Consider the following 41,151-nt stretch of genomic DNA (forward strand, 5'->3'; position numbering starts at 1 on the left):
GTTGTTTCGATGATGGCTTCGTCCAGGCCTGCTGCAGTGAGTGTGGAGTTGAGTTGGCGATAGCGCTTGAGGTGCCATTGAAGGCTGGAGTCCTGCTCGGGCGTGTAGCGGCGTCGGAGCCGCTTTTCTGTCTCCTCTTCGGTGGCTGTGAGGCGGATGGGGCGGACAGGCAACTCGAAAATGGCTTCGTAGCGGGTGCGGTCCTGGAGGCTGGCCATGACTCCGCTGACGACGAGTTGTCGTGCGCCGGTGTTTTTGTAGTTGCGCCAGACTGCCGCCATGTTGGCGGCCTCGGTATCAGTGTTTGTGGGGTCGTCTTTGCTTGGAGGCCACGAACGGTGGAACCAGTCGACGTCCATCAGGCTGAAAGGTTTCTGGGCTTGTGAAAGCAAGTCACCAATGTGATCCAGGGTTGACGTTTTCCCGGCGCCGTAGGTCCCGTTGAGGAAAATGACGAAGTCTGTTGGGCTCACGGTGAATCTCTTTCTGAGTCGGTGTTGAGCTATATACTCCCAGCCGTTCGCCGCCGTCGACGTGCCGCTCGCCGCGGAAGGTCGCGTCGTGGCAAGAAATGAATACCCAGGCGCCTCCGCGTTGGGTAGGGTGCCTTTGGGCAGACCACTGAAGCAGGGAATCTCAAGGAGGAGATATGGCCGGAACGGCTGACGAACTCGCAGGTGCAACGCGTAAGGGCGGTCCGTTGACCGCAGATCCGCAGCTTCCACCCACCGGCGTGGACGAGGCAGTCCGCGAGGCCGAAGACAAGCGATGGACCCCTACCAAGATCGCCCTCTGGGCGGCCATCGCGCTGCTGGGCGGCGTGGCGTGGGTCATGCTGGCCATCGTCCGCGGTGAAACGGTCAATGCCATCTGGTTTGTCTTCGCTTCGGTGTGTACGTACCTGATCGGCTACCGGTTCTACTCCAAGGTCATTGAGAAGCTTCTCCTCAAGCCCAATGACCGCCGTGCCACTCCTGCCGAGTACAAGGCCGACGGCAAGGATTACGTCCGTACGGACCGCAACGTCCTGTTCGGCCACCACTTCGCAGCCATTGCAGGCGCCGGCCCCTTGGTGGGCCCGGTCATTGCAGCACAGATGGGGTATTTGCCGGGCACTATCTGGATTATCGTCGGGGTGGTGTTTGCCGGAGCGGTCCAGGACTACCTGGTGCTGTTCTTCTCCATGCGCCGCGGCGGCCGTTCCCTCGGCCAGATGGCGCGCGAGGAACTGGGCGTCATCGGCGGGACTGCTGCCCTCGTGGCCACGCTGCTGATTATGGTGATCATTGTCGCGATCCTGGCGCTCGTCGTTGTCAGCGCCCTCGGCGAGAGCCCTTGGGGTGTTTTCTCCGTTGGCATGACCATCCCCATCGCGCTGTTCATGGGCGTCTATCTTCGGTACCTCCGCCCCGGGAAGATCCTGGAGGTCTCCCTCATCGGTTTTGTGCTGCTCATGGCGGCCATCATCGGCGGCGGTGCCGTTGCCGGCACCGAGTGGGGAGCGGCGCTCTTCCACCTGGACAAGGTCACCATCGCCTGGGGCCTCATTATCTACGGCTTCATCGCCGCCGTCCTTCCCGTCTGGCTGCTGCTGGCGCCGCGTGACTACCTGTCCACGTTCATGAAGATCGGCGTGATCGTGATGCTGGCCTTGGCCATTGTGGTGGTCCGTCCCGAAATCACCGTCCCCGCGTTCAGCGAGTTTGCCAGCCGTGACAACGGACCGGTGTTCTCAGGCGCGCTGTTCCCGTTCCTGTTCGTCACCATTGCCTGTGGCGCCCTGTCCGGCTTCCACGCCCTTATTTCCTCAGGGACCACGCCTAAGCTCATTGAGAAGGAACGCCAGACGCGCTTCATCGGCTACGGCGGCATGCTGATGGAATCCTTCGTGGCCATCATGGCCCTGGTGGCAGCCATCTCCATCGACCGTGGCATCTACTTCGCCATGAACGCACCGCTTGCCCTCACGGGTGGAACCGTGGAATCCGCCGCCACGTGGGTCAACAGCCTAGGCCTGGCCGGAGTGAACATCACCCCTGACGTACTCGCCCAGACCGCCAGGGATATGGGTGAGGAGAGCATCATCTCCCGCTCCGGCGGCGCCCCCACCCTGGCCGTGGGCCTGGCGCACATCATGCATCAGTTCATTGGCGGAACGGCCATGATGGCTTTCTGGTACCACTTCGCCATCATGTTCGAGGCACTGTTCATCCTGACCGCGGTCGATGCAGGCACCCGGGTGGCGCGCTTTATGCTGCAGGACTCCATCGGCAACTTCGTCCCCAAATTCAAGGAAGCCTCATGGCGTCCCGGTGCCTGGCTCTGCACAGCTGTGATGGTGGGCGCCTGGGGTGCGGTGCTGCTGATGGGAGTCACGGATCCCCTGGGCGGCATCAACACATTGTTCCCGCTGTTCGGCATCGCCAACCAGCTGCTCGCAGCCATCGCACTTTCCGTGTGCATGGCCATTGCGGCAAAGCGCGGCGCATTCAAGTACCTGTGGATCGTGGCGCTGCCGATGGCCTTCGCCGCAGTGGTCACCATCACCGCCAGCTTCCAGAAGATCTTCTCTCCGGTCCCGGCCGTGGGTTACTTCGCCAACAACGCGGCCTTCTCGAAGGCCCTCGCGGACGGGAAAACCTCCTTCGGCACTGCCAAGACTGTGGCTGCCATGGAGGCAGTGGTGCGCAACACCATGATCCAGGGCTGGCTGTCCATCATCTTCGTGGTCCTGAGCATCATCGTTATCGTCACGGCGATCCTGGCTACCATCAAGGCCTTCCGCAATAGCACTGCTGGAACCATCAACGTGGACCACGAGGATGAGGCACGTTCCTCCCGGGTCTTCGCTCCGGCCGGGCTCATCCCCACCGCGGCGGAACGGGAGCTCATGGCGGAATGGGACAAAGTGCCGGGCGAACTGCGGTTCGAAAAGGCAGGCCACCACTGATGAGTCCTGGACTGGCTGGGGTCGCCACCGGGTTCCGCAGTTTCGCCCGGTATTTCAACGGTGTCCTGGGCGCGGACGCGTACGCAAAGTATGTGGAGCACCACCGCGCAGCAGGGCATGCGACGCCACCATTGAGCGAGCGCGAGTTCTGGCGGGACCGGACGGACCGCCAGGACACCAACCCTCAGGGCAGGTGCTGCTGATGTGGAAGTCAAGGAGCTTCATTGACTGGACCGGGCGCTGCGGGCTCGTGAGAGTATGAACGCATGAGCGACCCAATAGACACTCAGCCTGATGACGTCCCGGTAGAGGGCACAACTCTCGACAACGGGGAACAGCCCGGGCCGACAGATGCCGCTGCAGGGCCCGTGGCCAATGGAGACCGCGGAAGCAAAGCCAAGGGCAGCAGTGTGCAGGACCTCGTGGACCAACCGGCCAAAGTCATGCGGATCGGGACAATGATCCGGCAGCTGCTGGAGGAGGTTAAGGCCGCGCCGCTGGACGACGCCGCGCGCGGCCGCCTCGCGGAGATTCACGAGCGGTCCATCAAGGAGCTCGAGGACGGGCTGGCCCCGGAGCTGGTCGAAGAACTTGACCGGATCAGCCTGCCCTTTTCGGACAACGCGACTCCGTCTGACGCCGAACTCCGTATTGCCCAGGCACAGCTGGTGGGCTGGCTGGAAGGGCTGTTCCACGGCATCCAGACGGCCATTGCCGCCCAGCACGCCGCCCGGGAGCACGCCGCCGCGCAGCTGCAGCTCAGGCAGCTGCCGCCCGGGACCGTGATTGCTCCGGGTGTGGTGATCGGGGAGAACGGCGAGCCGCAGCGGGCTTCCGCAGGCCAGCAGCGCCCTGGTCCTGGTCCGGGTCAGCCGGGCCGGCCGGAGGACCCGGACCACGGTCCCGGCCAGTACCTGTAGGTTCCGTTTGGGATTCTTCACTGCCGCCCGCCAGGGCCGGAAAGACGACGCCGAACTCGGCAAGGGCCTGTGGCGCCGGGCCCACGACCGTTTCCACAGGGGCCTGGACCGCTACCACCAGGTGCTCGAAGGCGTGGAAGACGATCAGCTTTACGCAGAGCTGGTTGAGATAGCCAACGAGCTGGCGGCGCTTTTGGAGCGGGTACGGGCTGTCTGCGTCGAGGCCCAGCGGCGCTCGCCCAGCGAGGGCCTGGACATTCCGGGAGCCTTGGCGGGAGTCCATCGCTCGTTGTCCAAGGCCGGAAATTCCTTGGCTACTACCGCCGAGGCAGCCGCCATGCTGAGGCTCGCCGTCGGTCCGGTGCCCGTCGGGGCGGCCTCGGTGCACCGGCGCGCGGAATCGGTAGTGGAACAGGTCGCCGACGCCGAACGCCGCCTCGCCGAGGACGGCGCCGGTCAACAGGGGGAAAGTATTCCCCGTTAAGCGCCTGGCTTAGCGCGCGGAGTTTCACTTCCGGGATGGGCCAGTCCTTTGGCACGATGAATGGATGACTCTTTCACCCACACTGACATTCAATGATGGACACACCATTCCGCAACTCGGCTACGGCGTGTGGCAGGTTGAGGACGGCGTCGCAGAAAAAGTTGTCCGCCAGGCCTTCGAAGCCGGCTTCCGGCACATCGACACCGCCCACGCCTATCGCAACGAGGCAGGAGTGGGCCGGGCGATCGCCGGTTCGGGCCTCAGCCCTGAGGAAATCTTCATCACCACCAAGCTGTGGAACGCAGACCAGGGCTACGAATCCACGCTGGTGGCCTTCGAAGAATCCCTGGACCGGCTGGGCCTGGAAACATTGGACCTATACCTGATTCACTGGATGCAGCCCAAACAGGACAAGTACGTGGATACCTGGAAGGCGCTCATCGAACTCCAGAAGCGAGGCCGTGTCAGGTCCATCGGCGTTTCAAACTTCACGGTGGAGGGGCTGCAACGCCTGACGGACGAAACCGGCGTGGCTCCAGCCATCCACCAGATCGAACTGCACCCGTACTTCAGCCAGCGCGAACTCCGCGAATTCGGCGCTTCCAAGGGAATCCTGACCCAGGCCTGGTCCCCGCTGGGCCAGGGCGGTGAGCTCCTCGAGGATGGCACCGTGGCCTCCATTGCGGCCAAGCATCACGCCACGCCCGCCCAGGTGGTCATTGCCTGGCACTTGGCCATTGGCAACGTGGTGATCCCGAAGTCCGTCACGGAATCCCGGATCCAGGAAAACTTCGCAGCCTTGGATGTCAGGCTGGACAGCGATGACGTCGAGGCCATCAACGGCCTGGACCGGACCGCGAAGGGTGAAGGCCGCATCGGCCCGGACCCGGCAGTTTCTGACTTCGCCTGATCCCAGCAAACAAGTTCAGGAAAGTAGCTTCCGGCAAACGACCCGCACCTGCCCGGCCTAGGCCTGTCGGTGCGGGTTGCTGCTTTAAGCCGCGATCCGGGCCTGCTCCACCGCGACGGCATCAATGAGCGCCCAGCCATCCTCACCGCGGCAGTTCCTGCTGGCGAAGCGCTGGGCCTCTGCCATTGTGTCGAAGCTTTCCGCACGGATCCGGCCGCAATCGGCGTCGAAGTAGGTGACGTGAAATTCCTGTACTGGTTGGTTCTCCATAAATCCAGTGTGCAGCCGGGGTCTGACAATAACGCGGCATCAGGTCCGCGTGTTTGTGAGATATCGATCAACCTGAAAGAACGGCACCCTATTTGGAAGAAACGACTCATCGACTTGGAAGTCTTCCAAGTGCACGTGTTTGTTGTAGATGGACAAACTTATTGATCCTTGGACAACGGACCGTGCCGGGATCCATAACGCCGGCCGGGGACGGACAGGTTGAGTCGTCGAATCGGCAGGGTGTTGGTGAAGGGGCTGAACCCCAAGTCGATGTCAGTTGCGCTCATCAGATCAGGGCGGAGCTCGTCAATTGACCCTCCACGTCCCGTCAGAGCTGCGATGGACCTCGAGTCGCCGGTCGTCGTGCGAACAGGCTGTAAATTCGCGGAAGACCCAATCGTGATCAAGGGTTACCTCACGGCATCGGCCATATTCCGCTGTGACGAATATGTAGCTGTCGAAGCGGGCAATGGTCTCAGCCCAGGCCTTCCTGTGGTCCTTGCTGTACTGGCCCATCATGGGCGGTTTCGGTTCGTCCAGCAGGGGCAGGCCCTGGTCGATCAAGTCGATGAATTCAAACTCCGCGTCAGCACGTTGGCTCCCGTGTTCGTATACCAGTCGGCCACTGCCCTGCCCATGCGGACCGGACGTGTGCTGCCCGGGATGACGGCGATGTTCATGGCTGGCATGACCTTTCATGCTCCTTTCACCGGGCGCCGCTTTGGACGGGCTTGGCCTGCTGAGCCGCGCCTTGAACGGTCGCAAAGCGGACCGCCCGGGGCAGGCCGGCGATCAGGACTCCTGCCAAGGCTATATGCATCAGGCACAGGGTTACTTTCACGATTCCTGTGGTCCCGCCAGCAGCGGGCCCGGATAGTGAGAGAACGAGCACCGCGGCGCCGATGGTTCTCCACCAGGTCAGACCGGCCGCAAGGAATCTCCTGAGGACCCACAGCAGGACCCAGGCGATCAGCCCGGCGCCTACGGAGACCGCCGCGACCGAAGCCGCCGTCACAGTCTGTGGTGGCGCGCCGGGAAATTCAACAACCAGCGGGATGGTCAGCATGAGCACGGCGATGACCCAGATGAAAAGTGGGGCCAGGGTCGACAGCAGTATCCAGCCAATTGAAGAGATCGGGTGCCAGCTGACGCTGTGCTTCCCGGCATGTTCCGAGGTGATGCTCATGTCTTCCTCCAGAGTCAATTCTTGATATATTTAGTTAGGCAACTACATAATTAATGTTAGACGCCTAACTAATCGCTGACAAGGGGTTTGATGGACTACAACCAGGCCTATGCACTCAATCGGGCCCTCCGGACAATTGGCATGCGCCACCGCTCGCTGGCCGCTACCGAGCTCAACCGCCTCGGCCTTGCGATAGGCCAGGAGTCCCTAATCATGGAACTCGCAAACCAAGGGCCCAGAACCCAAGCGCAGCTCGCCACCGCAGCAGGCTGTGAACCCCCTACCATCACTTCCGCCGTGCAGAAGCTTGAGGCACTGGGGCTGGTGAGCCGGCGCCCATCCACCAAGGACCGGCGCGCAACGGTAGTAGAGCTGACAGTCAAGGGCGAGTCGCTGCTCGAAGGGCTGTCCGCTGCCTGGATCCATCTGGCGGAGTCGACAGTGGCCGGGCTGTCCCGTACCAAGGTGGAAGATATGATCGAGACCCTGGATGACCTGGCCGCGAGTCTTGAAACCGCGGCACGCGATCTGGACGCCCGCAGGCCAACCTGACCCACGCGCCGACTCCTTGTTGGAAGTCCTCCAAGTAGGCGAGTCGTATGAGTTTCGGAACAAGTTGACCTGACTCGAAGATCGAAAGCTAGTTCGCGATCGGGAATAAGGGTCATGCTCGGCCGGCGCCAAAATCCTCGGACCGGTAGTAGGTGACGATTCGGCGGTGGGAGCAAACGCCGTCGTCGTCCGGGACGTGCCCGCTGACTCCGTAGCTGTCGGGATCCCGGCCAGGGTGGACTTCCTTGACCCGGCACTGCTGATTTAGCCGACCGGCTCCAGCGCGTCGATGGCTTCCGTTTTTGAGGACGTGGCCAGCAACTGCAGGCCGGCGGCCGCCGGGGTGCCCTCGTCTGCGGTGTACATCAGGATCCGGTGATCGGACTCATCGGGCTGGCTGAGGACCTCAAAGTTCAGCTCCAGGCAGCCGACCTCCGGGTGGTGCATCATCTTCAGGCCCGACATGCAGTTCTCGACCGGATGCTTGGCCCACAGGTTTGCGAACTCGGGGCTGATGAGCGTCAGCTCGCCGACCAAGGCGGTCAGCTCACCGTCGTCGGAGCTGCGTCCTGCGAGCAGCCGCAGCGAGGACACCGCCCGGGTCGCTTCTTCCTGCCAGTTCACGTAGAGAGCACGGGTGTGCTCGTCCAGGAACAGGAGCTTGGTCATATTGGGCCGCTCGGCCGGAACGTTTGGACTGTCGAAGTTCAGGTGCCCGGCGACCAGCTTGTGGCCGAGGGTGTTCCACGACAGCACCTCGCTCCGCCGGCCCAGCACAACGGCTGGGGTCGCGGTCATCGAGTTGATCAGGCGCAGCGTTCCGGGGCGGACCCGATCCGGCCGTGACGGGCTGCGGCGCTTGGTCTTGACCGTCCTGGCCAGGTTGAAAAGGTGCAGCCTCTCGTCCTTGTTCAGGTTCAGCGCCCGGGCAATCGCGCCGGTCACGGCCTCGGAGGCGTTATTGCTCAGCCCCTGCTCCAGCCGCGTGTAGTAGGTGTTGCTGACCCCTGCCAGCATCGCCAACTCTTCACGACGGAGGCCAGGGACCCTGCGGATTCCATAGTTTTTGAGCCCCACGTCTTCAGGCTGCAATGCCGCCCTTCTGACGCGAAGGAACTCCCCAAGTTCACTCAAATTGCTCATTCCCCCATTGTGCCTGCGCACATCTTCATTGTCCTGTCACTGCCAGTGCTACCCACGAGGTGGTGTGGTTGTCGATTCCGAATACGCCCAAGCTGAAACAGGCACCATCCGAAACCACCCGCAAAGGCAAGGAATTCCCGTGACAACATCCCACGACGTGGACAGTCCCCAAAGCCAGGTCCTGGCACCTTCAGGACCCAGTATGACTGCAAAGCAGCGACTGATCCTTATCGTCCTGCTGACCGCCAGCTTCACCCTGGCCGTTGACTTCTCAATCCTTAACGTTGCCCTGCCGACCATTGGCGCCGACGTCGGCTTCGGCCTCGAAAACCTTCAGTGGATCGCGACTGCCTTCTCCCTGTGCGCGGCCGGACTCACCTTGCTCTTCGGTCGGGTCGCTGACCTTGTGGGCCGCCGGCGCATGTTCATGATCGGCATGGTCCTTCTCGGCGCCGGCTCCCTTCTTGGCGGGATTGCCGCTGACCCACTCGTCCTGATTGTCGCCCGAGTCGCCCAAGGTGTCGCGACAGCCATCGTGGTGCCTGCGGCCCTGTCGCTGCTGCTGAGCTCCTTCCCGGAAGGGAAGCTGCGGGAGAAGGCCCTGGGCCTGAACGGCGCCCTCATGGCCGCAGGATTCACCACCGGAGCCATCCTTGGCGGGCTGCTCACCGACCTGCTGAACTGGCGCTGGGCGTTCCTGATTAACGTTCCCGTCGCAGCGGCTGTGCTGCTCCTCGCACCGGTCGTGCTGGCCGAAAGCCGGCCCACCGAGAAGACCCGCCTGGATGTCCCCGGCGCCGTCACCGTCACGCTGGGCCTTCTCACCCTCGTCTTCGGACTCACCCACGCCGCCGAGTCCTCATGGACCGATTCGACCACCCTGGGATCCTTCGCGGCCGCAATCATCTTCCTCGCTGCCTTCGTCGCCGTTGAACGGCGGTCCGCTTCCCCGCTCGTCCCGCTGGCCATCCTCAAGCGCTCATCCGTGGCTTGGGGCAACATCGCCGGCATTCTGGCCTTCGTCACCGAAACCTCGCTGGTGTTCCTGCTCACCCTGTACCTGCAGCAGGTCCTGGGATACACCCCGCTCGGGGCCGGACTCGCGTTCGCCGTCCTGGGCCTGGGCACGGTTCTAGGCGGTGTTCTGGGGCCGAAGGTGATCGGCAGGGTCGGCAACAATCGCGCCATCGTGTTCGGCTTCATCGTTCAGGCCATCGCCACCGCCTCGCTGGTCATGCTCAGTAACGACCCTGCCGCCATCGTCCTGCTGCTCGTCGCGACGTTCGTTGGGGGCGTCGCGAACCTGGTAGTCATCGTCGGGTTTATGGTCACCGCCACCTCCGGTCTGCCCGGGGACGAGGCAGGGCTCGCCACCGGCCTGGCAACCATGAGCCAGCAGATCGGCATCACAATGGGCATCCCGATCATGAGCGCCATCTTCACCGCTCAGCTGGTGTCCCTTGGCTCGAACGATGCCCCGGCGGTGCTTACCGGCGTCACCCTGGCCATTTGGGTTAACGCCGCACTCTGCCTCGCGACCGCATTGTTGGTGGCACTGTTCCTGAAGAAGCCGGCCCCCACACCGGCCCCGGAAACCGTAAACGCTGTGAAGTGATGACGCGGATATTGCACGGCCGGTAGGTATACACAACTTTGCATCCGCCGGTCCCCGCACCAACACAGGCTTATGGCTGCGGAAGGGCCAGCCGCGATTCCGAATACTTGAGTTGGAAGTTCTTTCAACTAGGTCCTCATCTCACGGTGTTGGCGAGCCGGAGGACCCGTTCCCGGGCCAAGACTGCTGAGCGCTGCGTTTTGTCTGCGGCCCTGGCTGACTGCTTAGCCTCGGCAGACAGCGTTTCCAGCCGTCTCCGGGCGCTTTCCAACTGCTCCTCAGCGGCCTTCAGCCGGGTGCGGAGCTCCAGCGCCTCGGCGGTCAGCTGCGAGACTTCCGCCTGCACCTCCTCCAGCTGCCCGCGCCGCTCCTGTGCCACCCGGGAGGACTCCTCCCCTGCGGCGTTGGCCTCGTCCAGTGCGGCTTCCGCTTTCTCAAGAGCCGATGGGGACGCCGGCCGCGGTGTTTGCCGGACGGCCTGCAGCCGGGGCTTGTCCGCCGGACGCCGGACCGGGCCCCCCGGCGTCGTGCGTACCTTCTTTTCCGATCCGGCGGCGGGGGCCGTACGGGCAGCCGGCCGGGCAGTACGGGTGACTGACACCGCCCCAGGCACAGCTACGGCACCGTCGAGGTCCACCGTTTCCACTCCATCAGCAGACAGTGCCTGCAGCAGCCGTCCGCTCTGGACTGCCGCTGCGGCGCCCTCATCTGCAGTGAGGGCCCTCAGGGTGTTCTCGACGTCGGACGCGATGGCACCGCTGATGGTGCGCCCCTGCTGCTCGGACACCGAACGGGCGGCGTCGACGGCCGCAGCGAGCAGGGTGCGGCGCTCCCGTCCCAGCTCCCGGAGGCCCGCCGCATCCAGTGACGACTGGGCTTCCCGCATCCGTACGCCAAGCTCGGCGAGTTGGTCCAAGATATCCGGTTGATGAATGGCCAGCATGTTGATTGTCCAGGCCGCTACGGAGGGTTTGGGTAGCGCCCGCACCGCCGCCGGAAGCCCTGACCCCGACTCTGTGGCAGCTTTCGCAGCGGCGGTCCTGGCCGCCACGAACTCATCGAAAGGCAAGGCGTACAGTCCGTTTGCGATGTCCAGCAGTGCCGTGTCATCCATGCTCGCCATCATAGGGCCGAGCCAGGACCGTGACGTAAGTCCCAGAGGCGATGCAGTAGACGTGGTGCGTGTATCGAACCGAGCCAGGTGGAAAAGGGACAGGCGCACGCCACCCTTGGACGTTTGCCGGGGGTTTGCGTCAAGCCGTATCAATGAGTGCCTCTAGAGTTGCCATATGGGGACGAACAAAAGAAACACCAGCATGGCTCGCGCACTTTTCTCCGTCCTAATCGCCAGTGGGTTAGGGCTGGCCGGCTGCGCAGTACCTGGTACTAATGACACGATCCGGTCCGGTGCCCCATCCCCGACTTTGACGGCAGCGTGTCCCCGGGTAGAGGAGATTCCCGACCAGGCGCGGGGCTGTGCCGTGTACGATCCTGACGCTGCAATGGCCGAGAACGAGGTCTACCGTAAGGAGAGGCCTGTCGACGCCGGCTCTCAGGCCAAACTCGATTCCTACATCGCGCCCGCGCAGGAAGCGCTCGGCAAGATACCGCTGCCGGCCACGCAGGAAGGTGTCAAAAACGCACTTGCATCGGTGGGCCTCAGCAGGAGCGACGTGCAGACCGATGAGAGCGGCCGAGGTGTAAGATTCGGGGTTTCCGCCGGCGGCGGTTGCCTCAACGGGTTCGTGGGCAACGAGGGCCAACTCCAGGTCGGGACCGGTGGTTTTATCTTGGACGGTGGATGCCTCGCCATGTCCGGGCACTGATCGTCCTTGGGGTCCTTCGGGTGGTATCCATGATGAGTTCAGCACCGCGCTGTCCTCAGCGGAGGCTGCAGTAGCTTGCTCGGGCCGTGGCCACACTGTTTTCACCGTGTAGGAGCGTGTGCCATAACTGTGCCTAGGCCTCAGAGGTAGGCCTAACCTTAACCAGCAAAAAACCCCGCACTCTCGCCGTTTCGAGCGACAATACGGGGTTTATCCCGAGCTTCCTATCAGAATCGAACTGATGACCTTTTCATTACGAGTGAAACGCTCTACCGACTGAGCTAAGGAAGCACCGCATGGATTCGGACGGAAGAACCCGCCGGATCATGCAAGAGTCAACTGTAATAGAGTCCCTGCACCCGGGTCAAAATGGCCTCGAATGCTTTGCACGCAGACGCTCAGCAGACAGTGTTGTCGCCAGGTACTTTGCCGTCCACGAAGTAGCTGTCCACGGCATCTTCGATGCAGCTGTTGGACCTGCCGTAGGCGGTGTGGCCCTCGCCCCGCCACGTCAGCAGCGAGGCATTCTCCAGCTGCTTCCGCAGCGACGCGGCCCATTCCAGGGGGGTGGCGGGGTCTCCGGTGGTCCCGATGACCACGATCGGGGACTTGCCGGCGTACTTCACCGGCGCCGGAGTCCGCACGTTCTTGTATGGCCAGTCGGCGCAGTTGGTGCCGCCGTAGGCGAAGAAGTATCCGAGCGTGGGGGAGTCCTCGAGCAGCCGCTGCTCCTCGGCGCGCATGCCGGCGATGTCCGAGACCATGGGGTAGTCCAGGCAGTTGATGGCATTGAAGGCGAACGTTGAGTTGGACGTGTATGTTCCGTTGGAGGAACGGTCTGCGCCGAGGTCCGCCAGGCGGAGCATCAGGCTTACATCGCCGGTCATCGCGGCCTCGAGCGCCTGGGTCAGGGCCGGCCAGCTCTCGTTGTTGTACAACGGCGTGATGAGTCCGCTGACAAACATGGTCCCGTTCACTACCCGTCCGTCCTTGGCGGTGCGCGGGGTTTCCTGGACCGCGTTGATAAGGTCGCGGATCTGCTGGACGCCAGTGTCAACATTCCCGCTGAGCGGGCAGCCGCCCTTCTGCAGGCAATCGGCGACGTAGGACCGGATGGCTCTTTCGAAGGCACGGGCCTGGCCACTGGTCAGGTCCTCGTTGCTGATGGACGGATCCAGGGCGCCGTCGAGCACCATCCTGCCCACGTTGTCCGGGAACAGGGAGGCATAGGTGGACCCGAGGAACGTGCCGTAGGAATATCCGAGGTAATTGAGCTTGGCATCGTTGACCACCGCACGCAGAATGTCCAGGTCCTTGGCCGAGCTCACGGTATCGATGTGTCCCAGTGAAGGCCCCGTCTGTGCGGCGCACGCGGTACCGATCGCCTTGTTGTCCGCCAAGGCCGCCGCCAGGCCGGCGTCGGTGTCCAGGGCATAGATCTTGGCACGGGCGGCGTCCCGCTCGGCGTCCGTCATGCAGGTGACGGGGGAAGACCGCTTGACCCCTCGTGGGTCGAAGCCCACGACGTCGAAGTTGGACCGCACGGACTGGGAGAAGCGGGTTGCCGCCGCGTCCTTGACGAAGTCATAGCCTGAACCTCCTGGCCCGCCCGGATTCACCAGCAGGGTTCCGGTCTTCTTGCCTGTGCTCGGAGCCTTCAGTGCGGCAATCTGGATGGTGTCGCCGTCGGGCTTGTCATAGTCCATAGGGACAGTGACTTTGGCGCACTGAAAGCCATTTTCGCAGGGCTGCCACACAACCTCCTGCGAATAGAAGGAATCGAGCCCGGGGGGCGCGGAAGCAACGATCGAGGGGTCCGCTTTAACTGTGGAGGGGCTCTTGTCCTGGTTGCCGCCGTCAAAGAGGCTGCACGAGGCGAGCACCACAGCCAGGACCAGGGCGCCCGCAGCCCGCAGTCCGATCACCAGGGATCGGGGGTGTGCGGGCACGGGGTGGGCAGTCATCGTGAGGTCTCCTTGGAAGGGGCTAGATCAGGCTGGCTGCCATGGACTCTATGGTCAATAGCGGAGCAACGTTGGTGGTGGTGATGCGTTCGCGGGCTTTGTTGATGGCGTCCATCCGGGCGAGGGTGGTTTCCGGCGTGGACCGCCCGGCGAAATCCTCCAGTTCACCCCTTAGCTCAACGTTCACCAGCTCCACAGCATTCCCGAGTTGGATAATCAGCACATCCCGGTAGAAGGAGAGGAGATCCGTCAAGGTCCGGTCGAGTGAATCGGTGATTGAACGTTTGGCCCGTCGCTTCTGGTCGTCCTCGAGCTGCCTGACCTGGCTGCGCATGGCCGGTGGAAGCGTTCCGGACTCGGGAGCGCCCAGCGTGGCCAGGAGTGCTGCCTTCTCTGCGGCGTCGCGCTCTTCATTGGAGCTGTTGGCCTCGGCGGTGGCGATCTTCACCAGCTTGTCCGCCATCATCACTGCCGCCGTCACCCCGCGGAGTCCCAGCGGGAACTTCACGGTTTCCAGCCGGCGGTCCCTTGCCTCAGAGTCCCGCGCCAGCCGCCGTGCGATACCCACATGGCTTTGGGCCGCCCTCGCTGCACGCTCGGCGAGGGCAGGTTCCACGCCGTCTCGTTTAACGAGCAAAGCGGCGACGTCGGCGGCCGGCGGCAGCCGCAGCGCCACGGCACGGCAGCGTGAACGGATTGTCACCAGGACGTCTGCCGGAGACGGCGCGCACAGCATCCAGATGGTGCGCGGAGTGGGTTCCTCGATCGCCTTGAGCAGCACGTTCGTGGTGCGTTCGGCCATCCTGTCGGCGTCCTCCACAACGATGATCCGCCACCGCCCGGACGACGGCCTGTTGCCGGCCGTGGACACCAGTTCCCTGGCCTCGTCGATGGTGATGGTGACCTTCTCGGTCCGGACGAACGTGACGTCCGAATGCGTCTCGCCGAGGATGGTGTGGCAGGCAGCGCACTCACCGCAGCCGCGCAGGCTGACGTCGTCCTGATCGCAGTTAAGGGCGGCAGCAAACGCCTTGGCCGCATTGGAGCGGCCGGACCCGGGCGGTCCAGTGAACAGCCAGGCGTGCGTCAGCCCCTCGCCAAGGGAGGCCATCCGGAGCTGTTCGACGACGGCGGGCTGGCCTTGGAGGTCATCCCAGACAGTCATGCGGCACCACGGCCTGAGGACGCGAGCAGTCCGTCAACGCGCGTCAGGATCCGCGCCGCGAGTTCAGTCACCGGCAGGTGCGCGGGAAGCACGAGGTACGCCGCCGGCCGGCTGGCCGCGAGTTCAAGGAAGGCCTCCCTGATGCGGGTGTGGAAGTCGTCCGCCTCCGATTCCAGGCGGTCCTCGGCGGCATCCCCGGCGGTCCGGCGGACGCGGCCATCCACCGGATCCACGTCCAGAAGTACGGTGAGGTCAGGCTGCAGCCCGGAGGTGGCCCACTCGTTGAGCGACCGTACGGCATCGGTGCCAAGATCCCGTCCTGCCCCCTGGTAGGCCACAGAGGAGTCGATATAGCGGTCGGTAAGGACAATCTGGCCCTGCGCCAGCGCAGGGCGGATCACCTGGCTTGCGTGCGCGGCGCGCGAGGCTGCGAAGATAAGGGCCTCGGTGTGGGCATCGATATGTCCATGGCCGTGGTCAAGGACCAGGGAACGCAGCTTTTCGCCGATCGGTGTTCCGCCCGGCTCGCGCGTACGCAAGACCGTCAGGCCGCGGGACTCCAGCGCCTCGGCCAGACGCGCCGTCTGGGTGGACTTGCCCGCGCCGTCGCCGCCTTCAAAGGCGATGAAAAGTCCGGGGCTCTGGTTAGTCACCTGACCAGCCTACCGACCACCTCTGACAATCACCCATTGGCGGTACCCCTCTAAGTAATGGGCCAGCCACCCGCGTAGCGCCTCAGGCGCCCCCAGGCTCCAAAGTACGCTTTCTGCATGAGCCTTTCAGAAGAGCACGCGGCATCCCTGTCGGCCGAGACAGTGGTGGTTGCCGCCGGCCGCCCGCCACGCGTGCGGGACGAACCAGTTAACCCACCGATCGTGCTGTCCTCCACGTACTTCGGCACCGGACCCCTCTCTGATGGGGACCGTGGCTACGGCCGGTATTCCAACCCCACCTGGGACCCCTTCGAAGAGGCGCTGGGCCAGCTTGAAGGTTCCGGACTGCCGGGCCTGGTCTACGCGTCCGGGCTGGCAGCAGTGAGCTCGGCCTTGTCCCTGGTCCCGGCCGGAGGCATCCTGGTGATGCCCTCGCACAGCTACTCGGGGTCTCTGGTCATGGCCACCGAGCTTGCCCAGAAGGGATTCCTGGAGCTCCGCACCGTGGACATAGCGGATACCGATGCAGTGAAGGAACAGTTGGCACCCCAGGGGCACGGTGCCCGGACGGCGAGCATGTTGTGGCTCGAAAGCCCCACCAACCCCATGCTGGGCATCGCCGACATCCGGGAGCTCACAGCTGCCGCCCACCGGGCCGGGGCCATCGTTGTCACGGACAACACGTTCTCCACCCCGTTGGTGCAGCAGCCCCTGGGACTGGGTTCCGACGTCGTGCTTCACTCGGTGACCAAGTACTTGGCCGGGCACTCCGACGTAGTCCTCGGCGCCCTGGTGACCTCGAATCCGGACATCCGGGCGGCGCTCCTGCACCACCGCATCATCCACGGCGGCATCGCCGGCCCCTTCGAAGCCTGGCTGGCACTGCGCGGGCTGAGGACCCTTGCGCTGCGCGTGGAACGCTCGCAGTCATCAGCAGCGGTGCTGGCCGAACGTCTGAGCGGCCACCCCCTGGTTGAAAGCATCCGGTTTCCGGGGCTTTCCACGGACCCCGGCCATGAACGTGCCAGGACCCAGATGTCAGGCTTCGGGTCCATTATCTGCATCCAGATCGCCGCCGCGGACGGCCTCAGCGGCGCTGACGCCGCCGACAAGCTCATCGGCGCGTTGCAGCTCTGGCTGCCGGCGACGTCCCTGGGCGGGGTGGAGTCGCTGATCGAACGGCGCCGCCGTCACAGCGCCGAGCCGCTCAGCGTGCCGGAGAACCTGGTGCGTTTGAGTGTCGGGATTGAGAACGTTGACGACCTCTGGGCCGATTTGAAGCAGGCGCTGGACTCGCTGGGCGGCTAGTCTTGGATGGTGGACGGTCAACTGATGATTCGGTATGTAGAGCAGGCAGTGTTCTTTATCCTTGCCCTGGTGGCACTCGGACTGGAGCTGTGGGCTCTGCTTGACTGCGTCCGCCACAGGGCGGGGGCTTTTGAGGCCACCGGCAAACGGACCAAGACTTTCTGGCTGGCGCTCACTGCCGGCGCCACACTTGTGGGTGTCATCTCGCTCTTCGGCAGCGGCGGCGGGCTGTTCGGCACGCTGGGCCTGTTCGGTCTGGCCGCCGTCGTGGCCGCATCCGTGTACCTCGCCGATGTGCGGCCCGCCGTCAAGGACGCCGGGCGTGGAGGCAGCCGCAACACCGGGCCCTACGGCCCCTGGTGACCGGCGGCTCCTAGCCGCCCGACGGCGCCACGGCCTGCCAGCCCACTGTCAGTTCCCCCAGCCGCCACCGCGACGGCCCGTCCTGAACCGGCCACCCGGCGTCGAGCAGTGCCTTGCACATGGCATGCCAGCGCTGGCGGTTCCCGAACGACGCCAGCGGCGCCGATTCCAGCCACGCCCGGTCCATCGCCTGCATCAAGTCGTGGATCCGCTCGCCCGGGACATTACGGTGGATGAGCGCCTTGGGCAGCCTCTCGGCGATCTCGGACGGCAGGTTGAAACTGCCGAACCGCACCGACATGCTCAGGGACAGTGGCCGCTGCGCATCGAGCGCAACCCACGTCACCCGGCGCCCGATCTCATCACACGTGCCGTCGATGAACAGGCCGCCGGGGGAGAGCCGGCCCTGGACGAGGCGCCAGATCCCCTCGACGTCCGCCTCCTCATACTGCCGCAGCACGTTGAACGCCCGGACCAGTACAGGCCTGCCGGGCACCGGGAGTTCAAAGCCGCCAACCAGGAAGGTCAACCCCGGCCGTTCCAAGGCCTTGGCTACCTGCACGCGCCCCGGTTCGATCTCGATACCGCAGACGCGGACGTCCGGACGGACAGTGGCCAGGCGCTCAAAGAGTTCGACGGCGGTGGCCGGCGTTGCGCCATAGCCCAGGTCAACGACCAGAGGGTCCTGCGCGGCGCGAAGCCGCCACGCCTGGGGCCCGGTGATCCAGCGGTCCACGCGCCGCATGCGGTTGGGGTTGGTGGTGCCGCGGGTGATATTTCCGACCGGCCTGCCGGGCCTGTTCTTGCCGGAGGTCTGCGGGGCCGCGACCCGCTCAGCTTTTTGCACCACCGCCCAACCCTATCCTTGTAACGCTGGGCGGGCCGCTGTGTGCCTCGGCTAGGATGAAAATCATGACTTACAAGCTGATTCTGCTGCGCCACGGCCACAGCGAATGGAACGCCAAGAACCTGTTCACCGGCTGGGTGGACGTTGACCTTAACGATCAGGGCCGCACGGAGGCCGTCCGCGGCGGTGAGCTTCTGGTTGAGCACGATGTGCTCCCGGACATCCTCTACACCTCCCTGCTCAAGCGGGCAATCAACACCGCCAACATCTCCCTTGACAAGGCTGACCGTGGCTGGATCCCGGTCAAGCGTGACTGGCGCCTCAACGAACGCCACTACGGTGCGCTGCAGGGCAAGGACAAGGCACAGACCCTGGCCGAGTACGGCGAGGATCAGTTCATGGAATGGCGCCGCTCCTACGACACCCCGCCGCCGCCCCTCGCTGATGACTCCGAGTTCTCGCAGGTCGGCGATCCCCGCTATGCGGATATCGGCGACGTCGTGCCCCGCACCGAGTGCCTCAAGGATGTCCTGGTCCGCCTCCTGCCGTACTGGGAGTCGGACATCAAGGAAGACCTCAAGGCCGGCAAGACAGTCCTAGTGACGGCCCACGGCAACTCTCTGCGCGCGCTGGTCAAGCACTTGGACGGCATCAGCGACGACGCCATCGCCAGCCTGAACATTCCCACCGGCATCCCGCTGGTTTACGACCTCGACGACGACTTCCAGCCGATCACCCGCGGCGGCACATACCTCGACCCGGACGCCGCCGCTGACGCGATCCTGGCCGTAGCCAACCAGGGCAAGAAGTAAGGCCACAGCCCAAGTCCTGCTGAAATGACGAGCGGCCGGTCACCCCCAAGGTGACCGGCCGCCGTCGTACAGGAGATTTTGTCCAGATGATGGCATTTAGGCGCCGTTTAAGTCGCACATCTGGGACAAAAACCCGGACGGGGTCAGGCGTGTTCGATCCCGTTAGGCTGCCACGCACCGGTGACCAGGTACGTAACCTTTTGTGCCACGGAAACGCCATGGTCGGCGAAACGCTCAAAGTAGCGGCTCGCGAGTGCCACATCCACCGTGGTGGCGGGGGATTCGTGCCAGTCGCTCTGTGCGATTGCCTTGAACACACTTACGTGAAGGTCGTTGACGGCGCTGTTCGCCTTCAGGATGTCGCGGGCCACCTCAAGGTCGCGCGTCTCTAGCAGTACCGTCAGCTTGTCCGCAATCAGCTGGTCCAGTTCGGCCAGCCTCTTGAAAGTCTCCGTCATGGAGGCGGGGATGACAGTGGACGGGAAACGCAGCCTCGCCAGCTGGGCGATGTGCCGTGCAAGGTCGCCCATGCGTTCGAGGGAGGCGCTCATGCGAAGCGAGCCCACAATCATGCGCAGATCGCTGGCCACCGGCCCCTGCAGGGCAAGGATGTCGATGGCGCGCTCATCCAAGCTGTTCTGGAGGAAATCGATGCGGGCGTCTGCGGCGATGACATCCTGGGCGAGATCCACGTCAGCCACCTGGAAGGCCGTTGTCGCCTTCCCGATCGCCGCGCTGACCAACTGCGAGATCTCGACCAACTGGTCGCCCACCTGGGTCAGTTCTTCCTGAAAAACCTTACGCACGTAGGCGTCCTTTCTTTGAAACCCCGGCCGTGAATCTGCAGCAGGAATTCATATCGCCGATTCGGCACTCCAGCGGGTAACTCTGCCAGTGTCCGGTGAACGGTTAGGCATCTGTAGATGAACGTTAGCTGAACCGTCGGTGCAACCGGCCGTTAGCGCCAGACGGACATTTCCCAGAGCATAAGCTGGAGTTGTGGATCCTATGCTCATCGGTGTCATCGCGGGCCTCATCGGCCTGTCGTTCGGCACCTTTGGCGTGCTTGCGTTCAGGGTCAGCGAAAAGCAGCGGCAGCTGGTGGATATCGACGGCGATGAACTCGCCTTGCCTGCGGGCGCGGCCGAGGTGCTTGCCGTCGTCGGGCGGGCCTTTGTAGTGGTGGACGCGGTGGATGGCGTGGTCCGGGCCAGTCCCGCAGCCTATGCCTACGGCCTGGTTCGCGGCCATACCGTCGTACACAAGCAATTGCTGGACATGACCGCCGGGGTTCGCCGCGACGGGGTGATCCTGGAAAACCAACTGGAGCTTCCGCGCGGTCCGCTGGGCCATGGAACCATCATTGTGCAGGTCCGCGCAGCCATGCTTGGGGAGGAATACATCCTGCTGCTGGCAGACGACCGGACCGAGATCACCCGGACTGAGGAAATCCGTAACGACTTCGTGGCCAACGTGTCCCACGAGCTCAAAACCCCGGTGGGTGCCATTTCCCTGCTGGCCGAGGCACTGGAGTCCTCCGCCGACGACGAAGACGCCGTGCGCAGGTTCGCCAAGCGCATGCACAAGGAGTCTGGCCGGTTGGCGGCCTTGGTCCAGGACATCATCGAGCTCTCGCGGCTCCAGGGCGCAAGCGTGTCCCGCCGTGGCACGCCGGTGGACATCAACACCGTGATTACCGAAGCAGTGGACCGCTCGCAGCTTCCTGCCGAAAGCAAGAACATCCGCATAGTGGTGGGTGAACGGGTGGAAGCGATGGTGTTCGGTGACCGGGACCTGCTGGTCACCGCGCTGCGAAACCTGATCGACAACGCCATCCGCTACTCCCCGGAGAATACGCGCGTAGGCGTTGGCGTCCGCGCCAAGGAAGGCCTCATTGCCGTGTCTGTCACTGACCAAGGCGAAGGACTCACAACCGAAGACCAGGAGCGGGTGTTTGAGCGTTTCTACCGGGTGGACGCGGCACGGTCGCGCCATACCGGCGGGACCGGACTGGGCCTAAGCATCGTCAAGCACGTTGCCTCCAACCATGGCGGCGAGGTGACCCTGTGGTCCCAGCCCGGCCAGGGCTCCACCTTCACGCTCCGGCTCCCTGAAATGGAAACCCAAGAAGAACCAGCGGCTTCAGGCCTGAGTGAACCAGGCAACGAGCCCGGCAACGAACTAGGCTTCAACGAACCCGGCGTCAACGAACAAGGAGCTAGCGCTTGAGCAGGATTTTGATTGTTGAGGACGAAGAGTCGTTCAGCGACCCGTTGTCCTATTTGCTGGGCAAGGAGGGGTTCGAGGTGGAGGTCGTGGACAACGGCCTGGACGCCATTACCGAATTCGACCGCACGGGGGCCGACCTGGTCCTGCTCGATTTGCAGCTCCCGGGCCTATCAGGGACAGAGGTCTGCCGCCAGCTGAGGCAGCGGTCCAGCGTCCCGGTGATCATGCTGACGGCCAAGGACGCCGAGATCGACAAGGTGGTGGGCCTGGAGCTGGGCGCCGACGACTATGTCACCAAACCGTATTCGTCACGCGAGCTCGTGGCGCGGGTGCGGGCTGTGCTCCGCCGGCAGGGTGAGCCTGAGGAACTCGTCTCTTCCACAGTCCAGGCCGGGCCTGTCCGGATGGACATCGAGCGGCATGTCGTCAGCGTGGCCGGGGAGCAGGTCTTGCTGCCGCTGAAGGAATTCGAGCTGCTGGAGATGCTGCTGCGCAATTCCGGGCGGGTGCTGACGCGTGGCCAGTTGATCGACCGTGTCTGGGGCTCGGATTATGTGGGCGACACCAAGACCCTGGACGTGCACGTCAAACGGCTGCGTAGCAAAATCGAGCCTGATCCGTCAGCGCCCCGGTTCCTGGTGACGGTACGCGGCCTGGGCTACAAGTTCGAGCCGTAGGCGGTCCGGCCTTGGGCGCTTCGTCGCAGGCACCAAGGTAGCAGGCAGTAAAGGAGGGGCTCCCATACTGGTCGTATGGGAGCCCCTCCTTTGCGGTTGGAAGCCTGGGTTGCGGGAACGCCTAGTGCTTTGCGGCCGCGGTAGAAGAGGACGGAGTCGGCGACGCGGTACCGCCGGCAGACGAGGACGTCGACGATGACGGGGTACCCGTGGGCGAGGCACTCTCGGGGAGGTACTCCTTGTACTCCTTCAGCGTGGCGTCCAGGACGGGAACCTTGATGGTCTTGTCCACGTTGGTGCCGTCTTCGGCGACCTTGACGTCCACGAGGGACCCGGGAGCGCCGCCGCTCGTGCTGAGGATTGCTTCGTCAGTGGAGTCGTTGAGCAGGGTGTGGGAGTTGGCTTTCACCGATACCTCGGTTTGTGAACCCTCGGCGCCCTTGACCGTGAGCTTGACGTCCTTCGAGGACGAGTTGTACACGGCGCCCAGGAGGCGGCCGGGCTTGTCTTCCCCTGCGGAGATGATCATCATGTTCCGGAGCTCGAGGGGGCCAAGGTCCGCGCGGATGCCGTCCGATGCGCTGTACTGCTGGGTGGTCTGCTGGGGGGTGATGTAGCCGCAGCCCGTCATGGTCAGCAGGCCGAGGCCCAAGGCTGCTGCCGTCAGCGCCAGTTTGCCGCGCTGGGCCCGGTTCATCGCAATGAAACGCACGTCACGTACTCCTCGAGAGTCTTGAAACATTATTCAGCCCATAGCCTAGCCGCAAACCTGTCTGAACGAGGATTCCGGGCGGTCACAAAGCCCTTGGCAGGACCCATCCGATGCACTATTATCTGCATCCGTCAAGGGGTCCAAGGGGGTTGATTCTCCCCGTTTTCCGCGTATTCATGCGGTTCCAGGCCCCTTTCCGGGCCAGTCGTATGCCTGAATCGTGATAAACTGGTCTGCGGGAAAGGGGAATGTCCACATGGTATTTGAGGTCGGCGAGACAGTAGTTTACCCTCACCACGGTGCTGCAAAAATTGAAGAAATCAAGATGCGCACTGTCAAGGGCGAAGAGAAAATGTATCTCAAGCTCAAGGTGGCTCAGGGTGATCTGACCATTGAAGTTCCAGCAGAGAACGTTGACCTTGTTGGGGTCCGTGACGTAGTGGGCAAGGAAGGCTTGGAGCATGTTTTTGACGTGCTGCGGGCTGAGTTCACTGAAGAGCCCACCAACTGGTCACGCAGGTACAAGGCAAATCTGGAGAAGCTTGCTTCCGGTGACGTCATCAAGGTAGCAGAGGTCGTCCGCGACCTTTGGCGCCGTGATCACGATCGGGGCCTTTCCGCAGGTGAGAAGCGAATGCTGGCCAAGGCCCGGCAGATTCTGATTTCAGAACTGGCGCTGGCTGAAAAGACCGACGAAGAGAAGGCTGCAAGCGTTCTCGACGAGGTCCTGGCTTCCTAAGAATTGAGCCCCCGGAGGCGCGCAAGCGCCGCCGGGGCTTCTTTTTGCCCAATTTCAGGAAATGCAAGGTCGGTCATGTGGAGTGCCGCGGCGGCCGGGACGTAGGCTGGACCGCATGCACAATGGACTGCCCAGCCCCGTCACCGCCGTCGTTTTGGTGGCCGCAGGTTCCGGCGAGCGGCTGGGGTACGGCATGCCCAAGGCGGCCGTGCCGCTCGGCGGCGAACCCATCCTTCTTCACTCCCTCCGCGGGATTGTTGCCGCAGGTGTCGGAAGCCAGATCTGTATCGCACTTCCCTCGGGTCATGATGGGCTCCGGCAACTGGTGGACGATTTCAGGCTCGAACTGGCCGATGCCGGGCCGATTCTGACAGTTGTCGACGGCGGAGCCACCAGGGCTGATTCGGTCCGGTCGGCACTGGCCGCCTTGGAAGAGGGAACAGAAGCTGTACTGGTGCATGATGCGGCCCGCGCCCTGACGCCTGAGTACGTCTTCGAGCGCGTGGTCGATTCCCTGGCGGCCGGTGCCCTCGCCGTGATCCCGGCCGTGCCCGTGGTGGACACGGTCAAGACCGTTGCCGCAACCACAGGGGAGGGCAGCAACCTCGCCCCTGAACTGGTGACAGGCACCGCACACCGTGAAAGTCTGCGCTCGGTGCAGACTCCGCAGGGTTTCCACCTCCCAACACTTCTGCGGGCTCATCAGGCAGCACAGGATTTGGACGAAAAAGAGTTCGCCGCTGTCACTGACGATGCCATGCTCGTGGAGATGCTTGGCATTCCGGTCTATGCAGTCCGAGGTTCCACGCAATCGTTGAAAATCACTACTCCGCTGGATCTGATCATTGCCGAGGGGCTGTTGGAAGGCCCACTCGGAGTGCGTTGGGTGGAAGGCTAGGAATGGGTACCGGCAATATGATCCTCCCGAGGACCGGCATCGGAATCGACATCCACGCCTTCGCTCCTGATGAGGAGCCGCGGCCGCTTTGGCTAGGTGGGCTGCACTGGGACGGTGAGCGTGGCCTGGCCGGGCACTCCGACGGGGATCCCGTAGCCCATGCCGCGGCTGACGCCCTGTTCTCCGCCGCGGGAATCGGGGACCTTGGCACCCACTTCGGCACTGACCGCCCGGAGTTCGCCGGCGCCTCCGGCGTCACGCTCCTGGCCGAGGCCGCAAGGATTGTTCGGGCTGCCGGTTTCGAGATCGGTAATGTCGCCGTGCAGTTCGTGGCCAACAGGCCAAAGTTCAGCCCGCGCAGGCAAGAGTCACAGGATGTCCTGAGCAAGGCAGCCGGTGCGCCCGTCAGCGTCACGGCCACCACCAGCGACGGATTGGGGTTCGCTGGCCGGAGCGAGGGAATTTCGGCAGTAGCCACTGCTTTGGTCTATCCCAGTCAACCCGCTGGTATCGGCTAATCTGGAGCGGTGACCCTGCGCTTTTACGACACAGCATCCGCCGAAGTCCGTGACTTCGTCCCCCTCGTAGCGGGCAAGGCGAGCGTGTACTACTGTGGCGCCACCGTGCAGGGCATGCCGCACGTCGGCCACATCCGCTCCGCTATTGCCTTTGACCAGCTCACCCGCTGGCTTCGGTTCAGTGGGTACCGCGTTACCGTCGTCCGCAACATTACGGACATTGACGACAAGATCCTGGCCAAGTCAGCCGAGTCATTCGCCGCGGATTTCAGGTCAGAGCCAGGAGCGGTCCGTGAAGAAGAGTGGTGGGCTCTTGCCTATCGCTATGAGCAGGAATTTCTTAAGGCCTACGACACCCTCGGTGTTTCCAGGCCCACCTACGAGCCCCGCGCCACTGGCCACATCCCCGAGATGCATGCCCTCATCCAGCGGCTGATCGACAGAGGTCATGCCTACCCGGCCCTGGACGACTCCGGCGACGTGTACTTCGACGTGCGCTCCTGGAACAAATACGGCTCCCTCACCCGGCAGAACATCGACGACATGCAAGGTGCTCTGGACGTCGAACCGCAATTCAGCAACAGGAAAAAAGACCCCCGCGACTTCGCTTTGTGGAAGGGTTACAAGGAAGGGGAGCCGCTCAGCGCCAGTTGGGCTTCCCCTTGGGGAGCTGGAAGGCCAGGATGGCACCTGGAGTGCTCCGCCATGGTGACCAAGTACCTTGGCACTGAGTTTGATATCCATGGCGGCGGCCTTGACCTGCGCTTCCCGCACCACGAGAACGAAATGGCGCAGTCCCAGGCGGCGGGCCACGGCTTCGCCAACTTCTGGATGCACAACGGCATGGTGACCTACCAGGGCGAAAAGATGTCCAAGTCCATTGGCAACACCGTCAGCCCTGCCGAAATGCTGGAGCTCGCTCCGCCGCGCGTGGTCCGCTACTACCTGGGCCAGGCCCACTACCGTTCCGTGCTGGACTACAGGCCGACTTCGCTGCAGGAGGCGGCTGCAGCCGTTGAACGGATCGACGGATTCCTGAACAAGGCCAGGGAACGGTTCGGCGCCGGCTTCGGTTTCGTGGCAGGGAGCTTTGGCGCATCCAGGGAGACTATGGACGCGTTCACGGCCGCCATGAACGACGACCTGAATGTTCCGCGGGCCCTCGCTGCCCTCCACGACACCGTCCGCACCGGAAACAGCGCGCTTGCCGCTGGTGACGACGACGCAGCACGGGATGCAAGGCACGCGGTCATTCTCATGACCCATGCCCTGGGGCTTAATGCTGCCAACCAGCCGGCAGCGGAGGGCGGAAAGGAACAGGCGGCACTCGAAGTTCTGGTGGAAGCCCAGCTGCGGGCCCGCGCCGAAGCCCGGGCCCGAAAGGACTGGGCTGCCTCCGATGCCATCAGGGACACACTCAAGGCTGCCGGCGTCGTCGTCGAGGACGGACCGGACGGCCCCACCTGGAGCCTGCAGCGGGACTGAATCCCGATTTAACTTGATTCAGTAGACTGGTAAGCAGACTCAGTCAAACAATCAAGGGTGGAACACAATGGCCAACAACGGTCGCCGGTCGGTCAAAGCGAAGAAGGGGCCAACCATCGGAACCGGTGGTCACGGCCGCAAGGCCCTGGAAGGCAAAGGCCCCACGCCCAAGGCGGAGGACCGCCCTTACCACAAGGCCCACAAGAGCAAGCAGCTGGCCGAACGGTCCGCTGCCAAGCGGGGAACGGGCGCCCGCAGCGCCGGTGCAGCCCGCTCCGGACCCAAGGGCCGCGCCACGGAGGAAGTTGTCACTGGCCGGAACTCCGTGGTCGAGGCGCTGCGTGCCGGCATCCCCGCGAAGGCCCTGCACATCGCCATCCGGATCGAAATGGATGACCGCGTCAAGGAGTCACTCAAGATCGCGGCCGAGCGCGGCATTCCGCTGCTCGAGACCGGGAAGCCCGAGCTGGACCGGATGACTGATGACGCAGTACACCAGGGACTCGTCCTGCAGATCCCGCCCTACGAGTACCAGGACGCCTACGACCTGGCCGAGGAAACCGTCGCCCGCTGGAAGAAGGGCCACGTCGCCAACGCCCCGCTCTTCGTTGCCCTGGACGGCATCACCGACCCCCGCAACCTCGGCGCCATCATCCGCTCCGTCTCCGCGTTCAGCGGCCACGGTGTCATCGTGCCCGAACGCCGCTCCGTCGGCGTCACGGCGTCAGCCTGGAAGACCAGCGCGGGTGCGGCTGTGCGTGTCCCGGTGGCGCGCGCCGCCAACCTCAACAGTGCCCTGAAGCAGTTCAAGAACATGGGCATCTTTGTGCTGGGGCTCGACGGCGACGGCGACGTTTCGCTGCCGGACCTGGCCCTCGCCACCGAACCGGTGTGCATCGTGGTCGGGTCGGAGGGTAAGGGCCTGAGCCGCCTGGTCCGCGAAAACTGCGACCAGATCGTCTCAATCCCGATCGACTCCGCCATGGAATCGCTGAACGCCTCGATGGCAGTGGGCATCTCCCTCTACGAAGTCTCCAGGCAACGCGCCAAATAGGCCCAACGCTCTCGCATTTCCTGCTGCTTAAACAGCGACGCTCTCTCACCCGGTGAGAGAGCGTCGCTGTTTAAGCGGTGAAAAGTGAGAGAGCGTTGAGGCGGGTCTAGAAGTCGCGGCGGTTGGCCAGGACTGGAAGCTTTTGGCGGGCTTCCATGACCAGGGCCCTGTCCAGGTCCGCGAACAGCAGCCCGGGGAAGCCGTCGAGCTCGTCCAGCACTTCTCCGAAGGGGGAGACGACGGCAGAGTGGCCCACCCCGGTGGGGGCCCCACCTGAAGCCTGGTTGCCCTGGATGGCGGGGTCACCCTGCCCGCAGGCCAGGACGTAAGTGGTGGAATCCAGGGCGCGGGCGCGGGAAAGCAGTTGCCAGTGCTCCACTTTGCCCGGTCCCGATCCCCAGGAAGCGCAGACGATGTTGACCATCGCGCCGAGCTGCGCGTTAGCGGTGAACAGGGCCGGGAAGCGGATGTCGTAACAGGTTGCAAGGCCGAAGGTGAGGCCGCCGGCGTCGAACGTTACCGGCTCTGTCCCCGGATCAACGGTGTCCGATTCGAGGAAGCCGAACGCGTCGAAGAGGTGGACCTTGTCGTAGTTGGTTTCCACGCCGGGTCCGGTCGCGAGGAGGGTGTTGCGCACCTTCCGCCTGCCGTCGTCGGAAAGCGTGCCCGGAGTGAACATGCCGGCCACGATTGTCAGGTCCAGGGATTCAGCAACGCCCCGCACACGCTGGGCCCACGGTCCGTCCAATGGTTCGGCGATGTCCGTCAGAGAGTTTCCGAACGCCCGCATGGTGGCCTCCGGAAACACCACCAAATCCGCGCCGCCCGCCTTCGCCTTGTGCGCGTACTCATCCAGCAGGGACAGGTTTGCGACAACGTCCCGGCCGGTGATGATCTGGGCAAGCGCAACCCGCATAACTACTCCTCCATCTGACGTGTACCTCCAGTATGCAACGTGGTGGCGGGCGGCGATGCGACGTCACAGTCAAGGGAACCAGCGGTTTGGCTCGGGCGGCTAAGATTTAGGTGATGGTTATGCCGCTCTTTGACACAGCTTCCACCATGGATGCCTCCACGGCGCTTCCACTAGGTGTCAGCGTTCCGCGCCCGCGCTCCGGCAGCGAAAACCCTTCTCAGTCGCCGGCCAACGTCGCCGTCTACGCCCCCGGGGTGACGAGTCTGGAGATCGCGTACAAGGCTCCCGGCGGCGAATGGCACTGCCAGGCGCTTCCCAATGTGACCCGCGGCGTGCATCACGGGCTCGTCGACGATTTTCCCTATGGGTCGCGATACGGTTTCCGGGCCACTTCCAAGGCGGAATCGCTGCCGCTGTCCGTGCCCACGCTGGACCTCGACGACGAGGGCGGCCAGCCACTGCTGCTCGACCCTTATGGCCGTGCCGTGGACCAGCGGGAGGGATTCCTGACGAGCGTCCGATTGGCCAGCGAATTTGACTGGGGGGCGGACCAGCGGCTGCGGCTGCCCTGGCGGAACACCATTATCTATGAGGCCCACGTGCGCGGCCAGAGCATGCTGCATCCGGACGTGCCTGAGGAATTGCAGGGCACCTATGCCGGCATGGCTCACCCGGCGGTCGTAGAGCACCTCAGGAGCCTGGGCATCACGTCCGTCCAGCTGCTCCCCGTCCATTTCCATCTGGACGAACCGCACCTGCAGAATCTCGGCCTGACCAACTACTGGGGTTACAACACCGCAGCTTTTTTTGCTCCCCATCCTGGCTATGCCACCCGCGCTGCTCAGGAAGCAGGCCCGCAGGCTATCCAGGATGAGTTCAAGGGGATGATCAAGCAGCTCCACGAGGCCGGGTTGGAGGTCATCCTGGATGTTGTCTACAACCACACCGCGGAGGGCGGCCCTGATGGTCCGGCGCTGAGCTTCCGCGGACTTGGCGAGGACACGTATTACCGCACGGATGGCAACGGCAGATATATGGACACGACAGGTTGCGGCAACAGCCTGAATTTCGGGGAACCCCGCGTGGTTCAGCTGGTCCTGGATTCGCTACGGTACTGGGTAGACGAATTCCACATCGACGGGTTCCGCTTTGACCTCGCCGTGACGCTTTGCCGGAACGCGGCAAACGAGTTCGATCCGCGGCATCCGTTCCTCGTGGCCATTGCCGCGGATCCTGTCCTGTCCGACGTGAAGCTCATTGCCGAACCGTGGGACGTGGGCTACGGCGGCTGGCAGACGGGGCGGTTCCCCGTTGGGTGGGTGGACTGGAACGATCATTTCCGGGACGCCGTCAGGTCATTCTGGGTCTCCGACAGCGCGGCTATCGATGCTGGCGGCCAGGGCGGGCCGGTGGCGAAACTGGCGGACGCGCTCTCCGGCTCGGCCGGGTTGTTCGAAGGATCCGGCCGCTCCCGGCTGGCCTCAGTCAACCTCGTCACCGCTCATGACGGTTTTACGCTGAATGACCTGGTTTCGTATGACCGCAAGCACAACGAGGCCAACGGCGAACAGAACCGGGACGGCCACGGGGACAACCGTAGCTACAACCACGGTTTTGAAGGCCGGACCGAGGACGAGGACATCCTGGCGCGGAGGGCCCAGTCCCGGCGGAACCTGATGGCCACGCTGATGATTTCCCTGGGCGTGCCCATGATCACGGCGGGCGACGAACTGGCACGCACCCAGCAGGGAAACAACAATGCATACTGCCAGGACAACCCGCTCACGTGGCTGGACTGGACGCGGACGCCCGAGTCGCATGAGATGCTGCGCAGCACCAAGCGCTACATCCGGCTGCGCAAGGAGTTCCTGGCCAGCCAGCCCTATGACTTTCCGGCCAGCGACGGGCAGTCGTATCTTCACTGGTTCGACGCGTCGGGCCAACCCATGTCCATGGAGCGGTGGAACGATCCCCGCCACCGGGTCATGCAACACCTGCTTGGATCAGACGACGGACCCCTGACGGGGCTGCTGGTGGTGAACGGCACCGGCGCGGACGTCAACGTCACCATGCCGCAGTTCGGCGACGATGGAACCGCGCCACCCAGGACGTTCGAACTCAGACTGACCACGTCGCCGCAGCACGAGCTCCGCCAAGGCAGCCGGGTGGCATCCGGGGAAACGGATGTCGTCGAGGCCTACTCGATGAACATCTACCGCACCTAGCGGCGCGAACTGGCGGGTAATGACCCCAGTTCCGCTCTGGATGGTCATCAGCTGCCAGTTCGCGCTGGTGCTAGGCGTTGACGATGAGCCCGAGCTCGGCCTTGGAGGCCAGCGCCTCGTGCCGAGGCAGGACACGCACGGTGTAGCCGAATGAACCGGAGCGGTCGATCACCAGAGAGCCGGTGAAGAGATGGCGCCCGCTGCCCAGGTCTTCCTGCGCTTTCAGCTCCATGATGGTGATGTCCGCCAAGGTATCGCTTTCTTCGGCGCGGCCATAGGCAACCTCAACGGCAACGTCATCGGGCGACAGCGTGTGCAGCGCCACGTACGCGTTCACCTGGAGGGTGTCGCCAATCTGGGGATCTTCGGAAACACCAACTGAGTCCACATGTTCCACGTGCAGCAGCGGCCAGGCGGAACGCACCTGGGCAGTCCAGGCTGCAAGGGTTCGGGCTTGGGCATAAGAGTCCGCCACTGCCCTGCGGCCCGCTTCCGCCGCCGGGCGGTAAAGGATGTTTACATAGTCGTGCAGCATTCGCTCCGCAGAAACCGCCGGGCCCAAGTGCGAAAGCGTGTGTTTGATCATGGAGACCCAGTGCGTCGGGACCTTCTCCATTCCAGAGAGGGACGGACCAGCGGCCCCTGCGTCTTCGGACACTGTAATGCCATAAAAGCGCGGTGCTACCTGTGTTTCCAGGAGTTCATAGAGCGCCGCCGCTTCGATGTCGTCACGCTCCTCGGGGGAAGCGCCGTTGTTGGCGGTGGGGATCGCCCAGCCGTTCTCGCCGTCGTACATCTCATCCCACCAGCCGTCCAGGACGGAAAGGTTCAGGGAACCGTTGATGGCAGCCTTCATCCCGGAGGTGCCGCAGGCTTCCAGCGGACGGAGGGGGTTGTTGAGCCAGACGTCACAACCCGGGAAGAGCGTCCGGGCCATCGCGATGTCGTAGTTGGGCAGGAATGCGATCCGGTGGCGGACCTCGGGGTCGTCGGTGAAGCGCACCAGGTCCTGGATCATCTTCTTGCCTGCATCGTCGGCGGGGTGTGACTTCCCCGCGATCACGAGCTGGATGGGGTGTTCCTTGTGCAGGAGGAGTGCCTTCAGACGCTTGGGTTCCCGCAGCATCAGGGTGAGGCGCTTGTAGGTTGGGACACGGCGGGCGAACCCGATGGTGAGCACGTCGGGATCGAGCACGTTGTCCGTCCAGCCGAGTTCGGCGTCGGCGGCGCCCCGCTTCTTCCAGGCGGCTCGGAGGCGGCGGCGCACGTCCTCCACCAGCGCGGCGCGCATTTCGCGGCGGAGGGCCCAGACGTCGGCGTCGCTGACGTTGTAGGCGAGGTCCCAGCGCCCCATAGCTTCGGCTTCAACGCCAAACTGTTCCCTGGCCAGCTTGGAAATACGCCCATCCACCCAGGTGGGCACGTGCACGCCGTTGGTCACGGACGTGATGGGCACCTCGGAGTGGTCAAAGCCCGGCCACAGCGCCGAGAACATGCCACGGGAAACCTCGCCATGAAGCTTTGCGACGCCGTTGGCCCGCTGAGCCAGCCGGAGGCCCATCACCGCCATGTTGAAGACCGACGGGTTCCCGTCCGCGTAGTTTTCCCTGCCCAGTTCCAGGATCCTGTCCACCGGCACCGCAGGTGCGAGCCCGGCCTGGAAGAAGTGCTGGATCTGGGAAACCTCAAACCGGTCGATGCCTGCCGGTACCGGAGTGTGGGTGGTGAACACCGTGGAGGCCCTGCCTGCAGCCAACGCCTCGTCAAAGCTGAGGGCTTCCTCACCTGCCATGAGTTCCTGGATGCGTTCAACGCCCAGGAAGCCCGCGTGGCCCTCGTTAGTGTGGTAGACCTCCGGCGCGTCTGTTCCGGTGAGCTCCTGGTAGAGGCGCAGCGCCTTCACTCCACCCATCCCGAGGAGGAGCTCCTGCTGCAGCCGGTGGTCGCCGCCGCCGCCGTAAAGACGGTCGGTGACCCCGCGTGCGGCGTCGTCGTTGCCCGGAACATTGGAGTCAAGGAGCAGCAGGGGAACGCGTCCGACGTCGGCACGCCAGATGTGTGCCAGCAGCCAGCGCCCGTTGGGCAGCGGCAGCGAAACCTGGAGGGGACGGCCGTTGCCGTCCGCAGACGGTTCGCGGAGCAGGGTCAGCGGGAGACCGTCCGGATCCAGCACCGGATAGGTCTCCTGCTGCCAGGCATCCCGGGAGAGCGATTGCTTGAAGTAGCCGGCCTGGTACAGCAGACCGACGCCGATGAGCGGCACGCCCAGGTCCGAGGCGGACTTCAGGTGGTCACCGGCCAGGATGCCCAGGCCGCCCGAGTACTGCGGGAGCACTTCGGTGATGCCGAACTCCGGTGAGAAATAGGCAATGGAACTCGGGGCGCCGTCGCCCAGGCCCTGGTACCAGCGCGGTTCCTCGAGGTACCGGTCAAGGTCATTCTCGGCGGCCCTGATCCGTTCGACCACCGACTGGTTGACTGCCAGGCTCTGGAACTCTTCACGGCTGACCAACCCTAGGAAGCTGACGGGATCCTGCCCGCTTTCCTCCCAGATTCGGGGGTTCAATCCCGCGAACAATTCACGTGTTGGCCGGTGCCAGGACCAACGGAGATTGGTCGCCAACCGGGCCAACGGCCTGATCGGCTCGGGGAGAACAGTTCGTACGGTAAACCTGCGGATTGCCTTCACCTGCGCCACACTAACTGACAACATGGGCCGCAGGAACTGCTTTGGCCTTCTTTTAGGTAAATGACCTATATCGCGCAGGAAAGTCGAATCGCGCTGGAGAAAAGTTAGCAGGCTTAGCAATCTCGTTGATTTCTCGCTAACGTCGAGCATGTGACGACTAACTTGGGAACCAGTGCCGCATCCATGCAAAAGCCGAAGGGCAGGATCTTTGACGGTCTGAGGTTTGGCCGTTTTCCCATCACGGCCGTGCAACCTGTGGTGGAGGGCGGAAAGTACCCGGCCAAGGCCCTGCCTGGCGAGGGAATCGTGGTGGGCGCCACCGCATTCCGCGAAGGACACGATCAGCTGGGCGTGACTGCAGTCCTCCTTGATCCGACGGGCAAGGAGCGCCAGCGCGTCCGTCTGGCCCCGCCCAGGGGGGAACGCGGGATGGGAACGGACCGCTGGGAAGGCGTCCTCACGCCGTCGGGCACCGGGAACTGGTCATTCCTCATCGAGGCATGGCACGACAGGTACGGAACGTGGCACCACAATGCCGAGGTCAAGGTGGGGGCAGGGATCGACGTCGAGCTGATGCTCGCAGAGGGCGCGGCCCTGCTGGGCGAAGCGTCCGACGACGGGTCCCGCAGCGAGGCGGACAGGGCAACGTTGCGCTGGGTCGCCGACAGGCTGGCGGACGGATCCCTCAGCCCTGAAGAGCGGCTCGCCGCCGGGTTCAGCGACGGGGTGGCGGCCATCGTGGGGCGCGAGCCCATCCGCGAACTGGTAACAGTCTCGGAGCAGTTTCCGCTGCTGGTTGAGCGCGACCTCGCCGGGCGGGGCGCCTGGTACGAGTTCTTCCCCCGCTCCGAAGGTGCCGTGCGGGACTCCGCTTCCGGTGTCTGGACTTCGGGTAATTTCCGCACGGCGGCCAAACGCCTTGACGCGGTGTCAGCCATGGGCTTTGACGTGATCTACTTGCCTCCCATCCACCCCATCGGCGTCCAGCACCGCAAGGGTCCCAACAACACCCTGATTGCCGGCCCCAACGATCCCGGCTCGCCTTGGGCAATCGGCGCCAAGGAGGGCGGCCACGACTCCATTCACCCGGATCTTGGCACCTTCGAGGATTTCGATGCCTTTGTGGCCCGGGCCAACGAACTAGGACTTGAGGTGGCGCTTGACCTGGCGCTTCAGGCCGCGCCGGACCACCCATGGGTGGAGTCCCACCCGGAATGGTTTACCACCCGCGTGGACGGCAGCATCGCGTATGCGGAAAACCCGCCAAAGAAATATCAGGATATTTATCCGCTCAATTTCGACAATGACCCGGAGGGGCTCTCCGAGGAAATCTTGAGGGTTGTCCTTCTGTGGGTCAGCCACGGGGTGAAGATTTTCCGGGTGGATAATCCGCACACCAAGCCGGTGTGGTTCTGGGAATGGCTCATCGGTCAGGTGAACACACGAGTCCCGGGCGTGGTGTTCCTCGCGGAGGCGTTCACCCGTCCGGCCATGATGCACGCGCTGGGCAGGGCCGGGTTCCAGCAGTCATACACCTACTTCACGTGGCGGAACACGAAGAAGGAACTGGAGGCGTACTTCACCGAGGTGAGCCACGATTCGCCGGCCTACTTCCGGCCCAACTTCTTCGTCAACACCCCGGATATCCTCACCGAATACCTGCAGTACGGCGGGCCGCCCGCGTTCAAGATCCGCGCTGCCCTGGCAGCAACAGCCAGCCCGCTTTGGGGTGTCTACGCAGGCTACGAACTCTACGAGCACGTGGCCCGGCCGGGCGCGGAAGAGTACATCGACAACGAAAAGTTCGAGTACAAAACCCGTGACTGGGACGCCGCAGCGGAATCCGGCCGTACCCTGGCGCCGTACCTGACCCGGCTCAACGCCATCAGGCATGCCCACCCGGCACTGCAGGACCTGCAGAACCTGACGGTGCACCAGAGCACGGATGAGGCCACCATCGTCTACTCCAAGCACAAGACCCTGGCGGACGGCAGCAAGGACACGATCATCGTCGTGGTCAACGTCGATCCGCACGGTACCAGGGAGAGCACCGTGTCGCTTGACCTGGCCGCACTGGAACTCGACCCGGAGGACCTGTCGCCCAACGGCGGGTTCCGCGTTGACGACCTGATTTCCGGTGAGACCTGGGAATGGGGCGAATACAACTACGTCCGCTTGGACGCGCACGTCGAACCCGCACACATCCTGAGCGTGAGGAGATCGCATCCGTGAGTTTTAACCCCCAGGGCTCCGGCCAGCATTTCACCCCAAAGAGCACGTTTGAGCTGAACGCACCGGGCCTTCAACACGATCCGTTCTGGTATCGGAAGGCAGTGTTTTACGAGGTGCTCGTGAGGGCCTTCGCGGACGCGAACGGTGACGGTTCCGGCGACTTCTCGGGTCTGATTGACCGGCTCGACTACCTGCAGTGGCTGGGGGTGGACTGCCTGTGGCTGCCGCCGTTCTTCCAGTCGCCACTGCGTGACGGCGGCTATGACATCTCGGACTACAACTCGGTGCTGGACGAATTCGGCACCATCAGCGACTTCAAGCGCCTTGTTGCGGAATCCCACGCGCGCGGCGTCCGGGTCATCATCGACCTCCCGCTGAACCACACGTCGGACCAGCACCCGTGGTTCCAGGAATCGCGCAAAGACCCAGACGGCCCCTTCGGCGACTTCTACGTGTGGAGCGACACGGACGAAAAATACCAGGATGCCCGCATCATTTTCGTGGACACGGAGGAATCCAACTGGACCTTCGATCCCATCCGCCGGCAGTTCTTCTGGCACCGGTTCTTCAGCCACCAGCCCGACCTGAACTTCGAGAACCCCAAGGTCATCGACGCGCTCTTTGACGTCGTCAGGTTCTGGCTGGACCAGGGCATCGACGGCTTCCGGGCGGACGCCATCCCTTACCTTTTCGAGGAGGAGGGCACCAACTGCGAAAACCTTCCCGCCACACATGACTTCCTCCGCAAACTGCGGACCATGGTAGACGAGAGCTACCCCGGACGTGTCATCATTGCCGAGGCAAACCAGCCACCCAATGAGGTAGTGGAGTACTTCGGGACGGAAGAAGAGCCCGAGTGCCACATGGCATTCCACTTCCCCATCATGCCGCGCCTCTATTACGCGCTGCGCGACCAAAAGGCCGCTCCCATCATCGAAACCATGCACGACACACCGGAGATTCCGGAAGGGGCGCAGTGGGGGACCTTCCTGCGCAACCACGACGAACTGACGCTCGAAATGGTTACAGCGGACGAACGCGCCGCCATGCTGGGCTGGTACGCCCCGGATCCCCGGATGCGTGCCAACATCGGTATCCGACGCCGGCTGGCACCCCTCCTGGATAACTCCCGGGCGGAAATCGAACTCATCAACGCCCTGCTGCTGTCGCTGCCGGGCAGCCCATTCCTGTACTACGGGGATGAGATCGGCATGGGGGACAACATCTGGCTCGAAGATCGTGATGCCGTGCGCACCCCCATGCAGTGGAACCCGGACCGGAACGCCGGGTTCTCCAACGCCGATCCCGGCAAGCTGTACCTTCCGGTTATCCAGTCGCTTGTGTACAACTACAGCATGGCTAACGTGGAGGCGGAGGCAGCGCATTCGGGTTCCCTGCTTCGCTGGACCCGGCAGATCCTCAGCGTCCGCAAGAACCACCCGGCATTCGGTCTGGGCGCCTTTAAGCATGTGGAGGCCGATCACGACTCCATCGTTGCGTACCTCCGCGAACTTTCCGACGACAATACGGCTGGGGCGGACGGCGAATCCATCCTGTGCGCATTCAACCTTTCGCAGCATCCGGTGGCGGCAAGGCTTCGAATCCCGCAGTATGCAGGGCGCGGGCTGCGCGACGTGTTCGGCGGCCAGCCGTTCCCTGGCATCAGCGAGGACGGCACGCTGACACTGACCCTCGGGAGCCATGACTTCTTCTGGCTGCGGATCCGCTCTGCGGCCTCCAACCCGGCTTCCCCTTTTACCCAGGCGATGCCCATCCTGTCCATCGAGAACTGACAATGAGAATTGACATGAGCCAACCCGTCCTCAGCCCCACACTGAGCGAACTCCTCCAGGAGTGGCTGCCGCGTCAGCGCTGGTTCCCGGTGAAGTCGGCCGATTTTGCGCTGCAACAGGTAGGCAGCCTGGCTCTCGAGGATCGCGCCGGGCATGCCCACCTTGAGGTCTTCCTGCTGGCGGCGACGTCCCGCACGGTGGACGGCGGACAACGCACCGACGTCGTTCAGGTTCCGCTCAGCTACCGGGCGGCGCCACTTACCGGAATGGAACGTGCCCTGGTCGGGCATGTCAACGGCACTGGATCCGGGCCGGAATGGATCTACGACGCCGTCCACGATCCAGCCTTCGTCTCCGCATGGCTTGAGCTAATCCGCAACGGGGCCGCCACCGCTGCGGGTAGCGCCACAGGCTACCGGGCCCCGTCGAATTACCGGTTGCCCACCGCGCACGGCGTGGTCAAGGTCCTCTCCGGTGAGCAGTCCAACAGTTCGGTCATAGTCGACGACGGCGAGTCCGCAGCGATAGTGAAATTCTTCCGGGTCCTCTCGGAAGGGAAGAATCCGGAAGTGGAGGTGGGCGCCGCCCTGAGCGCGGCCGGGACTGCAGAGGTCCCGGCCACCCTGGGTTGGGTCAGCGGAGAATGGGAGCTGCCGGGAGATTCCCGCCAGGTTCAGGGGGAGCTGGCCGTCGCCCACGAGTTCCTCGCCGGGGGCCGGGACGCCTGGCGCCTGGCAGTGGATGCGGCAAGGACCGGGACCGATTTCACCGCCGAAGCGCACGCCCTCGGTGCAGCTACGGCCACCGTCCATCGTCGGCTCGCGGAGGCTCTTGGCCAGTCCGAAGAGACCGTCCCTGGCCGGGCCATCGCTCCCGGGGTAGCCCAGCGGGTCCGGCAGGCGTGGACGGAGGCAGGCGCCGCCGTCGGGCCTTACGCCGCGGCCCTGGACGCGTTGCTGGCCGAACTCGACGGCGTAGCCGCAGGACCGCTGCAGCGGATCCATGGCGACCTCCATCTTGGGCAAATCCTGCAGGTTCCGGGCCATGGCGGGGAGGCGGAGCGCTGGGCCATCCTGGATTTCGAAGGGGAACCCCTTCGGCCTATCCTCGAACGTAACCTCCCCGACGTCCCGCTCCGCGATGTGGTGGGGATGCTGCGTTCCTTCGACTATGCCGCGGGTGCTGCCGAACGCGAGTATCAGGGGGCGCGCGTTCCGGAGTCGTGGGTGGACGACTGTGCCGACGCGTTCCTGGCAGGCTACTCGAGCGTCACAGCGGGGACCATCGACCGCCGCTCGCCGCTCTTTGTGGCATTGTGGCTGGACAAAGCTCTCTACGAAGTTGTTTATGAATTGCGGAACAGACCGGACTGGCTGGCCATTCCAGTGAACGCGGCCAGGCAGGTCCTCAGCGGTAAAAGCACCGGCGATCAGGCCGGGGCGGCATCGGAAGGTAACAAAATGACAGGCTCAGCACGTACAGATCGGCCCCACGTGCCGCTTCACGTGGACGCGGACACCCTTGCCCGGGTGGCGAACGGCGAGCACCACGCGCCGCACTCCGTTCTTGGCGCCCACTTGGATGACCACGGCCACGTCACCATCCGGACGGTCAAGCACCTTGCGTCGTCCGTATCCGTGGTGACTGCCGCCGACTCGGTGCCCATGACCCATGAGGCCGACGGTGTGTGGGCAGCGGTGCTTGATCCGCTGCAGCCGGGCCACGTTCCCGATTACCGGCTGGAGGTCACCTACCCGGGGGTCGAACCTCTGACCGTTGACGAGCCCTACCGCTACCTGCCCACGGTGGGCGAAGTGGACCTGCACCTCATCGGTGAGGGCCGGCACGAGAAACTGTGGGAAGTATTGGGAGCCCACGTCCAGCACTACAAGTCCTCACTCGGCGACGTCGACGGGGTGTCCTTCGCTGTCTGGGCGCCCAATGCCCAGGCTGTACGCGTCAAGGGCGACTTCAACGCCTGGGACGGCCGCGAACATTCCCTTCGTTCACTGGGCTCTTCGGGAGTGTGGGAAGTCTTCCTGCCGGGTGTTTTAGCAGGGGCGTGCTACAAATTCGAGATTAGGACCAAGGAGGGCTACTGGGTGGAAAAGGCCGATCCCATGGCCTTCGGCACCGAGGTCCCGCCGCTGACGGCTTCCAAAGTGGTGGAGCCTTCTTATTCCTTCAAGGATTCCGAGTGGATGGAGGCCCGCGCCCAGCGGGACCCGCACAATTCGCCCATGAGTGTGTACGAAGTCCACCTGGGCTCGTGGCGGCTTGGACTCAGCTACCGCGAGCTCGCCAAGGAACTGGTGGAGTACGTCAAATGGCTGGGGTTCACCCACGTTGAGTTCATGCCAGTGGCCGAGCACCCCTTCGGCGGATCATGGGGTTACCAGGTGACGTCCTACTTCGCTCCCACGTCGCGCTTCGGTCACCCGGACGAATTCCGCTTCCTTGTGGACGCGCTTCACCAGGCCGGAATCGGGGTGCTCCTTGACTGGGTGCCTGCGCACTTCCCGAAGGACGCCTGGGCACTGGCGCAGTTCGACGGCCAGCCGCTGTACGAGCACGCCGATCCCAACCTGGGTGAGCACCCGGACTGGGGCACGCTGATTTTCGACTTCGGCCGGACGGAGGTGCGGAATTTCCTCGTGGCCAACGCGCTCTACTGGCTCGATGAATTCCACATCGACGGGCTGCGTGTGGATGCCGTGGCGTCAATGCTGTACCTGGACTACTCCCGGGAAGACGGGCAGTGGCAGCCCAACCGCTTCGGCGGACGCGAAAACCTCGAGGCCATCTCCTTCCTCCAGGAAGTCAACGCCACGGTATATAAGACCCACCCCGGCGCTGTGATGATCGCCGAGGAGTCCACGGCCTTCCCTGGTGTTACAGCACCCACCAGCCATGGTGGTCTGGGCTTCGGCCTCAAGTGGAACATGGGTTGGATGCATGACTCCCTCAAGTACGCCTCAGAGGATCCCGTCAACCGCAAGTGGCACCATGGCACTTTGACGTTCTCGCTGGTCTACGCTTTCACCGAGAACTTCCTGTTGCCCATCAGCCACGACGAGGTAGTGCACGGCAAGGGCTCGATGCTCCGCAAGATGCCCGGCGACCGTTGGCAGCAGCTCGCCAACCTGCGCACCTTCCTGGCGTACCAGTGGGCGCATCCCGGCAAGCAGCTGATCTTCATGGGTACCGAGTTCGGGCAGGAAGCGGAGTGGTCCGAACAGCACGGCCTCGATTGGTGGCTGGCGGATATTCCCGCCCACCGTGGAATGCAGCTGCTCACCAAGGACCTGAACGAGGTGTACAGCTCGACGCCGGCCCTGTATTCGCGGGACAACGAACCCGGCGGCTTCCAGTGGATCAACGGCGGCGACGCCGACCGGAACGTCCTGACGTTTGTCCGCTGGGATACCAAGGGTAATCCCCTGGTCTGCGCGGTGAACTTCTCGGGAGGGCCGCATGTTGGTTATGAGCTGGGCGTGCCGTCAGCCGGCGCCTGGACCGAGGTACTCAACACGGACGCAGCTGCCTACGGCGGGTCGGGTGTCCTGAACTCAGGGCAACTCACGGCCAGCCCCGAAGGGCTTCATGGCCAGCCCGCCACGCTCACGGTCACGCTGCCGCCGTTGGGTGCGGCGTACTTCAAGCCCAGCCCCTCCGCCGCAAGCTGACCAGGGGCGCTTGGAACGGGCGCTGAGTTGGCGCCGAAGAAGCCCGGATTCCTTGAGATTCCGGGCTTCTTTGCTTTCTCATCCTGTTTCGTTCGGGAGCCTTTCCGAAGCCTGACGGGCGTCTGACGGGGGCCCGACTAGGGCCCTTCAGGAGGCTCTGAGAGCCTCTGCCGTGGGTGGTTGGCCATCACAGCTCAGTGGTGGTAGAGTTTATTTCCGCGCTGCTCCCCGGAGTCAGTCGGTGAAAATGACCCAGATGCCCATGGCAAAACGGAGTCGGGAACGCCGATTTGACTAGGGTGAAGCAAGCGGGTAAGTTTGAAAAGTTGC

At 63.9% G+C, this 41,151-nt stretch carries 37 protein-coding genes, 1 tRNA gene and 1 pseudogene (1 of these 39 cut by a window edge); 23 read left to right on the forward strand and 16 right to left on the reverse strand.

The window, feature by feature from the left end:
* Positions 1 to 473 carry the 5' portion of an AAA family ATPase gene (locus J7E83_RS14095; RefSeq protein ID WP_214963135.1) on the reverse strand. It extends 55 nt beyond the left edge of the window, so 473 of the gene's 528 nt are visible here — the first part of the coding sequence; its start codon is at positions 471 to 473; its stop codon lies beyond the left edge, outside the window.
* Positions 474 to 649: 176 nt separating this feature from the next.
* On the opposite strand from J7E83_RS14095, the gene J7E83_RS14100 reads away from it, so the two are divergent.
* The 5 genes from J7E83_RS14100 (at position 650) to J7E83_RS14120 (ending at position 5,264) form a co-directional block, all read left to right on the forward strand.
* The gene (locus tag J7E83_RS14100) at positions 650 to 2,950 is read left to right on the forward strand and encodes a carbon starvation CstA family protein (RefSeq protein ID WP_214963137.1); all 2,301 of its coding nucleotides are present in this window, start codon (positions 650 to 652) and stop codon (positions 2,948 to 2,950) included.
* Positions 2,950 to 3,153: a YbdD/YjiX family protein gene (locus tag J7E83_RS14105; RefSeq protein WP_214963138.1), complete on the forward strand. Its 204-nt coding sequence runs from the start codon at positions 2,950 to 2,952 to the stop codon at positions 3,151 to 3,153. The genes J7E83_RS14100 and J7E83_RS14105 overlap by 1 nt, the downstream gene beginning before the upstream one ends.
* A 63-nt stretch (positions 3,154 to 3,216) precedes the next feature.
* Positions 3,217 to 3,870: a bacterial proteasome activator family protein gene (locus J7E83_RS14110; RefSeq protein ID WP_214963139.1), complete on the forward strand. Its 654-nt coding sequence runs from the start codon at positions 3,217 to 3,219 to the stop codon at positions 3,868 to 3,870.
* A 7-nt stretch (positions 3,871 to 3,877) separates the two neighbouring features.
* Positions 3,878 to 4,354, forward strand: coding sequence for a hypothetical protein (locus J7E83_RS14115; RefSeq protein ID WP_214963140.1), 477 nt, complete (start codon positions 3,878 to 3,880; stop codon positions 4,352 to 4,354).
* A 64-nt stretch (positions 4,355 to 4,418) separates the two neighbouring features.
* The gene (locus tag J7E83_RS14120) at positions 4,419 to 5,264 is read left to right on the forward strand and encodes an aldo/keto reductase (RefSeq protein ID WP_214963141.1); all 846 of its coding nucleotides are present in this window, start codon (positions 4,419 to 4,421) and stop codon (positions 5,262 to 5,264) included.
* 84 nt (positions 5,265 to 5,348) lie between these two features.
* Here the strand turns inward: J7E83_RS14120 and J7E83_RS14125 are convergent, their stop codons facing one another.
* From J7E83_RS14125 to J7E83_RS14140, 4 genes are all read right to left on the reverse strand, one after another.
* A complete protein-coding gene (locus J7E83_RS14125) occupies positions 5,349 to 5,534 on the reverse strand; it encodes a hypothetical protein (protein WP_214963142.1) in 186 nt (61 codons plus the stop codon).
* A 158-nt stretch (positions 5,535 to 5,692) separates the two neighbouring features.
* Positions 5,693 to 5,941, reverse strand: coding sequence for a putative glycolipid-binding domain-containing protein (locus tag J7E83_RS21610; RefSeq protein ID WP_396020552.1), 249 nt, complete (start codon positions 5,939 to 5,941; stop codon positions 5,693 to 5,695).
* Entirely contained in the window at positions 5,841 to 6,233 is a 393-nt protein-coding gene (locus tag J7E83_RS14135; protein WP_214963146.1) for an NAD(P)H-dependent oxidoreductase, read from the reverse strand. The genes J7E83_RS21610 and J7E83_RS14135 overlap by 101 nt, the downstream gene beginning before the upstream one ends.
* A 7-nt stretch (positions 6,234 to 6,240) precedes the next feature.
* Complete coding sequence (locus J7E83_RS14140) at positions 6,241 to 6,720, reverse strand: DUF6069 family protein (RefSeq protein ID WP_214963148.1); 480 nt, start codon at positions 6,718 to 6,720, stop codon at positions 6,241 to 6,243.
* A 90-nt stretch (positions 6,721 to 6,810) separates the two neighbouring features.
* Here J7E83_RS14140 and J7E83_RS14145 point away from each other — a divergent pair, with 90 nt between their 5' ends.
* Positions 6,811 to 7,272: a MarR family winged helix-turn-helix transcriptional regulator gene (locus J7E83_RS14145; RefSeq protein ID WP_214963150.1), complete on the forward strand. Its 462-nt coding sequence runs from the start codon at positions 6,811 to 6,813 to the stop codon at positions 7,270 to 7,272.
* Between the two features lie 121 nt (positions 7,273 to 7,393).
* Positions 7,394 to 7,540 (forward strand): annotated as a pseudogene (locus tag J7E83_RS14150) (serine O-acetyltransferase); the annotation flags it as partial.
* Here J7E83_RS14150 and J7E83_RS14155 read toward each other — a convergent pair.
* A complete protein-coding gene (locus J7E83_RS14155; RefSeq protein ID WP_214963152.1) occupies positions 7,537 to 8,415 on the reverse strand; it encodes a helix-turn-helix transcriptional regulator in 879 nt (292 codons plus the stop codon). The pseudogene J7E83_RS14150 and the gene J7E83_RS14155 overlap by 4 nt on opposite strands.
* Positions 8,416 to 8,617: 202 nt before the next feature.
* On the opposite strand from J7E83_RS14155, the gene J7E83_RS14160 reads away from it, so the two are divergent.
* A complete protein-coding gene (locus J7E83_RS14160) occupies positions 8,618 to 10,030 on the forward strand; it encodes an MFS transporter (protein WP_214963205.1) in 1,413 nt (470 codons plus the stop codon).
* A 136-nt stretch (positions 10,031 to 10,166) separates the two neighbouring features.
* Here J7E83_RS14160 and J7E83_RS14165 read toward each other — a convergent pair whose 3' ends face one another.
* Positions 10,167 to 11,144, reverse strand: coding sequence for a hypothetical protein (locus J7E83_RS14165; protein ID WP_214963154.1), 978 nt, complete (start codon positions 11,142 to 11,144; stop codon positions 10,167 to 10,169).
* Between the two features lie 388 nt (positions 11,145 to 11,532).
* On the opposite strand from J7E83_RS14165, the gene J7E83_RS14170 reads away from it, so the two are divergent.
* Positions 11,533 to 11,856, forward strand: coding sequence for a hypothetical protein (locus J7E83_RS14170; RefSeq protein WP_214963156.1), 324 nt, complete (start codon positions 11,533 to 11,535; stop codon positions 11,854 to 11,856).
* A 218-nt stretch (positions 11,857 to 12,074) separates the two neighbouring features.
* Here J7E83_RS14170 and J7E83_RS14175 read toward each other — a convergent pair.
* The 4 genes from J7E83_RS14175 to tmk all read right to left on the reverse strand — a co-directional run bounded on the left by J7E83_RS14175 (position 12,075) and on the right by tmk (position 15,638).
* A tRNA-Thr gene (locus J7E83_RS14175) sits at positions 12,075 to 12,147 on the reverse strand.
* 107 nt (positions 12,148 to 12,254) lie between these two features.
* Positions 12,255 to 13,820: an alpha/beta hydrolase gene (locus J7E83_RS14180; RefSeq protein WP_214963158.1), complete on the reverse strand. Its 1,566-nt coding sequence runs from the start codon at positions 13,818 to 13,820 to the stop codon at positions 12,255 to 12,257.
* 22 nt (positions 13,821 to 13,842) lie between these two features.
* Positions 13,843 to 14,985, reverse strand: coding sequence for a DNA polymerase III subunit delta' (locus tag J7E83_RS14185; protein WP_214963161.1), 1,143 nt, complete (start codon positions 14,983 to 14,985; stop codon positions 13,843 to 13,845).
* Entirely contained in the window at positions 14,982 to 15,638 is a 657-nt protein-coding gene (gene tmk, locus J7E83_RS14190; RefSeq protein WP_214963163.1) for a dTMP kinase, read from the reverse strand. The genes J7E83_RS14185 and tmk overlap by 4 nt, the downstream gene beginning before the upstream one ends.
* A gap of 117 nt (positions 15,639 to 15,755) precedes the next feature.
* Between tmk and J7E83_RS14195 the strand changes: the two genes are divergently transcribed.
* Positions 15,756 to 16,946 (forward strand): PLP-dependent aspartate aminotransferase family protein, encoded by a 1,191-nt coding sequence (locus J7E83_RS14195; protein ID WP_214963164.1) that lies wholly within the window; start codon positions 15,756 to 15,758, stop codon positions 16,944 to 16,946.
* A 9-nt stretch (positions 16,947 to 16,955) separates the two neighbouring features.
* Entirely contained in the window at positions 16,956 to 17,309 is a 354-nt protein-coding gene (locus tag J7E83_RS14200; RefSeq protein WP_214963166.1) for a DUF2516 family protein, read from the forward strand.
* A 10-nt stretch (positions 17,310 to 17,319) separates the two neighbouring features.
* Here J7E83_RS14200 and J7E83_RS14205 read toward each other — a convergent pair whose 3' ends face one another.
* On the reverse strand, positions 17,320 to 18,159 hold the full coding sequence (locus tag J7E83_RS14205) for a class I SAM-dependent methyltransferase (RefSeq protein WP_214963168.1): 840 nt from the start codon (positions 18,157 to 18,159) through the stop codon (positions 17,320 to 17,322).
* Between the two features lie 62 nt (positions 18,160 to 18,221).
* On the opposite strand from J7E83_RS14205, the gene J7E83_RS14210 reads away from it, so the two are divergent.
* Positions 18,222 to 18,968, forward strand: coding sequence for a phosphoglyceromutase (locus J7E83_RS14210; protein ID WP_214963170.1), 747 nt, complete (start codon positions 18,222 to 18,224; stop codon positions 18,966 to 18,968).
* Positions 18,969 to 19,111: 143 nt separating this feature from the next.
* On the opposite strand, the gene phoU is transcribed toward J7E83_RS14210, so the two are convergent.
* Complete coding sequence (gene phoU, locus J7E83_RS14215) at positions 19,112 to 19,774, reverse strand: phosphate signaling complex protein PhoU (protein ID WP_214963176.1); 663 nt, start codon at positions 19,772 to 19,774, stop codon at positions 19,112 to 19,114.
* A 202-nt stretch (positions 19,775 to 19,976) separates the two neighbouring features.
* Between phoU and J7E83_RS14220 the strand changes: the two genes are divergently transcribed.
* Both J7E83_RS14220 and J7E83_RS14225 read left to right on the forward strand, forming a co-directional pair.
* Complete coding sequence (locus J7E83_RS14220) at positions 19,977 to 21,197, forward strand: cell wall metabolism sensor histidine kinase WalK (RefSeq protein ID WP_251043887.1); 1,221 nt, start codon at positions 19,977 to 19,979, stop codon at positions 21,195 to 21,197.
* A complete protein-coding gene (locus J7E83_RS14225) occupies positions 21,194 to 21,874 on the forward strand; it encodes a response regulator transcription factor (RefSeq protein WP_214963178.1) in 681 nt (226 codons plus the stop codon). Before J7E83_RS14220 ends, J7E83_RS14225 begins: the two co-directional genes overlap by 4 nt.
* Positions 21,875 to 21,995: 121 nt before the next feature.
* Here J7E83_RS14225 and J7E83_RS14230 read toward each other — a convergent pair whose 3' ends face one another.
* The gene (locus tag J7E83_RS14230) at positions 21,996 to 22,571 is read right to left on the reverse strand and encodes a hypothetical protein (protein ID WP_214963206.1); all 576 of its coding nucleotides are present in this window, start codon (positions 22,569 to 22,571) and stop codon (positions 21,996 to 21,998) included.
* A 271-nt stretch (positions 22,572 to 22,842) separates the two neighbouring features.
* Between J7E83_RS14230 and J7E83_RS14235 the strand changes: the two genes are divergently transcribed.
* The 5 genes from J7E83_RS14235 (at position 22,843) to rlmB (ending at position 27,280) form a co-directional block, all read left to right on the forward strand.
* The gene (locus tag J7E83_RS14235) at positions 22,843 to 23,325 is read left to right on the forward strand and encodes a CarD family transcriptional regulator (RefSeq protein WP_026266570.1); all 483 of its coding nucleotides are present in this window, start codon (positions 22,843 to 22,845) and stop codon (positions 23,323 to 23,325) included.
* Between the two features lie 115 nt (positions 23,326 to 23,440).
* Positions 23,441 to 24,223, forward strand: a complete 783-nt coding sequence (gene ispD, locus J7E83_RS14240) for a 2-C-methyl-D-erythritol 4-phosphate cytidylyltransferase (RefSeq protein ID WP_214963180.1) — start codon at positions 23,441 to 23,443, stop codon at positions 24,221 to 24,223.
* Between the two features lie 2 nt (positions 24,224 to 24,225).
* Entirely contained in the window at positions 24,226 to 24,741 is a 516-nt protein-coding gene (ispF, locus tag J7E83_RS14245) for a 2-C-methyl-D-erythritol 2,4-cyclodiphosphate synthase (RefSeq protein ID WP_251043874.1), read from the forward strand.
* 9 nt (positions 24,742 to 24,750) lie between these two features.
* Complete coding sequence (gene cysS, locus J7E83_RS14250; RefSeq protein WP_214963182.1) at positions 24,751 to 26,226, forward strand: cysteine--tRNA ligase; 1,476 nt, start codon at positions 24,751 to 24,753, stop codon at positions 26,224 to 26,226.
* A gap of 67 nt (positions 26,227 to 26,293) precedes the next feature.
* Positions 26,294 to 27,280 (forward strand): 23S rRNA (guanosine(2251)-2'-O)-methyltransferase RlmB, encoded by a 987-nt coding sequence (rlmB, locus tag J7E83_RS14255; protein WP_214963183.1) that lies wholly within the window; start codon positions 26,294 to 26,296, stop codon positions 27,278 to 27,280.
* Positions 27,281 to 27,386: 106 nt separating this feature from the next.
* On the opposite strand, the gene J7E83_RS14260 is transcribed toward rlmB, so the two are convergent.
* A complete protein-coding gene (locus tag J7E83_RS14260) occupies positions 27,387 to 28,196 on the reverse strand; it encodes a carbon-nitrogen hydrolase family protein (RefSeq protein ID WP_214963186.1) in 810 nt (269 codons plus the stop codon).
* 113 nt (positions 28,197 to 28,309) lie between these two features.
* On the opposite strand from J7E83_RS14260, the gene glgX reads away from it, so the two are divergent.
* Positions 28,310 to 30,421, forward strand: a complete 2,112-nt coding sequence (gene glgX / locus J7E83_RS14265) for a glycogen debranching protein GlgX (RefSeq protein ID WP_214963188.1) — start codon at positions 28,310 to 28,312, stop codon at positions 30,419 to 30,421.
* 70 nt (positions 30,422 to 30,491) lie between these two features.
* On the opposite strand, the gene glgP is transcribed toward glgX, so the two are convergent.
* Positions 30,492 to 33,110 carry an alpha-glucan family phosphorylase gene (gene glgP / locus J7E83_RS14270; RefSeq protein ID WP_214963190.1) on the reverse strand — a complete coding sequence of 873 codons (2,619 nt, stop codon included), beginning with the start codon at positions 33,108 to 33,110 and terminating at the stop codon, positions 30,492 to 30,494.
* A gap of 183 nt (positions 33,111 to 33,293) precedes the next feature.
* Between glgP and J7E83_RS14275 the strand changes: the two genes are divergently transcribed.
* The 3 genes from J7E83_RS14275 to J7E83_RS14285 are packed head-to-tail and all read left to right on the forward strand — an operon-like array spanning position 33,294 to position 40,821.
* Positions 33,294 to 35,342, forward strand: a complete 2,049-nt coding sequence (locus tag J7E83_RS14275; protein ID WP_214963218.1) for an alpha-1,4-glucan--maltose-1-phosphate maltosyltransferase — start codon at positions 33,294 to 33,296, stop codon at positions 35,340 to 35,342.
* Positions 35,339 to 37,135: a maltose alpha-D-glucosyltransferase gene (treS, locus tag J7E83_RS14280; protein ID WP_214963198.1), complete on the forward strand. Its 1,797-nt coding sequence runs from the start codon at positions 35,339 to 35,341 to the stop codon at positions 37,133 to 37,135. The genes J7E83_RS14275 and treS overlap by 4 nt, the downstream gene beginning before the upstream one ends.
* Before the next feature lie 14 nt (positions 37,136 to 37,149).
* Positions 37,150 to 40,821 (forward strand): 1,4-alpha-glucan branching enzyme, encoded by a 3,672-nt coding sequence (locus J7E83_RS14285; protein ID WP_214963200.1) that lies wholly within the window; start codon positions 37,150 to 37,152, stop codon positions 40,819 to 40,821.
* Positions 40,822 to 41,151 lie beyond the last annotated feature (330 nt).

The sequence above is a fragment of the Arthrobacter sp. ISL-48 genome, from assembly GCF_018613805.1.
Lineage (GTDB): Bacteria > Actinomycetota > Actinomycetes > Actinomycetales > Micrococcaceae > Arthrobacter.

Bases quoted from the DNA above. Each gene is read 5' to 3' on its own strand.
- J7E83_RS14235 (WP_026266570.1), top strand. From the start codon at position 22,843: ATGGTATTTGAGGTCGGCGAGACAGTAGTTTACCCTCACCACGGTGCT.
- J7E83_RS14180 (WP_214963158.1), bottom strand. From the start codon at position 13,820: ATGACTGCCCACCCCGTGCCCGCACACCCCCGATCCCTGGTGATCGGA.
- J7E83_RS14285 (WP_214963200.1), top strand. From the start codon at position 37,150: ATGAGCCAACCCGTCCTCAGCCCCACACTGAGCGAACTCCTCCAGGAG.
- J7E83_RS14220 (WP_251043887.1), top strand. From the start codon at position 19,977: ATGCTCATCGGTGTCATCGCGGGCCTCATCGGCCTGTCGTTCGGCACC.
- J7E83_RS14100 (WP_214963137.1), top strand. From the start codon at position 650: ATGGCCGGAACGGCTGACGAACTCGCAGGTGCAACGCGTAAGGGCGGT.
- J7E83_RS14195 (WP_214963164.1), top strand. From the start codon at position 15,756: ATGAGCCTTTCAGAAGAGCACGCGGCATCCCTGTCGGCCGAGACAGTG.
- J7E83_RS14210 (WP_214963170.1), top strand. From the start codon at position 18,222: ATGACTTACAAGCTGATTCTGCTGCGCCACGGCCACAGCGAATGGAAC.
- J7E83_RS14105 (WP_214963138.1), top strand. From the start codon at position 2,950: ATGAGTCCTGGACTGGCTGGGGTCGCCACCGGGTTCCGCAGTTTCGCC.
- J7E83_RS14230 (WP_214963206.1), bottom strand. From the start codon at position 22,571: ATGAACCGGGCCCAGCGCGGCAAACTGGCGCTGACGGCAGCAGCCTTG.
- J7E83_RS14135 (WP_214963146.1), bottom strand. From the start codon at position 6,233: ATGAAAGGTCATGCCAGCCATGAACATCGCCGTCATCCCGGGCAGCAC.
- J7E83_RS14170 (WP_214963156.1), top strand. From the start codon at position 11,533: ATGGCCGAGAACGAGGTCTACCGTAAGGAGAGGCCTGTCGACGCCGGC.
- J7E83_RS14185 (WP_214963161.1), bottom strand. From the start codon at position 14,985: ATGACTGTCTGGGATGACCTCCAAGGCCAGCCCGCCGTCGTCGAACAG.
- J7E83_RS14125 (WP_214963142.1), bottom strand. From the start codon at position 5,534: ATGGAGAACCAACCAGTACAGGAATTTCACGTCACCTACTTCGACGCC.
- ispF (WP_251043874.1), top strand. From the start codon at position 24,226: ATGGGTACCGGCAATATGATCCTCCCGAGGACCGGCATCGGAATCGAC.
- ispD (WP_214963180.1), top strand. From the start codon at position 23,441: ATGCACAATGGACTGCCCAGCCCCGTCACCGCCGTCGTTTTGGTGGCC.
- rlmB (WP_214963183.1), top strand. From the start codon at position 26,294: ATGGCCAACAACGGTCGCCGGTCGGTCAAAGCGAAGAAGGGGCCAACC.
- J7E83_RS14155 (WP_214963152.1), bottom strand. From the start codon at position 8,415: ATGAGCAATTTGAGTGAACTTGGGGAGTTCCTTCGCGTCAGAAGGGCG.
- glgX (WP_214963188.1), top strand. From the start codon at position 28,310: ATGGTTATGCCGCTCTTTGACACAGCTTCCACCATGGATGCCTCCACG.
- J7E83_RS14275 (WP_214963218.1), top strand. From the start codon at position 33,294: ATGCAAAAGCCGAAGGGCAGGATCTTTGACGGTCTGAGGTTTGGCCGT.
- J7E83_RS14110 (WP_214963139.1), top strand. From the start codon at position 3,217: ATGAGCGACCCAATAGACACTCAGCCTGATGACGTCCCGGTAGAGGGC.
- J7E83_RS14160 (WP_214963205.1), top strand. From the start codon at position 8,618: ATGACTGCAAAGCAGCGACTGATCCTTATCGTCCTGCTGACCGCCAGC.
- J7E83_RS14140 (WP_214963148.1), bottom strand. From the start codon at position 6,720: ATGAGCATCACCTCGGAACATGCCGGGAAGCACAGCGTCAGCTGGCAC.
- J7E83_RS14120 (WP_214963141.1), top strand. From the start codon at position 4,419: ATGACTCTTTCACCCACACTGACATTCAATGATGGACACACCATTCCG.
- J7E83_RS14165 (WP_214963154.1), bottom strand. From the start codon at position 11,144: ATGGATGACACGGCACTGCTGGACATCGCAAACGGACTGTACGCCTTG.
- J7E83_RS14260 (WP_214963186.1), bottom strand. From the start codon at position 28,196: ATGCGGGTTGCGCTTGCCCAGATCATCACCGGCCGGGACGTTGTCGCA.
- J7E83_RS14145 (WP_214963150.1), top strand. From the start codon at position 6,811: ATGGACTACAACCAGGCCTATGCACTCAATCGGGCCCTCCGGACAATT.